The sequence below is a fragment of the Pseudomonas sp. AM14(2022) genome (assembly GCF_036346455.1).
Classification (GTDB): domain Bacteria; phylum Pseudomonadota; class Gammaproteobacteria; order Pseudomonadales; family Pseudomonadaceae; genus Aquipseudomonas; species Aquipseudomonas putida_A.
On the sequence record NZ_JAOTNY010000001.1, the window covers coordinates 572,305 to 627,083 of the forward strand.

General features: G+C 61.6%; 57 protein-coding genes (2 of these 57 only partly in view). 22 read left to right on the plus strand and 35 right to left on the minus strand.

Annotated features, from left to right (window positions below):
• From V3W27_RS02660 to V3W27_RS02680, 5 genes are all read left to right on the plus strand, one after another.
• Positions 1-1,069 carry the 3' portion of a putative 2-aminoethylphosphonate ABC transporter ATP-binding protein gene (locus V3W27_RS02660; protein ID WP_003229183.1) on the plus strand. The gene continues 8 nt to the left of window position 1, outside the view, so 1,069 of the gene's 1,077 nt are visible here — the last part of the coding sequence; its start codon lies off the left edge, out of view; its stop codon occupies positions 1,067-1,069.
• A complete protein-coding gene (locus V3W27_RS02665; protein ID WP_330205852.1) occupies positions 1,069-2,793 on the plus strand; it encodes a putative 2-aminoethylphosphonate ABC transporter permease subunit in 1,725 nt (574 codons plus the stop codon). The genes V3W27_RS02660 and V3W27_RS02665 overlap by 1 nt, the downstream gene beginning before the upstream one ends.
• A 47-nt stretch (positions 2,794-2,840) precedes the next feature.
• A complete protein-coding gene (locus V3W27_RS02670) occupies positions 2,841-3,866 on the plus strand; it encodes a putative 2-aminoethylphosphonate ABC transporter substrate-binding protein (protein ID WP_003229178.1) in 1,026 nt (341 codons plus the stop codon).
• 143 nt (positions 3,867-4,009) lie between these two features.
• Positions 4,010-5,143 carry a TIGR03364 family FAD-dependent oxidoreductase gene (locus tag V3W27_RS02675; RefSeq protein WP_330205853.1) on the plus strand — a complete coding sequence of 378 codons (1,134 nt, stop codon included), beginning with the start codon at positions 4,010-4,012 and terminating at the stop codon, positions 5,141-5,143.
• Positions 5,143-5,697, plus strand: a complete 555-nt coding sequence (locus tag V3W27_RS02680; RefSeq protein WP_330205854.1) for a phosphonate degradation HD-domain oxygenase — start codon at positions 5,143-5,145, stop codon at positions 5,695-5,697. The genes V3W27_RS02675 and V3W27_RS02680 overlap by 1 nt, the downstream gene beginning before the upstream one ends.
• A 113-nt stretch (positions 5,698-5,810) precedes the next feature.
• Here the strand turns inward: V3W27_RS02680 and V3W27_RS02685 are convergent, their stop codons facing one another.
• Both V3W27_RS02685 and V3W27_RS02690 read right to left on the minus strand, forming a co-directional pair.
• Positions 5,811-7,187 (minus strand): GTPase/DUF3482 domain-containing protein, encoded by a 1,377-nt coding sequence (locus V3W27_RS02685; RefSeq protein WP_330205855.1) that lies wholly within the window; start codon positions 7,185-7,187, stop codon positions 5,811-5,813.
• Entirely contained in the window at positions 7,180-8,553 is a 1,374-nt protein-coding gene (locus V3W27_RS02690) for a DUF2868 domain-containing protein (RefSeq protein WP_330205856.1), read from the minus strand. Before V3W27_RS02690 ends, V3W27_RS02685 begins: the two co-directional genes overlap by 8 nt.
• An 85-nt stretch (positions 8,554-8,638) precedes the next feature.
• Here V3W27_RS02690 and V3W27_RS02695 point away from each other — a divergent pair, with 85 nt between their 5' ends.
• A complete protein-coding gene (locus V3W27_RS02695) occupies positions 8,639-9,151 on the plus strand; it encodes a dihydrofolate reductase (protein WP_096795780.1) in 513 nt (170 codons plus the stop codon).
• Between the two features lie 104 nt (positions 9,152-9,255).
• On the opposite strand, the gene V3W27_RS02700 is transcribed toward V3W27_RS02695, so the two are convergent.
• On the minus strand, positions 9,256-10,647 hold the full coding sequence (locus V3W27_RS02700; RefSeq protein ID WP_097088937.1) for an L-cystine transporter: 1,392 nt from the start codon (positions 10,645-10,647) through the stop codon (positions 9,256-9,258).
• A gap of 241 nt (positions 10,648-10,888) precedes the next feature.
• Here V3W27_RS02700 and V3W27_RS02705 point away from each other — a divergent pair, with 241 nt between their 5' ends.
• A complete protein-coding gene (locus tag V3W27_RS02705) occupies positions 10,889-11,944 on the plus strand; it encodes a phosphorylcholine phosphatase (RefSeq protein ID WP_097088939.1) in 1,056 nt (351 codons plus the stop codon).
• A 218-nt stretch (positions 11,945-12,162) separates the two neighbouring features.
• On the opposite strand, the gene ilvD is transcribed toward V3W27_RS02705, so the two are convergent.
• The 6 genes from ilvD to V3W27_RS02735 all read right to left on the minus strand — a co-directional run bounded on the left by ilvD (position 12,163) and on the right by V3W27_RS02735 (position 19,916).
• Positions 12,163-14,004 (minus strand): dihydroxy-acid dehydratase, encoded by a 1,842-nt coding sequence (gene ilvD / locus V3W27_RS02710; protein ID WP_007964170.1) that lies wholly within the window; start codon positions 14,002-14,004, stop codon positions 12,163-12,165.
• Positions 14,005-14,261: 257 nt separating this feature from the next.
• Positions 14,262-15,494, minus strand: a complete 1,233-nt coding sequence (locus V3W27_RS02715) for an MFS transporter (RefSeq protein WP_330205857.1) — start codon at positions 15,492-15,494, stop codon at positions 14,262-14,264.
• A complete protein-coding gene (locus tag V3W27_RS02720) occupies positions 15,487-16,464 on the minus strand; it encodes a diiron oxygenase (protein ID WP_330205858.1) in 978 nt (325 codons plus the stop codon). Before V3W27_RS02720 ends, V3W27_RS02715 begins: the two co-directional genes overlap by 8 nt.
• Positions 16,461-17,534, minus strand: coding sequence for a SagB family peptide dehydrogenase (locus tag V3W27_RS02725; RefSeq protein ID WP_330205859.1), 1,074 nt, complete (start codon positions 17,532-17,534; stop codon positions 16,461-16,463). Before V3W27_RS02725 ends, V3W27_RS02720 begins: the two co-directional genes overlap by 4 nt.
• Before the next feature lie 438 nt (positions 17,535-17,972).
• Positions 17,973-19,169: a class I SAM-dependent rRNA methyltransferase gene (locus V3W27_RS02730; protein ID WP_047596614.1), complete on the minus strand. Its 1,197-nt coding sequence runs from the start codon at positions 19,167-19,169 to the stop codon at positions 17,973-17,975.
• Between the two features lie 207 nt (positions 19,170-19,376).
• The gene (locus tag V3W27_RS02735) at positions 19,377-19,916 is read right to left on the minus strand and encodes a type 1 glutamine amidotransferase domain-containing protein (RefSeq protein WP_027610555.1); all 540 of its coding nucleotides are present in this window, start codon (positions 19,914-19,916) and stop codon (positions 19,377-19,379) included.
• Between the two features lie 228 nt (positions 19,917-20,144).
• On the opposite strand from V3W27_RS02735, the gene V3W27_RS02740 reads away from it, so the two are divergent.
• From V3W27_RS02740 to V3W27_RS02750, 3 genes are all read left to right on the plus strand, one after another.
• A complete protein-coding gene (locus tag V3W27_RS02740; protein ID WP_247267362.1) occupies positions 20,145-20,957 on the plus strand; it encodes an HDOD domain-containing protein in 813 nt (270 codons plus the stop codon).
• Between the two features lie 12 nt (positions 20,958-20,969).
• A complete protein-coding gene (gene mutM, locus V3W27_RS02745) occupies positions 20,970-21,782 on the plus strand; it encodes a bifunctional DNA-formamidopyrimidine glycosylase/DNA-(apurinic or apyrimidinic site) lyase (protein WP_003229159.1) in 813 nt (270 codons plus the stop codon).
• 69 nt (positions 21,783-21,851) lie between these two features.
• Positions 21,852-22,175 (plus strand): hypothetical protein, encoded by a 324-nt coding sequence (locus V3W27_RS02750; protein ID WP_027610558.1) that lies wholly within the window; start codon positions 21,852-21,854, stop codon positions 22,173-22,175.
• Between the two features lie 132 nt (positions 22,176-22,307).
• On the opposite strand, the gene V3W27_RS02755 is transcribed toward V3W27_RS02750, so the two are convergent.
• From V3W27_RS02755 to V3W27_RS02775, 5 genes are all read right to left on the minus strand, one after another.
• Positions 22,308-22,559: a YfhL family 4Fe-4S dicluster ferredoxin gene (locus V3W27_RS02755; RefSeq protein ID WP_003195146.1), complete on the minus strand. Its 252-nt coding sequence runs from the start codon at positions 22,557-22,559 to the stop codon at positions 22,308-22,310.
• 102 nt (positions 22,560-22,661) lie between these two features.
• A complete protein-coding gene (gene coaD / locus V3W27_RS02760) occupies positions 22,662-23,141 on the minus strand; it encodes a pantetheine-phosphate adenylyltransferase (protein WP_003229157.1) in 480 nt (159 codons plus the stop codon).
• 115 nt (positions 23,142-23,256) lie between these two features.
• Positions 23,257-24,852, minus strand: a complete 1,596-nt coding sequence (locus V3W27_RS02765) for a GMC family oxidoreductase (RefSeq protein WP_330205860.1) — start codon at positions 24,850-24,852, stop codon at positions 23,257-23,259.
• Positions 24,853-24,971: 119 nt separating this feature from the next.
• Positions 24,972-25,517 carry a twin-arginine translocation pathway signal protein gene (locus V3W27_RS02770; protein WP_330205861.1) on the minus strand — a complete coding sequence of 182 codons (546 nt, stop codon included), beginning with the start codon at positions 25,515-25,517 and terminating at the stop codon, positions 24,972-24,974.
• A gap of 28 nt (positions 25,518-25,545) precedes the next feature.
• On the minus strand, positions 25,546-26,976 hold the full coding sequence (locus V3W27_RS02775; RefSeq protein WP_330205862.1) for a coniferyl aldehyde dehydrogenase: 1,431 nt from the start codon (positions 26,974-26,976) through the stop codon (positions 25,546-25,548).
• Between the two features lie 145 nt (positions 26,977-27,121).
• Here V3W27_RS02775 and V3W27_RS02780 point away from each other — a divergent pair, with 145 nt between their 5' ends.
• Both V3W27_RS02780 and V3W27_RS02785 read left to right on the plus strand, forming a co-directional pair.
• Positions 27,122-27,793 (plus strand): TetR/AcrR family transcriptional regulator, encoded by a 672-nt coding sequence (locus V3W27_RS02780; RefSeq protein ID WP_027610562.1) that lies wholly within the window; start codon positions 27,122-27,124, stop codon positions 27,791-27,793.
• A 31-nt stretch (positions 27,794-27,824) separates the two neighbouring features.
• Positions 27,825-28,679 carry a sulfurtransferase gene (locus V3W27_RS02785; RefSeq protein ID WP_330205863.1) on the plus strand — a complete coding sequence of 285 codons (855 nt, stop codon included), beginning with the start codon at positions 27,825-27,827 and terminating at the stop codon, positions 28,677-28,679.
• A gap of 111 nt (positions 28,680-28,790) precedes the next feature.
• On the opposite strand, the gene V3W27_RS02790 is transcribed toward V3W27_RS02785, so the two are convergent.
• The 5 genes from V3W27_RS02790 to V3W27_RS02810 all read right to left on the minus strand — a co-directional run bounded on the left by V3W27_RS02790 (position 28,791) and on the right by V3W27_RS02810 (position 34,231).
• Positions 28,791-29,630, minus strand: a complete 840-nt coding sequence (locus V3W27_RS02790) for an AraC family transcriptional regulator (protein WP_210556589.1) — start codon at positions 29,628-29,630, stop codon at positions 28,791-28,793.
• Entirely contained in the window at positions 29,627-30,622 is a 996-nt protein-coding gene (locus V3W27_RS02795; RefSeq protein WP_330205864.1) for a hydrolase, read from the minus strand. Before V3W27_RS02795 ends, V3W27_RS02790 begins: the two co-directional genes overlap by 4 nt.
• A 162-nt stretch (positions 30,623-30,784) precedes the next feature.
• The gene (rsmD, locus tag V3W27_RS02800; protein WP_330205865.1) at positions 30,785-31,396 is read right to left on the minus strand and encodes a 16S rRNA (guanine(966)-N(2))-methyltransferase RsmD; all 612 of its coding nucleotides are present in this window, start codon (positions 31,394-31,396) and stop codon (positions 30,785-30,787) included.
• Positions 31,396-32,883, minus strand: coding sequence for a M16 family metallopeptidase (locus V3W27_RS02805; protein WP_330205866.1), 1,488 nt, complete (start codon positions 32,881-32,883; stop codon positions 31,396-31,398). Before V3W27_RS02805 ends, rsmD begins: the two co-directional genes overlap by 1 nt.
• On the minus strand, positions 32,876-34,231 hold the full coding sequence (locus V3W27_RS02810) for a M16 family metallopeptidase (RefSeq protein ID WP_025112091.1): 1,356 nt from the start codon (positions 34,229-34,231) through the stop codon (positions 32,876-32,878). The genes V3W27_RS02805 and V3W27_RS02810 overlap by 8 nt, the downstream gene beginning before the upstream one ends.
• 344 nt (positions 34,232-34,575) lie before the next feature.
• Between V3W27_RS02810 and ftsY the strand changes: the two genes are divergently transcribed.
• The 4 genes from ftsY (at position 34,576) to rpoH (ending at position 38,738) form a co-directional block, all read left to right on the plus strand.
• The gene (gene ftsY / locus V3W27_RS02815) at positions 34,576-36,078 is read left to right on the plus strand and encodes a signal recognition particle-docking protein FtsY (RefSeq protein WP_330205867.1); all 1,503 of its coding nucleotides are present in this window, start codon (positions 34,576-34,578) and stop codon (positions 36,076-36,078) included.
• Positions 36,075-36,746: a cell division ATP-binding protein FtsE gene (gene ftsE / locus V3W27_RS02820; RefSeq protein WP_003229148.1), complete on the plus strand. Its 672-nt coding sequence runs from the start codon at positions 36,075-36,077 to the stop codon at positions 36,744-36,746. Before ftsY ends, ftsE begins: the two co-directional genes overlap by 4 nt.
• On the plus strand, positions 36,743-37,768 hold the full coding sequence (gene ftsX, locus V3W27_RS02825; protein WP_007964135.1) for a permease-like cell division protein FtsX: 1,026 nt from the start codon (positions 36,743-36,745) through the stop codon (positions 37,766-37,768). The genes ftsE and ftsX overlap by 4 nt, the downstream gene beginning before the upstream one ends.
• Before the next feature lie 115 nt (positions 37,769-37,883).
• On the plus strand, positions 37,884-38,738 hold the full coding sequence (gene rpoH / locus V3W27_RS02830; RefSeq protein ID WP_003229146.1) for an RNA polymerase sigma factor RpoH: 855 nt from the start codon (positions 37,884-37,886) through the stop codon (positions 38,736-38,738).
• Positions 38,739-38,916: 178 nt separating this feature from the next.
• Here the strand turns inward: rpoH and mtgA are convergent, their stop codons facing one another.
• Positions 38,917-39,639, minus strand: coding sequence for a monofunctional biosynthetic peptidoglycan transglycosylase (mtgA, locus tag V3W27_RS02835; protein ID WP_134784878.1), 723 nt, complete (start codon positions 39,637-39,639; stop codon positions 38,917-38,919).
• A gap of 74 nt (positions 39,640-39,713) precedes the next feature.
• Between mtgA and V3W27_RS02840 the strand changes: the two genes are divergently transcribed.
• From V3W27_RS02840 to trmB, 4 genes are all read left to right on the plus strand, one after another.
• Entirely contained in the window at positions 39,714-40,085 is a 372-nt protein-coding gene (locus tag V3W27_RS02840) for a DUF423 domain-containing protein (protein ID WP_003229144.1), read from the plus strand.
• Between the two features lie 80 nt (positions 40,086-40,165).
• A complete protein-coding gene (gene thiS, locus V3W27_RS02845) occupies positions 40,166-40,366 on the plus strand; it encodes a sulfur carrier protein ThiS (RefSeq protein ID WP_027610571.1) in 201 nt (66 codons plus the stop codon).
• Positions 40,367-40,425: 59 nt separating this feature from the next.
• Positions 40,426-41,220 (plus strand): thiazole synthase, encoded by a 795-nt coding sequence (locus tag V3W27_RS02850; RefSeq protein ID WP_007964131.1) that lies wholly within the window; start codon positions 40,426-40,428, stop codon positions 41,218-41,220.
• A 9-nt stretch (positions 41,221-41,229) separates the two neighbouring features.
• Positions 41,230-41,955 carry a tRNA (guanosine(46)-N7)-methyltransferase TrmB gene (gene trmB / locus V3W27_RS02855; RefSeq protein WP_330205868.1) on the plus strand — a complete coding sequence of 242 codons (726 nt, stop codon included), beginning with the start codon at positions 41,230-41,232 and terminating at the stop codon, positions 41,953-41,955.
• A gap of 130 nt (positions 41,956-42,085) precedes the next feature.
• Here trmB and V3W27_RS02865 read toward each other — a convergent pair whose 3' ends face one another.
• The 11 genes from V3W27_RS02865 to V3W27_RS02915 all read right to left on the minus strand — a co-directional run bounded on the left by V3W27_RS02865 (position 42,086) and on the right by V3W27_RS02915 (position 49,758).
• Entirely contained in the window at positions 42,086-42,634 is a 549-nt protein-coding gene (locus tag V3W27_RS02865) for an RNA 2'-phosphotransferase (protein WP_330205869.1), read from the minus strand.
• Between the two features lie 138 nt (positions 42,635-42,772).
• Complete coding sequence (locus tag V3W27_RS02870) at positions 42,773-43,096, minus strand: DUF3392 domain-containing protein (RefSeq protein WP_003229134.1); 324 nt, start codon at positions 43,094-43,096, stop codon at positions 42,773-42,775.
• A gap of 29 nt (positions 43,097-43,125) precedes the next feature.
• Positions 43,126-44,331: a radical SAM family heme chaperone HemW gene (gene hemW, locus V3W27_RS02875; protein WP_330205870.1), complete on the minus strand. Its 1,206-nt coding sequence runs from the start codon at positions 44,329-44,331 to the stop codon at positions 43,126-43,128.
• The gene (gene rdgB, locus V3W27_RS02880; RefSeq protein ID WP_330205871.1) at positions 44,328-44,924 is read right to left on the minus strand and encodes an RdgB/HAM1 family non-canonical purine NTP pyrophosphatase; all 597 of its coding nucleotides are present in this window, start codon (positions 44,922-44,924) and stop codon (positions 44,328-44,330) included. Before rdgB ends, hemW begins: the two co-directional genes overlap by 4 nt.
• Entirely contained in the window at positions 44,921-45,355 is a 435-nt protein-coding gene (locus tag V3W27_RS02885; protein ID WP_027610575.1) for a DUF4426 domain-containing protein, read from the minus strand. The genes rdgB and V3W27_RS02885 overlap by 4 nt, the downstream gene beginning before the upstream one ends.
• Positions 45,356-45,381: 26 nt before the next feature.
• Positions 45,382-46,002 carry a methionine biosynthesis protein MetW gene (gene metW, locus V3W27_RS02890; RefSeq protein ID WP_003229126.1) on the minus strand — a complete coding sequence of 207 codons (621 nt, stop codon included), beginning with the start codon at positions 46,000-46,002 and terminating at the stop codon, positions 45,382-45,384.
• Between the two features lie 7 nt (positions 46,003-46,009).
• Positions 46,010-47,149, minus strand: coding sequence for a homoserine O-succinyltransferase MetX (gene metX / locus V3W27_RS02895; protein WP_003229124.1), 1,140 nt, complete (start codon positions 47,147-47,149; stop codon positions 46,010-46,012).
• A 184-nt stretch (positions 47,150-47,333) separates the two neighbouring features.
• Complete coding sequence (locus V3W27_RS02900; protein WP_330205872.1) at positions 47,334-47,627, minus strand: DUF167 domain-containing protein; 294 nt, start codon at positions 47,625-47,627, stop codon at positions 47,334-47,336.
• Positions 47,624-48,214 (minus strand): YggT family protein, encoded by a 591-nt coding sequence (locus tag V3W27_RS02905; RefSeq protein ID WP_027610578.1) that lies wholly within the window; start codon positions 48,212-48,214, stop codon positions 47,624-47,626. Before V3W27_RS02905 ends, V3W27_RS02900 begins: the two co-directional genes overlap by 4 nt.
• 10 nt (positions 48,215-48,224) lie before the next feature.
• Positions 48,225-49,043 carry a pyrroline-5-carboxylate reductase gene (proC, locus tag V3W27_RS02910; protein ID WP_183784819.1) on the minus strand — a complete coding sequence of 273 codons (819 nt, stop codon included), beginning with the start codon at positions 49,041-49,043 and terminating at the stop codon, positions 48,225-48,227.
• Between the two features lie 28 nt (positions 49,044-49,071).
• Positions 49,072-49,758: a YggS family pyridoxal phosphate-dependent enzyme gene (locus V3W27_RS02915; protein ID WP_003229116.1), complete on the minus strand. Its 687-nt coding sequence runs from the start codon at positions 49,756-49,758 to the stop codon at positions 49,072-49,074.
• A 56-nt stretch (positions 49,759-49,814) separates the two neighbouring features.
• Between V3W27_RS02915 and V3W27_RS02920 the strand changes: the two genes are divergently transcribed.
• Complete coding sequence (locus V3W27_RS02920; RefSeq protein ID WP_003229114.1) at positions 49,815-50,849, plus strand: type IV pilus twitching motility protein PilT; 1,035 nt, start codon at positions 49,815-49,817, stop codon at positions 50,847-50,849.
• 132 nt (positions 50,850-50,981) lie between these two features.
• Here the strand turns inward: V3W27_RS02920 and V3W27_RS02925 are convergent, their stop codons facing one another.
• Positions 50,982-51,608, minus strand: coding sequence for a C40 family peptidase (locus V3W27_RS02925; protein ID WP_003229112.1), 627 nt, complete (start codon positions 51,606-51,608; stop codon positions 50,982-50,984).
• Between the two features lie 248 nt (positions 51,609-51,856).
• Between V3W27_RS02925 and V3W27_RS02930 the strand changes: the two genes are divergently transcribed.
• Entirely contained in the window at positions 51,857-52,288 is a 432-nt protein-coding gene (locus V3W27_RS02930) for an NINE protein (RefSeq protein WP_007964113.1), read from the plus strand.
• Between the two features lie 112 nt (positions 52,289-52,400).
• Here the strand turns inward: V3W27_RS02930 and V3W27_RS02935 are convergent, their stop codons facing one another.
• The 3 genes in view from V3W27_RS02935 to pyrR are tightly spaced (at most 28 nt apart) and all read right to left on the minus strand, a layout consistent with a single transcriptional unit that may run on beyond the window.
• Complete coding sequence (locus tag V3W27_RS02935) at positions 52,401-53,672, minus strand: dihydroorotase (protein WP_330205873.1); 1,272 nt, start codon at positions 53,670-53,672, stop codon at positions 52,401-52,403.
• Positions 53,669-54,673 (minus strand): aspartate carbamoyltransferase catalytic subunit, encoded by a 1,005-nt coding sequence (locus V3W27_RS02940; protein WP_003229107.1) that lies wholly within the window; start codon positions 54,671-54,673, stop codon positions 53,669-53,671. Before V3W27_RS02940 ends, V3W27_RS02935 begins: the two co-directional genes overlap by 4 nt.
• A 28-nt stretch (positions 54,674-54,701) precedes the next feature.
• On the minus strand, positions 54,702-54,779 hold the final stretch of the coding sequence (pyrR, locus tag V3W27_RS02945) for a bifunctional pyr operon transcriptional regulator/uracil phosphoribosyltransferase PyrR (RefSeq protein WP_027610583.1). 429 nt of this gene lie beyond the right edge of the window; 78 of the gene's 507 nt are visible here — the last part of the coding sequence; the start codon falls outside the window, past its right edge; the stop codon is at positions 54,702-54,704.

The following is a 54,779-nucleotide window of genomic DNA, read 5'->3' on the forward strand; positions in this document are numbered from 1 at the left end:
TGCAATCGCAACTGCCCTGACCAATCCCGGTGCGCCGATGAAAGTGCGCGGGGTGCAGAAGCGCTTCGGCGCGTTCACCGCACTGGATAACGTCTCCCTCGATGTCGCGGCCGGTGAGCTGGTATGCCTGCTCGGCCCGTCGGGTTGCGGCAAGACCACGCTGCTGCGTTGCATCGCCGGGCTGGAGAAGCAGGACAGCGGCGAGTTGTACCTCGGCGATCGCGATGTCTCGCACCTTGCGCCGCAGGCCCGGGATTACGGGATCCTGTTCCAGTCCTACGCGCTGTTCCCCAATCTGACCGTCGAAGCGAACATTGCCTACGGCCTCGCCGGCAGCGGTCGCGACGAAGTACGCCGTCGCGTCGGGCAGATGCTGGAGCTGGTCGGCCTCACCGGCAGTGAGAAAAAGTACCCGGGCCAGTTGTCCGGCGGCCAGCAACAGCGGGTTGCCCTGGCTCGTGCCCTGGCCCCGGCGCCGTCGCTGCTATTGCTTGATGAGCCGATGTCGGCGCTGGACGCCCGAGTGCGCGAGCATCTGTGCACCGAGTTGCGTCAACTGCAGCGCAACCTCGGCATCACCACCCTGATGGTCACCCACAATCAGGACGAAGCCATGCTGATGGCCGACCGCATCGCCGTGATGAACAACGGCCGGGTCGAGCAGTACGCCACCCCGCAGGAAATCTACAACCGCCCGGCCACGCCGTTTGTCGCCGAGTTTGTCGGGCAGGGCAACTGGCTGCCGTTCCAGCGCAGCAGCGCCAGTCACGCCCGGGTTGGCGGGATGGATGTGCGTCTGGCCGATGGTAGCGTCAGCGGCGCCTCGGGCCGACTGTTCTGCCGTCCGGAAGCAATCAGCGTCAATCCGTTGGTGCACGAAGAAAACCTGTTTCCGGCGAAAGTCCGTGAGATCACCTTTCTCGGCAATCGCTGCCGCATGAGCTTCGAACTCGACCAATTGCCGGGCCACGCGCTGCTTGCTGAACTGGCGCCGGAAGCCATGCCACGCCTTGGCGCCCAGCAGATCATGGTCGCCTTGCCACCGCGCAGCCTGCAGGTGTTTGCCTGATGAGCGCGAACATCGCACTGCCGCTACCGCACAAGCAAGCGCGGCGAGTGTCCGGGGCCGAGGTCGGTGACCGGATCTTCGTCCTCGGCGGCAAACTCCTGCTGCTGTTGCTGCTCGGTATCGCCGTGCTGCTGCCGTTGCTGGCGATCTTCTGGCGTGGCTTCAGCAGTGAGGCCGGGCAGGGCGGTGGCTGGCTCGCCGCTAAGGAGTTGGTCAGCAGCGCGAATTTCCACTGGCTGCTCGGCAACAGCCTGAAAGTTTCCCTCAGCGTCGCGGCCATCGTCGTACCGCTGGCCTACCTGTTTGCCTACGCCCTGCAACGCACGATGATTCCGGCCAAGGGCCTCTGGCGCGGAATTTCTCTGCTGCCATTGATGGCGCCGTCGATGCTGCCGGGGATCGCACTGGTCTATCTGTTCGGCAATCAGGGCATGTTGCGCGGGCTGCTCTCGGACAACATCTACGGCTTCTGGGGGATTGTGTTGGGCGAGGTGATTTACACCTTTCCCCATGCGTTGATGATTTTGTTGTCGGCGCTGTCGCTGGCCGATGCGCGGCTGTTCGATGCGGCGTCGAGCATGGGTGCCAGTCCGGCGAAAGCCTTTCGCAGCATCACCTGGCCGGCGACGCGCCAAGCGGTATTCGCCGCGTTCTGTCTGGTGTTCACCCTGACCATCACCGATTTCGGCGTGCCGGTGGTGGTCGGTGGCGACTATCAAGTGCTGGCACTGGAAGCCTACAAAGCCGTGGTCGGTCAGCAACAATTCGGACGCGGGGCGTTGATCGGCATGGTGCTGTTGCTGCCGGCGCTGTTCAGCTTCGGCGTCGATGCCTGGTTGCGTCGGCGTCACGGTGATTCCATGAGCGGCCGCGCCCAGGTGTTCAAACCGGCGCCGTCGAAATTGCGTGATGGCTGCTATCTGGCGATTGTTTTGTTGATCAGCGCGGCGCTGCTGCTGGTGTTCGGCATGGCAGTGTTTTCGTCGCTGGTGAAGTTCTGGCCGTACAACCTGTCGCTGTCGCTCAATCACTACCAGTTCAACGAGACCGCCGGCGGTGGCTGGCTGGCGTACAGCAACAGCTTGAAGATGGCGCTGGGCACGGCGCTGATCGGCAGCGTGCTGATCTTCACTGGCGCTTACCTGATGGAGAAAACCCGCAGCCAACGCGGCCTCAACCTGACGTTGCGCATGCTCAGTTTCGTGCCGATGGCAGTGCCGGGGCTGGTGCTCGGTCTGGGTTACGTCTTCTTCTTCAACCTCAGCGGCAACCCGCTGCACGTGCTGTACGGCACGATGGCCCTGCTGATCGTCTGCACCATTGCTCACTATTTGACCACCGCACAAATGACCGCGACCACCGCGCTGCGCCAGCTCGACGCCGAGTTCGAGGCCGCCGCGCTGTCGCTCAAGGCCCCGCTGTACCGCCACTACCTGCGCGTCACCGTGCCGATCTGCCTGCCGGCGCTGCTGGACATCGTGCGCTACCTGTTCGTCTCGGCGATGACCACGGTGTCGGCGGCGATCTTCCTCTACAGCCCCGACACCATCCTCGCGGCGGTGGCGGTGCTGAACATGGATGACGCCGGCAACGTCGGCGGCGCGGCGGCGATGTCGACCCTGATTCTGTTCACCTCGGCAGGCGTGTCCTTGCTGCTGGCGTGGGCTTCGCGCGGCTTGCTGCGCCGTTCCCAGGCCTGGCGGCAAACCGCGCCCGGTCACTGATTGACGACTTATCCCTACAGCCTCAACTCACCGACAGGAAAACGATCATGTTCAAGCCTATGGCCCTGGCCGCTGCTGTGCTCGCTACTTTCAGCCTGAATGCCTTCGCGGCAAAAACCGAGTTGACGGTGTACACCGCCCTCGAAGCCGAGCAACTGACCGCTTACAAAGCCGCGTTCGAAAAGGCCAACCCGGACGTCGAAATCAAGTGGGTGCGTGACTCCACCGGGATCATCACTGCCAAACTGCTGGCCGAAAAGGCCCGTCCGCAGGCTGACGCGGTGTGGGGCCTGGCCGCTTCGAGCCTGGCGATCCTCGATCAGCAGGGCATGCTGCAAAGCTACGCACCGAAGGATCTGGGCAAGATCGGCGCGAACTACCGCGATGCTGCCAACCCGCCAGCCTGGGTCGGCATGGACGTGTGGGCCGCGACTATTTGCTTCAACACCGTGGAAGCCGAGAAGCAGGGCTTGAGCAAACCGGTGAGCTGGCAGGATCTGACCAAGCCTGAGTACAAGGGCAAGATCGTCATGCCGAATCCGGCGTCGTCCGGCACCGGTTTCCTCGACGTCAGCGCATGGCTGCAAACCTTCGGTGAGAAACAGGGCTGGGCCTACATGGACGGTCTTCACCAGAACATCGGCCAGTATGTTCACTCCGGTTCCAAGCCTTGCAAACTGGCTGCTGCGGGCGAATTCCCGATCGGCATTTCCTTCGAATACCCGGCCGTACAGCTGAAACGCCAGGGCGCGCCGCTGGACATCATCCTGCCGAAGGAAGGCCTGGGCTGGGAGATCGAAGCCACTGCGGTAATCAAAGGCACGCCGCATGAAGACGCGGCGAAAAAACTCGCAGACTTCTCCGCCAGCGCCGAGGCGATGGATCTGTACAAGGAGAACTTTGCGGTTCTTGCGCAGCCGGGCATCGCCAAGCCGCAGACCGAACTGCCGGCCGACTACGAGCAGCGCCTGATCAAGAACGACTTTGCCTGGGCCTCGAAGAATCGCGACGAGATCCTGACCGAATGGCGCAAGCGGTATGACGGCAAGTCCGAGAAAGTTGTCGCCAAGTAAGATCTTTATCGACTGACAGGGCCTCATCGCTGGCAAGCCAGCTCCCACAGGGTTTTGCGCTGAACACGAATTTTGTGAACACCTCGATACCTGTGGGAGCTGGCTTGCCAGCGATGACGGTCTCTCATTCAGAGTATCTCTAAATGACACAACACAAAGACCTGCTGATCGTCGGCGCCGGCATTCTCGGACTGTCCCACGCCTACGCCGCCGCCAAACGCGGCCTCAAGGTCAGCGTTTTCGAACGCACCGCCACGCCCCTCGGCGCTTCGGTGCGCAACTTTGGTCAGGCGCTGGTCACCGGTCAGCCACCGGGGCCGATGCTTGAACTGGCCATGGCCAGCCGCGAGATCTGGGGTGACTGGGCGCAACTCGCCGGTCTGCAGATCAAGCGAAACGGCTCGTACCTGTTCGCCCGCAGCGAAGCCGAAGAGCAACTGCTCGAAGCGTTCTGCGCCGGTCGCGCCGTGGAACATAGCTATAACGTCGACTTGCTGCGTGGCGCTGCCCTGCGTGATCTGTATCACGGTCAGTTCAGCCACCACCGCGCGGCGCTGCACGGCATGGACGATCAACAGCTGTACTCGCGTGAAGCGATTCCGGCGTTGATCGACTATCTGCGCCGCGACCTCGGCGTCGAGTTTCACTTCTCGACGCTGGTACGCGATGTCGAACCGGGGCACCTGCACAGTACCGCCGGCAGCTTCACGGCAAAGCAAATCATCGTCTGCTCCGGCCACGATTATCAGACCCTGCTGGCCGAGCCGATTGCCGCGCTCGATCCGCAGATCTGCCGCCTGCAAATGCTCCGCGCCAAACCGCAGATCGAGCTGAATCTGCAACACGCCTTGCTCACCGGTTTGAGCTGCGTGCACTACGGCGCCTTCGCCGATTTGCCAGAAGCGGCGGCGGTGCAGGCGCAGATCCTGCGCGAACAACCGCACCTGCACGACAACGGCATTCACCTGCTGATCAGTCCGACGCCGTATGGCGAGCTGATCATCGGCGACTCGCACCATTACGGCAGCGATCCGTCGCCATTCAACGCCGAGCAAGTGGACAACTGGATGCTCGAACTGGCCGAGCACACGCTGGGCTGCAAGGTGCAAGTGGTCGAGCGCTGGCAGGGCGTCTATGGTTCACGGGGGCCGGGGCCGTTTTCGTTGCTGCGCCCGGCCCCCGGGCTGAGTGTGGCGTTGATGCACACCGGCGTCGGCATGAGCGTCGGCCCGGCACTGGCTGAACGCAATGTCGCGCAGTGGCTGGAGGAAATCTGATGGATCACCAACAAGTCGTCGCTCGGGTATTCGGGTTGTATGAGCGCTTCGGCACCCGCGATTACATCGGCGAGCCGGTCTCGCAGATCGAACACATGTCCCAGGCTGCGGAACTGGCGATTGCCGAAGGCTTTGATGATGAAGTGGTGCTCGCCGCGTTCTTCCACGACATCGGCCACCTGTGCGCCGAAGGTGCCGAGAACATGGGCGGTTATGGCGTGGTCAGCCATGAGCGATTGGGTGCGGACTACTTGCGTGAGGCGGGTTTTAGTGAGCGTATGGCCCGGCTGGTGGAATATCACGTGCAGGCCAAACGTTATCTGACGCTGCGTGAGCCGGGGTATTTCGAGCGCTTGAGTGAAGCGAGTCGCCGCACGCTGGAATATCAGGGCGGGGTGATGAGCGAGGCTGAGGCGGATGTGTTTGAGCGGGATCCGTTGTGTGCCGTCAGCTTGCGCATGCGCCATTGGGACGAGCTGGCCAAGGAGAGGGCGGTGCCGGTGATTGACCTTCAGGTGTTGAAGGAGAAAGCGGCGCGGCTGCTGGCTGTGTAATCCATGTCACCGAGTCGCGCCATTCGCGAGCAGGCTCGCTCCCACAGGGTTTTGTGTTCTGACCACGACCCAATGTGGGAGCGAGCCTGCTCGCGAAGAGGCCAGATCAGGCGCTACAAATCTGCAGCCAGAAACTCAATCTGCTCCTGCCGCTCCGCCTGATTCAGCTTCGCATGCGGATTGAGTGAAGACCACTGCGGATGCGCCCGCGCCTTGCTCAGCGCATCCGGCAACTTGCCTTCGCGCCAGGTCTTGTCCTGCGGGGTGGCGACCTGGACCGCGTCCATCGCCGCATGCCCGCGCTGATCGAGCGCCAGCAACAATTGGCGCTGCCGCAACGCCAACAGCCGCAACACCCCGTCATCCACGGTCAACTCCCGCTGGCCCCTGATCTTGCCGAGCAGGCGGCTGCCATAACTGCGCGCGGTTTGCAGCGCACCACCGGCAATCGCACCGGCCAAAGCCGCCGCACCGAGGGTAATCCCGCCCACCAGCAAATCCACGCCAGCCCCGGCAGCGGCACCGGCAGCAATCCCGCCGCCCACCCGCACGCCGAGTTGCTTCAGGGTTTCCGGGTTGAACAGATCATCGCCCCAACGCCCATCGAGCAACGGCAGATCACTGGCCGCCGCATCCTGCGGGCGAAACGCATAGAGCTTGAGCAACGCTTCGACGCATTTCTGTTCACGCTGGCGCACGGCTTTGCGCAGTTCGCTGATCGCTTGCTGCTCCTGCTCGGCCTCGCTGACCACGCTGCGTCGGCAGGCGGCGCAGTCGATCAGCAATTCGGCGATCAAACGCGCCGCACTTTGTTGGCGGGCGAGGCGCTGGGCCTGTTGATCGGCGATCAAGCGTTCCAGTTGCGGCCGGGCGTTTTCCAAGAGCAGCGCGAGGCTTTCGTACAGGCGCCGCTCGCCATCTTCCGGCGGCGCCACGCTGTCGAACCGCACCAGCGCATGCAGGCCGAGCCGCGCCAACGCTTCGCGCCAGTCCGGCTCGCGATGGTTGGCGCTGCTGACGAAATTCAGCACCGGCAACAGCGGCTTGCCGCAACTGGCCAGCACTTCGAGTTCGTCACGATACTTGGCCAGCACCGGTTCGCGGGCGTCGATCACATACAGACCGGCGTCGGACGCGAGTAGCTGTCGCAGGACTTTCGCCTCCTGTTCGAAACGCTGACGTGCTTCGCTGCCGTCGAGAAACCGCGCCAGTCGCGCCGGGCCGTCGAGACGTTCGCCGGGGCGCTCCAGACGCTCAAGGAAATCCAGCAGGGCGATGGCGTCTTCCAGCCCCGGTGTGTCGTAGAGATCGAGCAACGGCTCGCCGTCCACCGACAACCGCGCACCCTCGACATGTCGAGTGGTGCTCGGCCGGTGCGAGACTTCGCCGAAGCCGACGTCGCGGGTCAGGGTGCGCAGCAGCGAAGTCTTGCCGACGTTGGTGTGGCCGACCACCGCGAGTTTCAGCGGCGCTTTCCGGGCATCAGTCATGACCGCTCTCCAGCCAGTTCATCGGCGCGCAATCGGCGAACGGCAACTCCAGTTGTTGCAGCGCAACGTGCCAGTCGCCGAGACGGGCACTGTCCAGCGCTTCGCCGGGCGGTGCTTGCAGCAGCCAGACCCGGGTGGCGTTGGCGTTGCGCGCCAGTTCGGCGATCAGCGCGAGGCTGCCGCGATCCGGCGAGCGTCGCGGGTCGCAGGCGATCAGCAGGCGCGCCGGAGGGAAACGGCTGAGCTGTTCGAGCAGTTTGTGCCGTGATTCGCGGCTGTCGAGGATGCCGGCGTTGCTCACGGTTTTCGGCAGGGCCGGTGGCCACGGGCGCTGATCGTCGAGTTCGATGGCCACCAGCAAAGCGCCGTCGCTGGCGTGTTCGCTGACGCTGCTTTCGACCCGATGCAACTGCGCAGGCGCGGCGTCGTTGATGCCGAGGCGTTCGCTGGTCGGCATCAGCCGTTCACGCAACTGGGCGTAACCGGGTAGGTTCAGGTTCAGCGTCAGCGCGGCTTTGCCGCGACTCCAGCGCCAGAAACACAACAGCGCCAGCAGCAGGCGCGGCAGCACGCCGTAGACCACCAGCACGCCGACCAGCCAGGTTGCCCAGGCCTGTCGCGCGCTTTCGATATCCAGCGCTGCGCCGCCGCTGGCGCGGATCATCTCTACGGTCGGCACGTTGAAGCCGAGCAGCGCCGGCAGCGCGCCGAGGGCTTGGGTCAGGTTGATGAAGGTGTCGGCGCCGAGAATCGTGGTTTCCCAGACGAAGCCGTAGCGCCGGGTCGCCATCAGTGTCAGCAGCAACAGCAGGGCGCTGAGCATCGCCAGCAACCACAGACCGTTGACCAATGTGCCGAGCGCCCAGCGATTGAGTTTTTTGCGTTGCAGCATCAGCAGCAGGGCCGGCGCGAGTTGCGCGGCTTTGGCATCGCGAGCGAGTTTTTCGCTGAGCCACAGCCACAAGCGCCCGAGGGTGGCGCCGTGTTCTCCGGCAAAGATCAGCCCCAGTGCCCAGCTCAGTAGCAGAATCAGGTTCAACCCGAGCAGGCTGCCCAAGGCCCAGAACACATTCACCGGTGACTGGCTCAGTGCGGCGAAGGCCAGACCGGCGCCGCTCAGCAGCGCGAAAATCACCAGCAGCACCAGCGCCAGACGCGCGCCTTGCAGCCAGTGCTGGAGTGCTGCGCTCAGCCCGTCGCGCTCGGCCAGCCACACGGCGCGGCGCTGAATACGGCCCGGCAGATCGCCGCCGGCCGCGCGGGCCAGACGATTGGCTTCCAGATCTTCCAGGGGGCCTGCGTGTTCTTCGCGCAGGCGGATGGTTTCAGTCAGCCAGAGGTTTTGCAGTGGAGTCAGTTCAGTCACGCGCCATTCCGTTGCTCGATTGAGCAGTGAGCATAACCGCTGTGGCGCTTATCGGGTCAAGCGAGGCTCTGGTATCCTCGCCGGCATGACTAAATCACTCCCCCTCAGCCTGATCGCAGCCCTCGGTGAAAACCGTGTGATCGGCGTCGACAACAGCATGCCCTGGCACCTGCCGGGGGACTTCAAATACTTCAAGGCCACGACCCTCGGCAAGCCGATCATCATGGGCCGTAAGACCTGGGACTCCCTCGGCCGTCCGCTGCCGGGCCGCTTGAACATCGTGGTCAGCCGTCAGCCGGATCTGCTGCTGGAAGGGGCGGAGGTGTATCCGTCGCTGGAAGCCGCCGTGATTCGCGCCGAGGAATGGGCGAAAGCGCAGGGCGTCGATGAGTTGATGCTGATTGGCGGCGCGCAGTTGTATGCACAAGGGCTGGCGCAGGCGGATCGTTTGTATCTGACCCGAGTGGCGCTGAGCCCGGAAGGCGATGCGTGGTTTCCGGAGTTTGACCTGAACCAGTGGAAGCTGGTGTCGAACGTGCCGAATCCGGCTGAGGGCGACAAGCCTGCGTACAACTTCGAGGTCTGGGAAAAGGCTTAAGAGCTTCGCGAGCAAGCCCGCTCCCATATTGGATTTGTGTCGATCACAGATCCAATGTGGGAGCGGGCTTGCTCGCGAAGAGGGCAGGTCAGGCAAAGAAGAATTTAAGCCTGAGCAAGCTCCGCATGCTCATCCGCATCCAGCAGCGCTTTATCGGTCTGCTGCATCACTTGGCTGGTAATCGCACCGGCGGTGATCGAACCACTCACGTTCAACGCCGTACGACCCATGTCGATCAGCGGCTCCACCGAAATCAGCAGCGCCACCAGTGACACCGGCAAGCCCATCGCCGGCAGCACGATCAGTGCCGCGAACGTCGCGCCGCCGCCAACACCGGCCACACCGGCCGAGCTCAGAGTGACAATCGCCACCAGTGTCGCGATCCACAGCGGATCCAGCGGGTTGATGCCGACCGTTGGCGCAACCATCACCGCCAACATCGCCGGGTACAGACCGGCGCAACCGTTCTGGCCGATGGTCGCACCGAACGAGGCGGCGAAACTGGCAATTGATTGCGGAATGCCCAGACGACGGGTCTGCGCTTCGATGCTCAGCGGAATGCTCGCCGCGCTGGAGCGGCTGGTGAACGCGAACGTCAGCACCGGCCAGATCTTGCGGAAGAAACGCAGCGGATTGATCCCGGCGGCCGACACCAGCAGGCCGTGCACCACGAACATCAGGCCCAGGCCGAGGTACGAGACCACGACGAAACTGCCGAGCTTGATGATGTCCTGCAGGTTGGAACCGGCGACCACTTTGGTCATCAGCGCCAGCACGCCGTACGGGGTCAGCTTCATCACCAGACGCACCAGACGCATCACCCAGGCTTGCAGGGTGTCGATGGCATTGATCACTTTCTGACCTTTCTCGGCATCATCCTTGAGCAGTTGCAGCGCAGCAACCCCCAGGAACGCGGCGAAGATCACCACGCTGATGATCGAAGTCGGCTTGGCTCGCGCCAGGTCGGCGAACGGGTTCTGCGGAATGAACGACAGCAGCAGCTGCGGCACATTCAGGTCGGCGACCTTGCCGGCGTAGTCGGTCTGAATGGTTTGCAGACGGGCCATTTCCTGAGTACCGGCGACCAGGCCTTCGGCGGTGAGGCCGAACAGGTTGGTCAGACCGATACCGATCAGCGCCGCAATCGCGGTGGTGAACAGCAGCGTGCCGATGGTCAGGAAGCTGATCTTGCCCAGCGACGACGCGTTGTGCAGACGTGCCACCGCGCTGAGGATCGAGGCGAACACCAGCGGGATCACGATCATTTGCAGCAGCTGCACGTAGCCGTTGCCGACCAGATCGAACCAGCCGATCGAGGCTTTCAGTACCGGGTTGCCGGCACCGTAAACAGTGTGCAGGGCAACACCGAAGGCTACGCCGAGCACCAGCGCGAGCAGGACTTTTTTTGCCAGGCTCCAAGTGGTGTGGCGGGTTTGCGCCAGACCGAAGAGCAGGGCGAGGAACACCAGCAGATTGAGGATCAGCGGCAGATTCATGAAGACTCCGATAAGACTTGTGCCAGTCGCATTCTTGGGCAACTGCGAACCGGCAAGCCTAACAGTTTGATTTCCAATGAATTAATACCGAAATCGCAGGTTGTCCGTCGTTTTTGGAATAAGCGCTTGTCGCTCTCGGCAATGCAACTGGCGTTGAGGAGACGTAAGCGGTCGCTGACAGACGAGGACTGTCACACTTATTTGTTAGCGTCGATGTCTTTCAGTCAGGGAGAAAACGCCGATGAAGTTCGCACCGAAAATGCTCGCTGTGGTGCTTGGATTGGGTCTAGCCGCTCACGCATTCGCCACCGATCTGAAGCACTGGCCGGCGGATCAGGCCAAGGCACTGGACGCGATGATCGCGGCCAATGCCAACAAAGGTAACTACGCGGTGTTCGACATGGACAACACCAGTTACCGCTATGACCTCGAAGAGTCGTTGCTGCCGTTCATGGAAAACAAGGGCCTGATCACCCGCGACAAACTCGATCCCTCCCTGAAGCTGATGCCGTTCAAGGACACCGCCGACCATAAGGAAAGCCTGTTCAGTTACTACTATCGCCTGTGCGAAGTCGACGACATGGTCTGCTACCCGTGGGTAGCGCAGGTGTTCTCCGGCTTCACTCTCAAGGAACTCAAGGGCTACGTCGATGAGCTGATGGCGTCGGGCAAACCGGTGCCGGCCACTTACTACGAAGGCGATGTAGTGAAGAACATCGATGTGCAGCCGCCGAAAGTCTTCACCGGCCAGGCCGAGCTGTACAACAAGCTGATGGAGAACGGCATCGAGGTTTACGTGATGACCGCCGCCTCCGAAGAACTGGTGCGCATGGTCGCGGCCGATCCGAAGTACGGTTACAACGTCAAACCGCAGAACGTGATCGGCGTGACCACGTTGCTGAAAAACCGCGAAACTGGCGAGCTGACTACTGCACGCAAGCAGATCACCGCCGGCAAGTATGACGAGAAGGCCAACCTCGGCCTCGAACTGACCCCGTACCTGTGGACCCCGGCAACCTGGATGGCCGGCAAACACGCGGCGATTCTGACCTATATCGACGAGTGGAAAAAACCGGTGCTGGTGGGCGGCGATACCCCGAGCAGCGACGGTTACATGCTGTTCCACGATGTGGATGTGGCCAAGGGCGGCATTCACTTGTGGGTCAACCGCAAGGACAAATACATGACTCAGTTGAACGGCATGATGGCCAAGCATGCGGCGGCGCAGGCCAAGGAAGGGTTGCCGGTGACGGCGGACAAGAACTGGGTGATCGTCAAGCCTGAAGAAATCCAGTAAGCCCCCAATCCTTGTGGGAGCGCAGATTCTGGATGCACTGACAGCCCCCTGTGGGAGCGGGCTTGCTCGCGAAGAGGGAGTGTCAGGCGAGAGATTTTTTGACCGGTAGACCGCTTTCGCGAGCAAGCCCGCTCCCACAGTTTTGATCTTCATTGTTTTTGGATCAGGCAAAAAAATGCCCCGCACTTGGCGGGGCATTTTTATTCGGCGGCTAAAACTTACAGCCCGTCGAGCATCGCCTTGTTACGCACCGCACCCTTGTCGGCGCTGGTCGCCAGCAGGGCGTAGGCCTTGAGCGCAGTGGTCACTTTGCGTGGACGCTGCTCGACTGGTTTCCAGCCTTTCTTGTCCTGCTCGACCCGGCGTGCAGCCAGTTCTTCATCGCTGACCAACAGGTTGATCGAGCGGTTCGGGATGTCGATCAGCACTTTGTCGCCGTCCTGCACCAGACCGATCGCGCCACCGGCCGCAGCCTCTGGCGAAGCGTGGCCAATCGACAGACCGGAAGTACCGCCGGAGAAACGACCGTCGGTGAGCAACGCACAGGCTTTGCCCAGACCTTTGGACTTCAGGTAGGACGTCGGGTAGAGCATTTCCTGCATGCCCGGGCCACCTTTCGGGCCTTCGTAGCGAATGATGACGATGTCGCCTTCCTTCACTTCGTCGGCGAGGATGCCGCGCACCGCGCTGTCCTGGCTTTCGAAGATCTTCGCGTTGCCTTCGAAGACGTGGATCGACTCGTCGACGCCGGCGGTTTTCACCACGCAGCCGTCGAGGGCGATGTTGCCGTACAGCACGGCCAGGCCGCCTTCTTTCGAATAGGCGTGCTCGAAGCTGCGGATGCAGCCGTTTTCACGGTCGTCGTCGAGGGTTTCCCAACGGGTCGACTGGCTGAACGCGGTCTGGGTCGGGATGCCCGCCGGGCCGGCCTTGAAGAAGTGATGCACGGCTTCGTCGGTCGTCTGGGTGATGTCCCACTTGGCGATGGCTTCTTCCATGCTGCGGCTGTGCACGGTCGGCAGGTCGGTGTGCAGCAGGCCGCCACGGGCCAGCGAACCGAGGATGCTGAAGATGCCGCCAGCGCGGTGCACGTCTTCCATGTGGTACTTCTGGATGTTCGGCGCCACTTTGCACAGTTGCGGCACGCTGCGCGAGAGACGGTCGATGTCGCGCAGGTCGAAATCGATCTCGGCTTCCTGAGCCGCAGCCAGCAAGTGCAGGATGGTGTTGGTCGAACCGCCCATGGCGATGTCGAGCATCATTGCGTTCTCGAACGCCTTGAAGTTGGCGATGTTGCGCGGCAGCACGGACTCGTCGTTTTCGCCGTAGTAACGCTTGCACAGCTCGACGATGGTGCGGCCGGCCTGCAGGAACAGTTGTTCGCGGTCGCTGTGGGTGGCGAGGGTCGAACCGTTGCCCGGCAGTGCGAGACCGAGGGCTTCAGTCAGGCAGTTCATCGAGTTGGCGGTGAACATGCCGGAGCACGAACCGCAGGTCGGGCAGGCGCTGCGCTCGTACTCGGCAACCTTCTCGTCAGAAGCGCTGGAGTCGGCGGCGATCACCATGGCGTCGACGAGGTCGAGGCCGTGGGAAGCGAGTTTGGTCTTGCCGGCTTCCATCGGACCACCGGACACGAAGATCACCGGAATGTTCAGGCGCAGGGCGGCCATCAGCATGCCCGGGGTGATCTTGTCGCAGTTGGAGATGCAGACGATGGCGTCGGCGCAGTGGGCGTTGACCATGTATTCGACAGAGTCGGCGATGATCTCGCGGCTCGGCAGCGAATAGAGCATGCCGTCGTGACCCATGGCGATGCCGTCATCCACGGCGATGGTGTTGAATTCTTTCGCTACGCCACCGGCGCGTTCGATTTCCCGGGCAACCAGTTGACCGAGGTCTTTGAGGTGCACGTGGCCCGGCACGAACTGGGTGAAGGAGTTGGCAATGGCGATGATCGGCTTCTTGAAGTCGTCATCTTTCATCCCGGTGGCGCGCCACAGTGCGCGGGCGCCGGCCATGTTGCGGCCGTGGGTGGATGTTTTCGAGCGGTAATCTGGCATGGAGCACTCCGGGCGGCTAATCAGGTATCAAAAGGGAGTGAGCTTCTATTGACGTCTGGAACACTCAGAAATGGCCGTGTGTCCTGGATGTTGCCGATGACTTTGCGGGATCGCCGCTTGCCTCAGCCTGAGCTCATAAACCCGCCGGGGGATGAATGGCGATGAATCAGCCGATTCTACACCGCTGGCGTCTGGAGGGAATGGCGCAAAGTGTTGTTCCAGTGCCGACGGTGCGTATGGCATGACGACCGGCAGGCTCAATCGCTGCCGAAGGGCGTGACCGCGCCGTTCTCGATAATGCTGGCGCGATGGCTGATCCGCTTGTTCAACGCCAGCGCGATGCAACTGAGCAGGACAAAACAGTAGCCGAGAGTGGCCTGCAGGTTGCCTGGACTCAGGCTGATCAGCGCACTGATCAACCCGCCGCAAATGAAGATGATCGTGCTACCGGCCGAGGCCGAAGTACCGGCGTTCTCCGGGAACAGGCCCATGGCGCGTGAGGTGGCGGCCGGGCGTGCAATGGTGGTGCCGGCGGTGCAGATCAGCATCGGGATCAATACCGTGACGGGCGAGAGTGCGAAGTACTGCGACAGTAATAGCATCACCAGCCCTGCCAGCAGAATCAGGCCCAACCCGGCCACGATCTGTTGCGCAGAGCTGATGCGCCGGCTCAACAGCGTGGCGGCAATCCCGCCGGTCACATACGCCGCACCGTAGATCAGCAGGATCAGTGAGAAGTCATAGGCTGAGAGCTGTAACTGATCCATGAAGATCAACGGCGAAATGACGATGAACGAGAAGTGGCAGGCGAACGCGAAAGCCGAAATCAGCCAGTAGCCGACGAACTCGAAATCCCCCAGCACCCGTCGATAGGCGCTGAGAAAGTTGAGCGGTGTGCCCTTGGCGACTGGCCGACTGCCGTCCAGAAACAGCCAGGCCTTGAGCAACACCACCGCCGCCAGTGCGATGAACAGCCAGAAGCTGCCACGCCAGCCCAAGGTCGCCTGCAAAAAGGTTCCGGCCAGCGGTGAGACCGAGATGAAAATCCCGGTGGCGGTCACCATCAGGATCCGCAGGCGATCGCGCTCTGCGCCCTCGAACAGATCCTGCACCAGCGCCTGTGACAGGACGAAACAGCCACAACCGATGGCCTGCACGATGCGAAAAATCATGAACAATGTGTAGTCGCTGGTCATTACGCAGCCGATAGCGCCGAGGATCGAGACAGCCATGCCGGCGAGCAGTAACCCCTTGCGCCCGATGATGTCGGACAACGGCCCGATCAACAGTTGGGCAAAGGCAATGCCCACCGCGAACAGGCTGATCGACAGGGCGATGTCGGTCGGAGTGCTGGCGAAGTGTTCAGCCAGCGCCGGGAACGACGGCAGCAGGACGTCCAGCGGAAACACCCCCAGCAGCACCATGGCCAAAAGCAGGCTGACCGCCCCGCGTCGTTGTCGGGTCGTTACCACCGTTCTTCCTTCAAGCATCGATCAGTCCTGCCTTGGCGAAAAGTTTGCGGTTGTTGGGTAGCGCGAAGAATCCGGCTTTTTCGAGTGCAGCAAGCGTAGCCGTCGCTCCGGATCGGGCACGCTGGCGGCTGGCCTGTTCGTTGGTCAGGCTGTCGAGGATTTCCTTGATCGCACCTTCGCCAATGCCGGCGCGGCGCAGGCTTTGGTGCAGCCATTGCTCGTCGACTTCGAAGAAGGTCGCCAGGGTCTCCAGCAAGGTTCTGGCCGCGAAGGCGCGCTGGCGGCTGTTCAGGGTCAACCAGAGGTAGTGAAAGACCTCGGAAAAAAAACGGCTGTGGCGCGCTTCATCAGCGAGGTGGTCGCGCAGCATGTCATTCACGCTGCTGACCAGCGTTTCCCGACACACATCCAGCAACTCCCGGGCAATGATGGTTTCGGAGACGAAGCCCAGCAGAAACCATGCCAGCGGGCGTTTGCTCTCCGGCGTTCGGGCGATCTGACCGGTCAGGCGGGTGATGCGCAGCGGCATCTGTGGACGACCGGTGAAACCATGCAGTTCGGCGATCTGTTCGGCCAGATGATGGGAGAACAATGCGTGATAACCCTCGTCGGTATAGAGCTGCAGCGCGGCGGTTTTCATCCTTGACGGAATGTGCGCGGGCAACTCACCGTGGACAATGGTTTCCACGGCGCGGTTGACGATGCGGTGTTCCAGCAGCGTGGTGTAGTCGAGAAAGTGCACCAGGTGGTTGGCAGCCAGCCGATGCATGACCTTGCTGCCTGCGGCTTCGATCGCCGGGTGGGACAGATACGGCAGGAATGCCGGCGGAAACCAGAAGCGGGTTTGCAGTTGCAACTGCAGGTCTGCCGGCAACTGGTAGTCGTGCCGGCTGGTGCGTACCGAAGCGTGGTTGTTCCAGTCGCCGAGGGTGAATCGAAGTGCCCAGGACTCTGGCGCTTCGGGCTGATCCACGGTTGATGTGCTCATTTGCGCGTCTCCTGCAACAGGTCGCGCATTTCCTGACACATCGCCTGACCGTCGCTGGCGCCGCAGCCGACAAAGAACAACGGTTGTTCAGCGCTGCCTTCGAGTTTGAGCAGGGCTTCGACCTGGCGGTCGGCGAATGCCCCGGTCAGCCACGTTCCCAGGCCCAGCGCTGTGGCCACCAGTTGAAAGGTTTGCGACAGATGACCCGCCTCGACAAACGCCATGCGATAGGCGCGGGAGTGTTCATACTTCCACCAGAGCTTGTCGAAACGAGCGGTGATAAACAGACCCAGCGGCAGGTTATTGATGAAGTGCTGACCCGCCAGCAAATGACCCAGCGCGGGGTCGGGCAAAGGATTGACCCGGCTGAGTGCGTGTTCTGCCGGGTGATAGGCGTAGACACCTGGTTCCAGGCCCTCGATATTGCGTGCCAGAAGAAACCCTTCACAGGCATTCAATCCTCCACCCGACGGGCTGCTGCGCCGGGCACCGAGGCCTTCGGCGATGCTCTCGTCGCGGTCATTGTCGCGATGGCGAAGAAAGCCCAGCGAGAGGTACAGCAGTGTACCGACGTCATTGAGGGTGATCGCTGCGCCAGTGAATGAGCGGCAGGTTTTTCTCAGGCGCAGGACATTGCCCAAACTGGCAACGGTCAGGGCCGCGGAGGCGGGCAGGGCGATTCGAGGTTCGTCTTGAGGTGTCGACCGATCTAGTGCGGGGGCCGGTGTAGTCAGCACCGCGCTGCAATGGTTCAGGTATTGCCTGGACCACTCGTGAATATTCTGGGGTATCTGTTCGCAGGGAATGTTCTGGGTGCCGATATGATAAATCTTCGACAATTCATCCCAGCCCCATGGCGGACTGTCTATTTTTGCAACGGTTAATATGCCCGCGTTCAGAAGTTGTGAGTCTATTATGTTGCGTCTGTCGAACTGTTCCGGGTTGTTGATAAGTTGTGCAAGTCGACAAGAGTAAGTCAGGTCAAGTTCATGTTGGGTGTGGTCTTTATAGTTCCAGACTATTTGTCCGGGCGTGCGCGGCAATATGAATAAATAGGGATTGATATGCATGTTGTGTTCATCGCTCTGGAACGGGTCGGAAGAACGCTGGGGTGCCGACACTCCCCAGCGTTCTGGCTCACTTAGCGGGCTTTAGGCGCAACCAGGAAGGCCAGGTTTGCGATTTGGTTGGTTTCCAGAGTAATTGCTTTCATAAGTATGAACTCCTTGTTCATTGAGAGTGAATGTCACCGTCGTGGTGACAACTTAATAATAGGTTGTAATGAATTATTGGCAAGCGATACTTGGGTAGGAAATTTCTATTAATTTTGTCGGAGTGGGCGTGCTGCAAGGGCAAACTTGTAAGTATTAGATTTTGAAATGTAATGCGCAGGGAAATGTCCTGCATGCATGTAGGAAGTTAGTTGTAGGAAAGAGGGAGAAATTTGACGACATTGCATCGCCGTAAAGCCAACGGGAAGCCCGCAGGCTCCCCGTTTCATGGGCCGATCAGCTGTTAGGCAGCAGGCGGCAGGTGATGCTCTTGATGTAGCGAGTCTCGGCGATGGCCGGGTGTACCGGGTGGTCCGGGCCCTGACCGCCGCGCTCGAGCATCTGGATGTTGCGGTCCAGGTGACGGGCGCTGGTCAGCAGGATGTTTTGCAGATCGTCCTCTGGCAGGTGCATGGAGCACGAAGCGCTGACCAGAATGCCGTCCTTGGTCAGCAGGCGCATGGCTTGCTCGTTCAAGCGGCGGTACGCGCCTTCACCGTTCTTCATGTCTTTCTTGCGCTTGATGAACGCTGGCGGGTCGGCAACGATCACGTCGAAACGTTCTTCACTCGCCTTGAGTTCCTTCAACGCTTCGAAGACGTCGCCTTCGATGCAAGTCATCTTGTCGGCGAAGCCGTTCAGCGCGGCGTTACGCTCGACGCCGTCGAGGGCGAAGCCCGACGCGTCGACGCAGAACACTTCGCTGGCACCGAACGCTGCAGCCTGCACGCCCCAGCCACCGATGTAGCTATAGAGGTCGAGGACGCGTTTGCCTTTGGCGTAGGGGGCGAGGCGGGCGCGATTCATGCGGTGGTCGTAGAACCAGCCGGTTTTCTGGCCACCAATGACCGGCGCTTCGAACTTCACGCCGTTCTCTTCCAGTGCGACCCATTCCGGCACCAGGCCGAACACGGTTTCGACGTAACGGTTGAGGCCTTCGGCATCACGGGCGGCAGAATCGTTCTTGAACAGGATGCCGCTTGGCTTGAGCACTTGGGTCAGTGCAGCGATCACGTCATCTTTATGCGCTTCCATGGTCGCCGAGGCGATCTGCACCACGAGGATGTCGCCGAAACGGTCGACCACCAGACCCGGCAGCAGGTCGGAGTCGCCGTAGACCAGGCGGTAGAACGGCTTGTCGAACAGGCGCTCGCGCAGCGACAGGGCCACGTTCAGGCGGTGTACCAGCAGCGACTTGTCCAGTGCCAGTTTGATGTCACGCGACAGCAGACGCGCGCAGATCAGGTTGTTCGGGCTCATGGCGACGATGCCCAGCGGCTTGCCGCCAGCGGCTTCGAGGATTGCCTGATCGCCGGCCTTGAAGCCGTGCAGTGGCGTGGCAGCCACATCGATTTCGTTGCTGTAGACCCACAAGTGGCCGTTGCGCAGGCGACGGTCGGCGTTGGCTTTGAGGCGCAGGCTAGGCAGGGACATGACGTCGCTCCGGAAAAAAGAGCGGGAGTATACCGTGTTGATGCGTGTGCAGGTTCAGCGCTGGACATGTGGCGAGGGAGCTTGCTCCCGCCGGGCTGCGAAGCGGCCCCAATTCATGCCACTCGATTCATCAGGAAGAACCGGTTGGCAGGGCTTGCGACTGCTGCGCAGCCGAGCGGGAGCAAGCTCCCTCGCCACAGAGGCGCGTCAGGCCGACAGCGCGTCGATCAGTTCTTTGTTGAACGCTGGAATATCATCCGGCTGACGGCTGCTGATCAGATGACCGTCCTTGACCACTTCCTTGTCGACCCAGTTGGCCCCGGCATTGACCAGGTCATCCTTGAGTGTCTTGAAACTGGTCATGGTCTTGCCATTGACCAGCCCGGCGGAAATCAGCAGCCAGCCGCCATGGCAGATCACTGCAATCGGTTTGCCGGCGGAGGCGCCGGTCTTGACCAGATGCTGGGCATCCTGATCGATGCGAATGGTGTCGGAGTTCTGCACGCCACCCGGCAGGACGATCGCGTCGTACTGCTCGCTGCTGGCGCCTTGAAAGGTCTGATCGACCTTGAAGTCATCCGCCGGTTTGTCGTGGTTCCAGCCTTTGACCTTGCCGGCCTCGGCCGAAAGGATGTCGACCTGGGCGCCGGCCTGCTCCAGTGCTTGCTTGGGCCCGGTCAGTTCGACCTGTTCGAAACCGTCTGTTACTAAAATGGCGACGCGTTTGCCAGTGAGGGAAGTAGCCATCGATAAGCTCCTGAGTCTGCGGGAAATTACCGCCGAGCCGGTGCTTGATTGTCCGGTCGGCCTTACAAAGTCCGAAGCCTGAGCGTGAATGAAAGTTCCTGACAATTGCCCACTGGTGTGTCGTCCTGCGGTTTTTAGAGGTTAGAATCGCCGCCTGTCCCAGAGTGTGTACTTATGTCCCAAGAGCTGACCACCGAACAGATTCAACAATCCCTGCAAGGCATCAGCGTGCCCGCGCAGCCGCAGATCATGGTGGATCTGCAGATGGAGCAGTACATGCCCGACCCGGACCTGGAGGTGATCGCCAAGCTGATCGCCCAGGATCCCGGCCTGTCCGGTTCTCTGCTGAAAATCGTCAACTCGCCGTATTACGGCCTGAGCAACAAGATCACTTCGATCCAGCGTGCGGTGAACCTGTTGGGCAGCCGCTCGATCATCAACCTGATCAACGCGCAGTCGATCAAGGGCGAGATGAACGACGACACCATCGTCACCCTCAACCGTTTCTGGGACACCGCCCAGGACGTGGCGATGACGTGCCTGACCCTGGCCAAGCGCATCGGCACTCAGGCCGGCGATGAGGCCTATGCCCTGGGCCTGTTCCACGACTGCGGCGTGCCTTTGATGCTGCAACGCTTCCCCAACTACATGTCGGTGCTGGAAACGGCTTACGCCAACGCCAGTGCCGAGTGCCGGGTGGTGGACACCGAAAACAGCGAGTTCAACACCAACCATGCCGTGGTCGGCTACTACACCGCCAAGTCGTGGCGCCTGCCTGAACACGTCAGCACGGCGATCGCCAATCACCACAATGCGCTGGCGATCTTCAGCGACGAATCCTCGCGCAACAGCCAGATGAAGAATCTGCTGGCGATCTTGAAGATGGCCGAGCACATCTGTGCGTCTTATCGGGTGCTGGGCAACCAGACCGAAGACCACGAGTGGAACAGCATTGGCCCGCTGATTCTCGATTACGTGGGCCTGTCGGACTACGATTTCGAAACCCTCAAACAGACGATCCGCGACCTCGGCGCGCATTGATTCGAGAACGCCATGCCTGAATTGCCGGAAGTCGAAACCACCCGCCGGGGCATTGCTCCGCACCTGGAAGGCCAGCGCGTCAGCCGGGTGATCGTGCGGGATCGTCGGCTGCGCTGGCCGATCCCCGAAGACCTCGATGTGCGTCTTTCCGGGCAGCGCATCGTGCTGGTCGAGCGGCGGGCCAAGTATCTGTTGATCAATGCCGAAGTCGGCACGTTGATCAGTCACTTGGGCATGTCGGGCAACTTGCGGCTGGTGGAAGTCGGGTTGCCGGCGCTCAAGCATGAGCACGTCGATATCGAACTGGAATCCGGTCTGGCGTTGCGCTACACAGATCCGCGCCGCTTCGGTGCGATGCTGTGGAGTACCGATCCGCTCAATCACGAACTGCTGATTCGCCTCGGGCCGGAGCCGTTGACCGATCTGTTCGACGGCGAGCGCCTGTTCCAGCTGTCGCGTGGGCGTTCGATGGCGGTCAAGCCGTTCATCATGGACAACGCGGTGGTGGTAGGCGTCGGCAATATTTACGCGACCGAAGCGCTGTTCGCCGCCGGGATCGATCCGCGCCGCGAAGCCAAGAGCATCTCCCGCGCGCGGTATCTGAAGCTGGCGATCGAGATCAAACGCATCCTCGCCGCAGCCATCGAGCGCGGCGGCACCACGTTGCGGGATTTCATCGGCGGTGACGGGCAGCCCGGCTACTTCCAGCAGGAACTGTTTGTCTATGGTCGCGGTGGTGAGCACTGCAAGGTCTGCGGTACTGGCCTGCGGGAAGTGAAGCTGGGGCAACGGGCCAGTGTGTTCTGTCCGCGCTGTCAGACCTGAGGCAAAAAGCTGAAAAAGTCCTACGGTCTATAGTGAGTGGTCTCACTGTTCAGCCCGAAGGGTCGTGCCATGAAGTCCTTGCAAGTCCTCTTTGCCACACTGTTGCTGTGTTCCAGCCTGGCCGTTCAGGCCGCGGAGCATGGCAGCGGTGATCCGCGCTACACCATCCAGAACCCTCCCGCCTACGCCATGATTGGTGATTTGCTGATTGCCCGACCTTTGCTGGTGGTGGCGACGGTGCTGGGTGCGGGGGTGTTTGTGGTGTCATTGCCGTTTACCGCGCTGGGTGGCGGGGTAGGTGATGCGGGGCAGGCGTTGGTGGTGGATCCGGCGAAAGCGGCGTTTGTGCGCTGTTTGGGGTGTACAGGGGAGGGGTTTGAGCAGCGCGAGTGAGCTGATCCGGATTCTGCGGTGTTGCTGATGGTCCTTTCGCGAGCAAGCCCGCTCCCACAGTGAAATGCATTCCAACTGTGGGAGCGGGCTTGCTCGCGAAGAGGCCCGGAAGAGCGCTACAAAACGTTCAGATCAGGCCTTGCCGGTAATCTTGCGGTACTTTTCCATCAACTGTTCTTCAGTCTCAGGATGCGCCTCGTCCAGTGGAATGCAATCCACCGGGCAGACCTGTTGGCACTGCGGCTCGTCGTAGTGGCCGACGCACTGGGTGCACAGGTTCGGGTCGATCACATAGATCTCTTCGCCTTGAGAAATGGCGGCGTTCGGGCACTCGGGTTCGCAGACGTCGCAGTTGATGCAATCGTCGGTGATGATCAGGGACATGCTAACTCCAGCCGGGGCGGCAGGCCCGGGCGCTATAAATCAATGCGCGCAATTGTGCCGCATTGGCGCCCGCAGTGCACGCGGGCGCCGTTTGAACGGTCGTTACTTCTTGAAGCGCAGGGTCAGGGCATCGGCCACGGCCGGGTGCACGAACTTGCTGATATCGCCGCCCAGCGCGGCGATTTCCCGCACCAGCGTCGAGGAAATGAACGAATAACGCTCGGACGGGGTGAGAAACAGGCTCTCGACATCCGGGGCCAACTGGCGGTTCATGTTGGCCAGCTGGAATTCGTATTCGAAGTCCGACACCGCGCGCAAGCCACGCAGGAACACGTTGGCGTTCTGCTCCTTGGCGAAATGCGCCAGCAGCGTCGAGAAGCCGACCACTTCGACGTTGGGCAGGTGTTTGGTGACCTCGCGAGCCAGCTCAACCCGTTGTTCCAGCGGGAACAGCGGGTTTTTCTTGGGGCTGGCGGCGACCGCAATGATCACGTGATCGAACAGGCGCGAGGCGCGTTCGACCAGATCGCCATGCCCTTTGGTAATAGGGTCGAAGGTACCTGGGTACAACACTCGGTTCATCGCGTCGTCCTGGCGGGAGTCCGTTGGGGAGTCGGATGGTATCGCAGCCGTCCCGGTCGGCCAAGTCGCCTGTTGGGTAAGAAAGCACTATAGACGCCGCGATAAACCGGTTTTTTCACGGATTTCTCAGTCGATCGGCGAGGGATGTCGCCAATTGTGCCGTCAGCCCATACACCGATAATTGCGGGTTGGCGCCAATGCTGGTGGGGAACAGCGAGCCGTCGTGAATCGACAGATTGCTCAGTTGATGATGCCGGCCAAGGCTGTCGGTGACTGCGTTTTTCGGGTCTTCGCCCATCGCGCAACCGCCCATAACGTGGGCACTGCCCAGCCGCGTGCGATACAGCTCAAGGCTCAGACCGTTGATCAGCGTGCGGGCTTCGGCCAGGGTTTTCACGTAGCGCGCATCGGCGTGCATCGGCATCACGGCTTTGGCGCCGCCGGCGAACTGGATCTCGGCCATGCTGTGAAAGGCGCGGCGCAGGCCCTCCCAGGCATAAGGCGAGACTTGATAGTCGAGCACCGGCGAGCCATCACCGCGCAGTTCGACACTGCCGCCGGGGCTGTCCGGGTGGAAACCGTCGCGCAGCAACGCGAGCATCGCGTGGGTGTGCGGCAGGTCGGCCATGTGTTCGGCGTTCTGCTGGCCGAAGCCGCCGAGCAGCGTCGCCGCCAGCGCGGGTTGCAGCGGTGGCACTTCGAGTTTGTAGCCCATCGGCCCGCTGGTGCCGTCCTTCCATTGGAAATGATCCGAGTAGATCGACTGTGGCGCGCCGTAGAACGGGTTGATCACCTCGTCGAAACGCCCGGCAGACATGTTCACCAGATGCAGGAACGTGCGTTTTCCGAGGCGCTGATGCGGATCCGGTGCATCCGAGCGCAGCAAAAGGGCAGGGCTGTTGATGCCACCGCCAGCCAGCACGTAATGCCGGGCCTTGATCGTGATTTTGCGTCCGGTCGGCGCGACGCAGCGCTCGTCCATCGCCACGCATTGCAGGCCAGTGATCTTGTCGCCGCTGATCAGCAGTTTTTCCGCGCGGGCCAGATAGAGCAGTTCGCCGCCCTTTTCCAGGGTCGCCGGAATGGTGGTGACCATCATCGACTGCTTGGCGTTGGTCGGGCAGCCCATGCCGCAATAGCCGAGGTTCCAGCAGCCGCGCACGTTACGCGGGATCACGTGCCAGCTGTAGCCGAGTTGCTCGCAGCCCTTGCGGATTACGTCGTTGTTGGCATTGGGCGGAACCATCCACGGCGCGACGCCCAGACGCTGTTCCATTTTCTCGAACCATGGCGCCATCTCGCCAGGGCTGTGGCCTTTGACGTTGTGCTCCCTGGCCCAGTGCTCGAGGGTCGGCTCGGGCGTGCGGAAACTCGAGGTCCAGTTGATCAGCGTGGTGCCACCGACCGCACGGCCCTGGAGGATAGTGATGGCGCCGTCCTTGCTCATGCGGCCGATGCCTTCTTGATAGAGGCTGCTGTAGGCCTGGTCTTCGAGCATCTTGAAGTCGGCACTGGTCTTGAGCTGGCCTTCTTCGATCAGCAGCACTTTGTAGCCGGCGGCGCTGAGGATTTCTGCGGTGGTGCCGCCGCCGGCGCCGCTGCCGATGATTGCCACGTCGGCTTGCAGCGTCAGTTCGGCGGTCAGCTGTGCGCCGTTGTAGGTTTTCCAGCCACGGGCGAGGCCTTCGCGGAACGGGTCGGGTACGGGCATCGATCAGGTTCTCTTGTTTTTGTTGTTCTTGCGGGCCTCTTCGCGAGCAGGCTCGCTCCCACATTTGCACCGCAGCCCCCTGTGGGAGCGAGCCTGCTCGCGAAGGGCGCGACTCGGTTTCAAACAGTAGGCGGGCCGGGGTAGCCGCAATGGCCCCAGGACTCGGCGCGGGTGTACCAGGCCATCATCACCATCTGCTGCAATGAGCTGTGGCCCATGCGCAGCAGGCTCAATGAACTGTTCTGCCAGCGGTCGAGGAAGTGGCGCATGGCCTCGGGGCTGGCGTTTTCCCAACTGCCCCAGATCCCGGTGAGCGGACCGCGGGTGACGGTCATGCCGAGCACATCGAACAATTGCCGGGTGAGTTTGAGCATTTCTGGCGACAGGTGATCGAGGCTGTAGTCCAGCGATTTGAGGGTGCCATCGACGGCGCCGGGCATTTTTTCGGCGGCCACGGCGCCTTCGAGCATCACCGGAATCAGCGCGCGCAGAAACAGCAGGTCGCCGTCGCGCAAAGTGACGAAGCCGTTGGCCGCGACACTCGATGAGCAGCCACTGAGGCTGGCGCCGAGGCCGGCGGTGGCGAGAAACGCTGTGGCGCCAAGGCTGAACTTCAGCAGGCCACGGCGCGACAGGGCAGGTGTTTCGGTCAGGCTTGGGTGCATTGTTGTTATTACCCGGCGGTGACGACGATTAGCGGATGAACAGCTTCTGGATCAGTTTCTGGATCGATTTGCCGTAGGGCGGATAGATCAACTTCGCGGCGTTGAAGCGCTGTTTGATCAGCACGCCCTTGGCTTTGCTGAAAGTCAGGAAACCTTCGTGGCCGTGATAGTGGCCCATGCCCGACGGGCCGATGCCGCCGAACGGCATGTCGTCCTGCGCCACGTGCAGCAGGGTGTCGTTCAGGCACACGCCGCCGGAGTGGGTCTCGTGCAGCACGCGGTTCTGTTCGCGTTTGTCGTAGCCAAAGTAGTAAAGCGCCAGAGGACGCGGGCGCTGATTGATGTAAGCAAACGCCTGATCCAGATCCTGATAAGGCACGATCGGCAGCAGCGGGCCGAAGATTTCGTCCTGCATCACGGTCATCTCGTCAGTGACGTTGAGCAGCAGGCTGTGCGGCATGCGCCGGCCCTGGCCCTGTTCGAACAGCGGGATCAGCAGCGCGCCTTTGCTGGTGGCATCGCTGACATAACCGTTGAGCCGGGCCAGTTGGCGCTCGTTGATGATCGCGGTGTAGTCCGGGTTGTCGGCGAGGGTCGGATAGAAATTGTTGACCACCTGACGATAGGCTTCGACGAACGCGCCGACGCGGTCTTGCGGCACCAGCACGTAATCGGGGGCGACGCAGGTCTGCCCGGCATTCAGGGTTTTACCGAAGGCGATGCGTTCGGCGGCGTCCTTGAGCGGCACGTCGCGGGAGACGATGGCCGGGGACTTGCCGCCGAGTTCGAGGGTCACCGGGGTCAGGTTTTCCGCTGCGGCGCGCATCACGTGTTTGCCGATGCTGGTGGCGCCGGTGAACAGCAGGTGATCAAAGCGCAGACGGGAAAACGCCACGCCGATGTCGGCCTCGCCAAGCACCACGCAGACCAGATCTTCGGGGAAAATTCGCCCTAGCAGAGTCTTGAGCAACTGGCCGGTGGCCGGGGTCGATTCGCTGAGCTTGAGCATGACCCGGTTGCCCGCCGCCAGCGCGCCGACCAGTGGGCCGATGGCCAGATACAACGGGTAGTTCCACGGGACGATGATGCCGACCACGCCAAGCGGCTGGTACACGACTTTCGCCGATGCTGGCTGAAAGGCCATGCCGACTTTGCGTCGCGACGACTTCATCCAGCCCTTGAGATGGCGGCTGGCGTAATGGATGCCGTGCAGGCTGGGCATCAGTTCGGCGAGCAGGGTTTCATCGGCGCTGCGATGACTGAAATCTGCGCTGATGGCGTCAATCAGGGCCTGGCGCTCATCGCTGAGCAACTCGCGCAACGCCTTGAGCCACTGCTGGCGCTGTTCTGCCGCTGGCATCGGGTTGGCGGCATAGGCGGCGCGCTGTGCCGCGAACAGCCGATCCAGCTCTTCCAGGGGCTGTTGCAGCGTTTGCAGATAAGCAATGTCGGCAGTCATCGTCGGCTCCGGATTTATTGTAGTGATGACTTTCTAGAGTCTATGCTCTAGAAAGTCAAATGACTTCCCGACACAGCTTTGTTTTATCCCGTTCCGGTTAGGTCGTAAGATGCCCCTCACCGCACTCTGAATTAAAGCTCAAGCCATGGCCCCACGAATAAAAACCAGCGAGCGCATCGTGCAGAACAGCCTCGAACTGTTCAATCAGCAGGGCGAGCGCAGCATCAGCACCAATCACATCGCCGCCCACATGGAGATTTCTCCGGGCAATCTGTACTACCACTTCCCGAACAAGCAGGCGATCATCGCCGTGCTGTTCAGTGAGTACGAGACGCTTGTGGACAGCTTTCTGCGCCCGCCGCAGGGGCGTGCCGCCACCGTCGAAGACAAGCGCTATTACCTCAAGGAGCTGCTGTCGGCGATGTGGGGCTACCGCTTTCTGCATCGGGATCTGGAACACCTGCTCGACAGCGATCCGGACCTGGCCGCGCGCTACCGGCGTTTTTCCCAGCGCTGCGTGATCCAGGGCATGGCGATCTACGAAGGCTTCGTCGCCGCTGGCATCCTCAAGATGGATCGGGTGCAGATCGAATCCCTGACGATCAATGCCTGGATCATCCTCACCTCGTGGGTGCGCTTTCTGTGCACCACCCGGGAAAACTCCAACCACCTCAGCGAGCAGGCCATCAAGCGCGGCGTGTATCAGGTGCTGGTGCTGGAAGCCGGATTCGTTACCGATCAGGCCCGCGAAGAGGTGAATGCCTTGTTCGACGAGTTCTACGTGCCGCTGGCCCAGGCCCTCGAGGAAGGGCGCTAAACCATTTCGAAGTCGCTCACAGGAGTCCGTTATGCCGATTGCGCAACTGCTCAGCCCGAATGCACTGGATGCCCGCAAGGAGCAGCCGGGGCTGGTGATTCTCGATTGTCGTTTTGCCCTCGAAGACCCGGACTACGGGCAGCGCAGCTATGCCGAAGGGCACATCGCCGGCGCCCGCTTCGCCGACCTTGAGCGCGACCTCAGTGGCAAGGTGGTCAAAGGCGTCACCGGACGTCACCCGTTGCCTGAGCCTGCGGCGCTGATCGAACGTCTGCAAGCCTGGGGCATCAATGCCGACAGCGATGTGGTTTTGTACGACGACGGCCCCGGTGCCTATGCGGCTCGCGCCTGGTGGTTGCTGGCGTGGCTGGGCAAGCGCGATGGCGTGTTCATTCTCGACGGCGGGCTGAAGGCCTGGCACGCGGCGGGTCTGCCGCTGAGTCTGGACGCGCCGTCGGTCAGCCAAGGCAACTTCAGCGGTCAGCCGGACATGAAACTGCTGCTGAGCGCCGAGCAATTGCACAAGCGCCTCGGTCAGCCGTCCCTGACCCTGATCGACGCCCGGGCCTTGCCGCGCTTCAAGGGTGAGGTGGAGCCGATCGACCCGATTGCCGGGCACATTCCCGGCGCGCAATGCGCAGCGTTTACCGAAAACCTCGGCAGCGACGGACGCTTCCTGCCGGCGGAGCAGCTCAAGCAGCGCTTTGCCGCGAAACTAGGTGATCGTTCGCCAACGGAACTGGTGGCTTATTGCGGCTCCGGGGTGACGGCGTGTCACAACCTGTTTGCGTTGTGCCTGGCGGGGTATCCGCTGGGTTCGCTGTATGCCGGGTCGTGGAGTGAGTGGATCAACGAGCCTTCCCGAGGCATCGCCACGGGCGAATAAAGTCACCATACCCCCAATGTGGGAGCGGGCTTGCTCGCGAAAGCGGTTTGTCAGTCAACCATGATGTCTGCTGAAACATCGCTTTCGCGAGCAAGCCCGCTCCCACAGGGGTTAATCGTCGCCGATAGATTGTCGGGCACTGCGATACGCCGCCGGCCCCACGCCATACACCTGCTTGAACTGCCGGCTCAGATGACTCTGATCGGCAAAGCCCAGTTGCATGGCGACTTCCACCGGCAGGCAACCGTGCTGCAATAAACCCCGGGCCGTGGCGATGCGCTGCTGCATCAGCCAGGTGTGTGGCGGCATGCCGGTAGCGCGGCGGAACACCCGGGCGAAGTGGAAGGGCGACAGATTCACTGCGGCCGCCAGCTCTTCCAGCGACGGCGGCGCAGCGAGTTGCGCATGCAGCAGTTCCTTGGCCATTACCACCGCACGATGCTCCTTGCCCGGTTTACCGTTGATCTGCACCGCCGCATGCCGCTGCAACAGCAGCATCATCATCTCGCGCCATACCGTTTGCTGTTGCAGTGCGGTGGCCGGGCTTTCCAGCAAGCGATGCAACTGACAGAAACCGTTGACCAGATCCGGGTCGCGGTACAGCGTTGCGCCGAAGGCCGGCATCGGCGCGGTGGGCAGTTCCAGTTCTTCGAGCAGTGAAACGATCTGTCCGGTATCGGGATAAAACGCCCGGTACAGCCAGCCGTCCTCGGTGCCCTTGTGGCCGGTGTGCAATTCGTCCGGGTTGATCAACACCAGGGTGCCGCTGCCAGCCAGGTGTTCGGCACCGCGATAGCGATAACGCTGGGCACCGGCCATGATCATGCCGATCACATAACCGTCATGGACGTGCGGGGCGAAGCGATGCTCGATGTAGCGCGCCGACAGCAACTCGACCCCGGCCAGCGGCGCGGTTTGCCAGAATCGGATCGACTCGCCCTGATCGCTCATGACGTCACACGGGCCAGCCATTGCGGGATGCGCCGTTCCAGGTAGTAACCGGGCTGGCGCAACGTGCCATCGACGAAGCCGACATGCCCACCCTTGGCCTGCAGCTCGAACCGGGTGCTGGCGGACAGCTCTTCGGCCGTCGGCAGGCTGTGGGGGAATACAAAGGGGTCGTCGGCCGCCTGAATGATCAGGGTCGGGGTGCGGATTTCACCGAGAAAGTAGCGACTCGATGCCCGGCGATAGTAATCCTCGGCATCGGTAAAACCATGCAACGGCGCAGTGATCCGGCCATCGAAGTCCCAGAAGGTGCGCATGTTCTCCAGCGAACCGAGTGCCGCCAGAGCCGCCAGGCCATCCTCGCGTCCGTCATGCTGGAACTGGCGTTGCTTGTTCTTGATGTAGGCGACCATCTCGCGCATGAAGTGCGCCTGATAGACCTTGGAGAACCCCTGACCGATCCGATCGGCACACTGATCAAGACGAAACGGCACCGACACCGCCACTGCCCCGAGCACGCCGCTGTCGCTGCCGGTCTCGCCGAGATGCTTGAGCAACACATTGCCGCCCAATGAGTATCCGACTGCATACAGCGGCGCCAGTGGCCGCTTGGCGCGCAGGTGTCTGATGGCTTCGGCGAGGTCTTCGCTGGCGCCGGAGTGGTAACTGCGCGGCAGCAGATTCGGTTCGCCGGAGCAGCCGCGCCAGTTCAGCGCGACGCTGGCCCAGCCTTGCGCGGCGAGTGCTGCCTGAATTCCGGCGACGTAGGGTGAATTTGAAGAGCCGGTCAGCCCATGCAGCACCAGCACCAGCGGCGCCTCGGCGCTGTGCGGGCCGTGCCAGTCGAGATCGAGAAAATCCCCGTCGTCCAGCCACAGGCGTTCACGCTCGCGATCAAGGTGGACGGTTTTGCGCCACAGCGGCCCCCACAAGGTTTGCAGGTGCGGATTGCCGAGGCCGAAGGCGGGGGTAAAGCGATCTGAAGAAGCGGGCACGATGATTCTCGATGCAGCTTTGTGGGCAGAGTACGCACGCTTTTGTGGCGAGGGAGCTTGCTCCCGCTGGACTGCGCAGCAGGCCTCGCTTCTGAAAAAGGGGCCGCTACGCGACCCAGCGGGAGCAAGCTCCCTCGCCACAGATTTAGCGCAAACTTTCAGTTAACCGGCGATCTCTGCCATACGTTGCCACAACGCGTAGTACACCCGCCCGGATTTCTGCTCGCGGTGCAGGCGCCAGTTGCCCGGCAGACCCAGCGTCGAAGGCGCGGTCTCGCTTTCAGTGTAGATCCACGAATCCGGCGCCAGCCATTGGCGCTCTTCCAGCAGGGCGCAAACGGCCGGCAGCAGGTTCTGGTTGAACGGCGGATCGAGGAACACCAGATCAAACGGCGTGGCGACCTGGGTTTCCAGATAACGCAGCGCATCGGCGGTCTGCACCTGGCCGTTGGTGCAGCGCAGGGTGCCGAGGTGTTCTTTCAGGCTCGACACCGCAACGTGGCTGGCATCCAGCGCCTGACCCATGGCTGCGCCACGCGACAGTGCCTCGAGAAACAGCGCGCCGCTGCCGGCGAACGGATCCAGTACCTTGGCCCCGGCCACATACGGTGCGAGCCAGTTGAACAGGGTCTCACGCACGCGATCCGGCGTCGGGCGCAGGCCCGGCGCATCGGGGAAGCTCAGTTTGCGGCTGCGCCATTCGCCGCCGATGATGCGCAGCTGGTTCACACCGTTGTGAACGTTCTGCGCAGGTTTTTTAGGACGAGTAGCCATTAATGCTCCGGAACCCCGAGCGGTTGCTCGGCAGGTTTATCAGATGGGGCCGGTAACGGCTTTTGCGGCACGGTCGGGCCAGCGCTGACGATGACCAGTTTGTCCGTGCTCAGGTGTTTGTTCATCGCGTCTTTGACCTGCTCGACAGTCAGGCTCTGGGACTGACGCATGAAGTCATCCAGATAGCTCAACGGCAGATTATAGAAGCCCATGGCGCCCAGCTGGCCGACGATATCGGCGTTGCTTGCGGTGGACAGCGGGAAGCTGCCGGCCAGTTCGCGCTTGGCGTCGTCGAGTTCTTTCTGGGTCGGGCCGGTCTTCAGATAATCGGCGAGTACGTCCTGCACCAGTTTCAGCGTGCCTTCGCTCATTTCCGCGCGAGTCTGCAGGTTGATCATGAACGGGCCGCGAGCCTGCATCGGGCTGAAACCCGAGTACACGCCGTAGGTCAGGCCACGCTTCTCGCGCACTTCGCTCATCAGGCGGGTACCGAAACCGCCGCCACCGAGGATCTGGTTGCCCATCGACAGCGCCGCGTAATCCGGGTCGTCACGGTCGATGCCCAGCTGTGCGAGCAGCAGGTTGGTTTGCTTCGACGGGAACTCGATGTGATTGACGCTGGCTTTCGGTTCCTGCGGCTGGGCGATTTTCGACAATGCCGGGCCTTTAGGCAGGGCGCCGGAGACCTGATTGGCAATCGCCTCGGCTTCGGCGCGAGACAAGTCACCGACCAGCGCGATCACCACGTTGCCGGCCGCGTAGGCCTTGGCGTGGAATTCACGCAACTGTGCCAAGGTGATCTTCGGCACGCTCTGCGGGTTGCCGTCGCTGGAATGCGCATACGGGTGGTCGCCGTACAAACGCTTCATCAGCTCGAGGCTGGCGAGTTTGCCGGGGTTCTGTTTCTGGTATTCGAAACCGGCGAGCAACTGGTTCTTGATGCGCGCGAAGGAGTCGGCCGGGAAGGTCGGTTTGCCCACCACTTCCGAGAACAGCTTCAGCGCCGGTTCACGTTGCTCGGCGGCACTCAGACTGCGCAGCGAAGCCAGCGCCATGTCCTTGTAGGCACCGTTGCCGAAATCTGCACCGAGGCCTTCGAAGCCTTGGGCGATGGCGCCGACGTCCTTGCCGGCCACGCCTTCGTTGAGCATGGCGTTGGTCAGGACTGCCAGACCCGGTGCATTGCCGTCCTGACTGCTGCCGGCGGCGAAGATCAGGCGCATATCGAACATCGGCAGCTCATGGGCTTCGACGAACAGCACCTTGGCGCCTTCGGCGGTGTTCCAGGTCTGCACGTCGAGCTTGCGGCTGGCCGGGGCCTTGCCGTCGAGTTCGGCCAGCGATTGCAGCTTCTGGCTGGTCTTGGCGTTGTCCAGTGCTTCACTGGCGTCGGTTTTAACACCGGGCATCAGATAGAACGCGGCAGAGCCGATCACTGCAATGGCGATCAGGCCGAGCAACAGGCGTGGGGATTTGCGCTCACTCATGAGTCGTCTCCAGTGGCAGGACATGGGCGACGCTGAGACGTTCGCGGGTGAAATACAGCTTGGCGGCGTTCTGGATGTCTTGCGGGGTCACGCTTTCCAGGTCGGCGAGTTCGGTGTCCATCAACTTCCACGACAGCCCGACCGTTTCCAGTTGGCCGATGGCGGTGGCCTGGCTGGTGATCGAATCACGTTCGAACACCAGGCCGGCAATCACTTGTGCCCGCACGCGCTCGAGTTCTTCGGCGGACGGTGCGGTGGTTTTCAGCTGTTCCAGCAGTTTCCACAGACCGGCTTCAGCTTGCGCCATGGTCTTTTTCTTCTGCGTGTTCGGCGTCGCCGACAGGGTGAAAAGGCTGTCGCCACGGGTGTAGGCGTCGTAGCTCGACGAACCGCCCGAGACCAGCTCTTCGCCGCGTTCCAGTTGCGTCGGGATACGCCCGCTGTAGCCGCCGTCGAGCAGCGCCGAGATCAGGCGCAGGGCGTTGACCGAGCGCTTGTCTTCAGCAGTGGCAATGCTGGGCACGTTGAAGCCGAGCATCAGGCTGGGAAGTTGGGTCTGCACATGCAGGGTGATCTGGCGCTCACCCGGCTCGGCCAGTTCCAGCGGTTTCTTCGCCGGTGGCACGTCGCGCTTGGCAATCGGCCCGAAGTAGCGTTGGGCGAGGGTCTTCACTTCATCGGGGGTGACGTCGCCGACCACTACCAGCGTGGCGTTGTTCGGCACATACCAGGACTGATACCAGTGGCGCAGCTCTTCGACCTTCATCCGGTCCAGGTCCGCCATCCAGCCGATGGTCGGTGTGTGGTAGCCGCTGGCCGGGTAAGCCATAGCCTTGTAACGCTCGTAAGCCTTGGACATCGGCTTGTCGTCGGTGCGCAGGCGGCGCTCTTCCTTGATGACTTCGATTTCCTTGGCGAACTCGTCAGCCGGCAGGCGCAGATTGGCCATGCGGTCGGCTTCCAGTTCGAAGGCCACGCCCAGACGGTCGCGGGCCAGCACCTGGTAATAGGCGGTGAAGTCGTCACTGGTGAAGGCGTTTTCTTCGGCGCCCAGGTCGCGCAGGATCAGCGAGGCTTCGCCGGGGCCGACTTTCTCGCTGCCCTTGAACATCATGTGCTCGAGCGCGTGGGACAGACCGGTCTGGCCCGGGGTTTCGTAGCTGGAGCCGACCTTGTACCAGACCTGCGATACCACTACCGGCGCGCGATGGTCTTCGCGCACGACGACCTTCAGGCCGTTGTCGAGGGTGAATTCGTGGGTCGGTTGCGGGTCGGCCGCCAGGGCCGAAAGGGGCAGGCAGACTGTGCTGAGCAGCAGGCCTGCAGCGCGGCGGGCTAGAGCATTCATTCGTTTTTTAACCTGTTGGGCTGCCCGCTTGGTCTTAGCGTCGGCGGGCGAGAGGGTGCTAGGATACTGATCCGTTTTACCGGCGACCACGCCTATCAGGTTTTCAGGCCTGATGCGGTTGTATAGGTTGGCGGCAGAAAGCTGCGGTTTATCGACTAGATTTCGCTTTTTCGCCGATTTTGCCGGTTTAGTCCTTCGTTAATACGAATCTTTGGGGTGCCGCTGGCGCCTCGACAAAATGTTGCGCGTGAACAAGCTGGATGAAACACAGTCTGTTCTGCATCGAATATTTATTTGCCGGGGCGCCCTTATGGCGCGTCGCTACCGTGAGATAGCCGTCCTCCATGTTTGGTTCCAACGACGACAAGAAGACCCCAGCTGCGGCTGGCGAGAAGAAAAGCCTGTTCGGATGGCTGCGTAAGAAACCGCAGGAACCTGTCGTCGAACAGCAGCCCGCGATTCCTGAACCGGCTCCGACGCCAGCGCCTGCCATAGAAGAAGAGCCGGCGCCGATCGTGCTGCCGATTGCCGAGCCGGTGCTGCAACCGGTCGAACCCGAGCCAGAACCTGAAACCCCGGTGGCGGCCGAGCGGCCACTGACTCCGGCGGCCGAGCCGTGGCTGACCTTGCCGGTGGCGGAAGAGCCGGTGGCCTTGGTCGAAGAGGCCGCGCCGCATGTGACGCCGCCGATTCCGGCGCCTGCCGCGTTCGTCCCTGAAGTCGCTCCGGCGCCAGTGGTTGAGCCGGTTGTCGAGCCTGCACCGGTTGTTCCCGAGCCAGTGGCCCCGGTGTTCGTTGCCCCTGTTGCGCCGGTCGTGCAGCAGCCTGCACTTGCACCGGTGGTGGCGGCTCCGGTGGTGCCGGCAGAAGTGGTTGCTGAAACGCCAGTGGAAGCCCCGCGCAGCGAAGAAACCAAAGTCGGCTTCTTCGCCCGCCTCAAGCAAGGCCTGTCGAAAACCAGCGCCAGCATCGGCGAGGGCATGGCCAGCCTGTTTCTCGGCCGTAAAACCATTGATGACGATTTGCTCGATGAGCTGGAAACCCGTCTGCTGACCGCCGACGTCGGTGTCGAAGCCACCACGCAGATCATCCAGCGCCTGACTCAGAAGGTTGCACGCAAAGAGCTGGCCGACGCCGACGCGCTGTACAAGTCGTTGCAGGCCGAGCTGGCGTCAATGCTCAAGCCGGTCGAGCAGCCGCTGAAAATTGCCTCGCAGAACAAGCCGTTCGTGATTCTGGTGGTCGGCGTCAATGGCGCTGGCAAGACCACCACCATCGGCAAACTGGCGAAGAAGCTGCAACTGGAAGGCAAGAAAGTCATGCTCGCTGCCGGTGACACCTTCCGCGCCGCTGCCGTTGAGCAGCTGCAGGTCTGGGGCGAGCGCAACAAGATCCCGGTGATCGCCCAGCACACCGGCGCCGACTCTGCGTCGGTGATCTTCGACGCCGTGCAGGCCGCCAAGGCCCGTGGCATCGACGTGCTGATCGCCGACACCGCCGGTCGTCTGCACACCAAAGACAACCTGATGGAAGAATTGAAAAAAGTGCGCCGGGTGATCGGCAAGCTCGACGCCGACGCGCCGCACGAAGTGCTGCTGGTGCTCGACGCCGGTACTGGTCAGAACGCGATCAACCAGGCCAAGCAATTCAACCAGACCGTCGAACTGACCGGCCTGGCGCTGACCAAGCTCGACGGTACCGCCAAGGGCGGGGTGATTTTCGCCCTGGCCAAGCAGTTTGGCCTGCCGATCCGCTACATCGGCGTCGGTGAAGGCATCGACGATCTGCGTACCTTTGAAGCCGAACCCTTTGTCCAGGCACTGTTTGCCGAACGGGAGCGTTCATGATTCGTTTCGAACAGGTCGGTAAACGCTACCCGAACGGTCACGTCGGCTTGCATGAGCTGAGCTTTCGAGTCCGTCGTGGCGAGTTTCTGTTTGTCACCGGTCACTCCGGTGCCGGTAAGTCCACGCTGTTGCGCCTGTTGCTGGCGATGGAGCGTCCGACCAGCGGCAAACTGCTGCTGGCCGGGCAGGACCTGAGCACCATCAGCAACGCGCAGATTCCGTTCCTGCGTCGGCAGATCGGCGTGGTGTTCCAGAATCACCAGTTGCTGTTCGATCGCACAGTGTTCAACAACGTCGCGCTGCCGCTGCAGATTCTCGGCTTGTCCAAGGCCGAAATCGCCAAGCGCGTCGATTCGGCGCTGGAGCGCGTGGCGTTGTCGGATAAAACCGATCTGTACCCGGGCGACCTGTCCACCGGTCAGCAACAGCGCGTCGGCATCGCCCGCGCCATCGTCCACCGTCCGGCCCTGCTGCTGGCGGACGAACCGACCGGTAACCTCGACCCGCGTCTGGCGGCCGAGATCATGGGCGTGTTCGAAGACATCAACCGACTGGGCACCAGCGTGCTGATCGCCAGTCACGACCTGGCGCTGATTGCGCGTATGCGGCACCGTATGCTGACCCTGCAACGCGGCCGACTGATCGGCGACGGGGAGGCCGGCGTATGAGTGCGACACGCAGTCCGAAGGTTTCCGAGCGCGTGGCCCCGAAAGCCGCCGACCCGCAACCGCCAAAGAAGAAAAAACACGACGATGACGACGGCCCGGACTTTTCCACCCTGTTGCGTTCGTGGATCGAAAGTCACCGTGCCAGCCTGCTCGACAGCCTGCGGCGCCTCGGCAAGCAGCCGATCGGCAGCTTCTTCACCTGCATGGTGATGGCTGTGGCGCTGAGCCTGCCGATGGGCTTGTCACTGCTGATCAACAACGTCGAGCGTCTCGGCGGTTCGTGGCAGCGTGCGGCGCAGATTTCGCTGTACCTGCAGCTGGATGCCACGCCCGCGCAGGGTGAATCGTTGCGCGAGCAGATCAAAGGCATGCCCGGCGTCGCTGATGCCGAATATGTCGGTCGTGATCAGGCGCTGGAAGAGTTTCAGCAGCAGTCCGGTCTGGGCGAAGCCCTGCGCGAGCTGCCGGAGAACCCGCTGCCGGGCGTGGTGCTGGTGACCCCGAACGAGGTCGACAAGCCGACTCTGGAAGCATTAAGACAAAAACTTTCCGAGCTGCCGAAGGTACAACAGGCGCAACTTGATCTAGTCTGGGTCGAGCGTCTGGCCGCCATCCTCAAGCTCGGTGACCGTTTTGTCTTCGGTCTGACGGTGCTTTTGGTGTCTGCATTACTTTTGGTGATAGGCAATACCATTCGTCTTCATATTGAAAACCGCCGCACAGAGATAGAAGTGATTAAACTCGTCGGCGGCACTGACAGCTATGTACGTCGCCCCTTCCTTTATATGGGCGCGTTGTATGGCTTCGGTGCGGGGGTTCTGTCCTGGGGTGTGCTGGCGTTCGGCCTGAACTGGCTGAACGACGCGGTGGTTGGACTGGCCGGCTTGTACGGCAGTGATTTCGCGCTGGCCGGAGTGCCAGTTGCCGACGGTCTGTCGCTCTTGCTTGGCGCGGTGCTGTTGGGTTATATCGGTGCATGGATTGCAGTCGCACGTCATCTCAGGGAGCTGGCGCCGAAGTAGAATCTTTTTTGCGCGTGATTGACCTTGCGGTTTTTTTGGGAACTTGTACTTGAATTCCCGGTCAATTTTTCGCAGTGCCGAGAGGCACGAGTATGTAAGTGGGAGGTTTTTTCGCATGACCAATTCTTTGCAACCTGCGTACGCGTTGGTTCCGGGTGCGAACCTGGAAGCCTATGTGCACACCGTCAACAGCATTCCATTGCTGACGCCGGAGCAGGAGCGTGAACTGGCCGAGAGTCTCTACTATGAGCAGGATTTGGGGGCGGCTCGGCAGATGGTGCTCGCCCACCTGCGATTTGTCGTACACATTGCCCGTAGCTATTCCGGCTACGGTCTGGCTCAGGCTGACCTGATCCAGGAAGGCAACGTCGGTCTGATGAAGGCGGTAAAACGCTTCAACCCGGAAATGGGTGTGCGTCTGGTGTCGTTCGCCGTGCACTGGATCAAGGCGGAAATTCACGAGTTCATCCTGCGCAACTGGCGCATTGTGAAGGTCGCGACCACCAAGGCCCAGCGCAAGCTGTTCTTCAACCTGCGCAGCCAGAAGAAACGTCTGGCGTGGCTGAACAACGAGGAAGTCCACCGTGTGGCGGAAAGCCTTGGCGTCGAACCACGTGAAGTGCGCGAGATGGAAAGTCGCCTGACTGGCCATGACATGGCCTTCGACCCGGCTGCAGAAGCTGACGACGACAGCGCTTTCCAGTCGCCGGCCAACTACCTGGAAGACCACCGGTACGACCCGGCGCGTCAACTGGAAGATGCCGACTGGAGCGACAACTCCAACCACAACCTGCACGAAGCGCTGGAAGTGCTGGACGAGCGTAGCCGCGACATCCTCTACCAGCGCTGGCTGGCAGAAGAGAAAGCCACGCTGCACGACCTGGCGCAGAAGTACAACGTATCGGCCGAGCGGATCCGTCAGCTCGAGAAGAGCGCGATGAACAAGCTCAAGTTGTCGATCGCCGCCTAACCGGCGCCTCGGCAAACAAAAACGCCCCGATCAGCGATGATCGGGGCGTTTTTATTTCTGTTTCAACACAAATCCCTGTAGGAGTGAGCCTGCTCGCGATAGCGGTCTTCCTGCCACATTTATTGTGACTGACATGACGCTATCGCGAGCAGGCTCACTCCTACAGGGGGCTTCAGCGTTATTCAGCCCAAGGCGCCCGACGCGAATCATCAAGCCCCAGCAGATAGCTGGTCCCGCCCAACTGGCTCATCTGCTGGCGAATCCACCCGGCCCGGCGCGACACATAAGCCGTCGGATGGCTGGCGCTCCACACGCGCGGATTAGGCAGCACCGCCGCCAGATAACTCGCCTGCTGCCGCGACAGTGACTTGGCGCTCACACCAAAGTGATGACGTGCTGCGGCTTCGGCACCAAACACCCCGTCATCCCACTCGACGCTGTTCAGGTAAACCTCAAGAATCCGCTGCTTGGGCCACAACACCTCGATCAGTGCGGTAAACCATGCTTCCAGGCCTTTGCGCAGATAGCTGCGACCGGACCACAGAAACAGGTTCTTCGACACTTGTTGGCTCAAGGTGCTGGCACCGCGAATCGAACCGCCGAGTTCGTTGTGGGCCAGCGCAGCCTGAATCGCGCCGAAGTCAAAACCCCAGTGCTCGGGAAACTTCTGGTCTTCGCCGGCCATGACCGCGACCTTGAGGTCGTCGGAGATTTCGTCCCACGGTTTCCAGGTGCGCTGCAGGTCAATCGGCTCGCCGTCGACCCAGGATTCGATCTTGCGCTCGACCATCAGCGCCGTGCCCGGCGGTGGCACGAAGCGAAACAGCAACACCAGCAATACACTGCCGCCCGCGAACCAGAGCAGGGCCTTCGTGAGACGACGCAAAAGTGAACGCAGCATAGAGATGGCTTGGCTGAACCGATAGAGCGAGCCATTATACAGACCCTGCCGAACGAGTCTGACTGGAGTTCCACATGCTGCGTGGCTTTCTGATGCTGGCCGCTTTCTTTGGTTTTACCGGTGTGGGCCTTGGCGCCTTCGCCGCTCATGGCCTGAAGAGCCGCCTGACCCCCGAGTATCTGGCGATTTTCCACACTGGCGTGACCTATCAATTGGTGCACACCCTGGCGCTGTTCGGTGTGGCGCTGCTGGCCACGCAGATTCAGGGGCGGCTGGTGACCTGGGCTGGTATCTCGTTCGCCGTCGGCATCCTGTTGTTCTCGGGCAGTCTGTATGTGCTGACCACCACCGGCATCAGCAAGCTCGGCATCATCACTCCGTTCGGCGGTCTGGCGTTTCTGGTTGGCTGGCTGTGTCTTGGACTTGCCGCCTGGCGCCTGCAGTAAACCGCTTGACGCTTGGTGCTGACCTTTAGGTCATGATCGGGCTAGAATGCCACCCCCTAAAAATGATGGCGGCCAGGCGCATGCGCATTCAGTTGAACGGCGAATCCCTTGAACTGCCCGACGGTGAAACCGTTGCGGCCCTGATTGCCCGTATGGACCTGACCGGTCGCCGGGTGGCAGTCGAACTCAACCTGGATATCGTCCCGCGCAGCCAGCATGCCGACACCGTGCTCAACGACGGCGACAACGTCGAAGTGGTGCACGCCATCGGCGGCGGCTGATCGCCGGCCCGCAAGGGCACAGAATTCTGCAAGACCCTCACCCCTAAAGAGGATTCCCCATGAGCATCGTTCGCAGCGACAAGCCTTTTGTTCTGGCCGGTCGTACTTACCAGTCGCGTTTGCTGGTTGGTACCGGCAAGTACCGTGACATGGAAGAAACCCGTCAGGCCATCGAAGCCTCGGGTGCCGAGATCGTCACCTTCGCCGTGCGCCGTACCAACCTCGGCCAGATCGAAGGCGAGCCGAACCTGCTCGAAGTGCTGTCGCCCGATCGCTACACCTTCCTGCCGAACACCGCCGGTTGCTACGACGCTATCGAGGCCGTGCGCACCTGCCGCCTGGCCCGTGAGCTGCTCGATGGTCACAACCTGGTGAAGCTGGAAGTGCTGGCCGACCAGAAAACCCTGTTCCCCAACGTGATCGAAACCCTCAAGGCCGCCGAAACGCTGGTCAAGGAAGGCTTCGACGTGATGGTTTACACCAGTGATGACCCGATCATCGCCCGGCAACTGGCGGAAATCGGCTGCATCGCGGTCATGCCGCTGGCCGGTCTGATCGGTTCCGGTCTGGGGATCTGCAACCCGTACAACCTGCAGATCATCCTCGAAGAAGCCAAGATTCCGGTGCTGGTGGATGCCGGTGTCGGTACCGCCTCCGACGCCACCATCGCCATGGAACTGGGCTGTGACGCGGTGCTGATGAACTCGGCCATCGCCCACGCTCAACAACCGGTGATGATGGCCCAAGCCATGCAACACGCGATCGTCGCAGGCCGTCTGGCCTACCTCGCCGGCCGCATGCCGAAAAAACTCTATGCCAGCGCCTCTTCGCCGCTGGATGGTCTGATCAAGTAAGAGCCATTGATGACTGAATCGAACGACACGCCTATCCAGACGGAAGAGGGCGACGAGCGCCAACACCGCCGCATCAAGAGCTTCGTGATGCGCGCCGGGCGCATGACCGAAGGCCAGCAACGGGGTCTGGACCAGGGCGCGCCGCTGTACGTGCTGCCGCTGGCCGACGCGCCGGTGAATTACGATCAAGTGTTCGGCCGTTCGGCACCGCGCTCGCTGGAGATCGGTTTCGGCATGGGCCACTCGCTGTTGGAAATGGCTGCGGCGGCGCCGGATCAGGACTTCATCGGTGTTGAAGTGCACCGTCCGGGTGTCGGCGCGCTGCTCAACGGCGTGCTGACTCAGGGCCTGACCAACCTGCGGGTCTACGATTGCGACGCGATTGAAGTGCTCAACCGCTGCATCGCCGACAACAGCCTCGATCGCCTGATGCTGTTCTTCCCGGACCCGTGGCACAAGAGCCGTCACCACAAGCGTCGCATCGTTCAGGCGTCCTTCGCCGAACTGGTGCGCAGCAAGCTGAAGGTTGGCGGCATCCTGCACATGGCCACCGACTGGGAACCGTACGCCGAGTACATGCTGGAAGTGATGAACGTCGCCCCGGGCTACCGCAACCTCGCCGAAGACGGCAAATGCGTACCACGCCCGGCCGAGCGGCCGATCACCAAGTTCGAACGCCGCGGCGAACGTCTTGGGCATGGCGTGTGGGATCTTAAGTTCGAGAAAATCGCTTAAGCAACATGCAAAACCCAATGTGGGAGCGGGCTTGCTCGCGAAAGCGGTGAATCATTCAACGTTGATGTTGACTGATACGACGCCTTCGCGAGCAAGCCCGCTCCCACAGTTGTTTTGGGTGTTCGAGAAATTACAGGGTAGAGATGAAGCGCACCGGTACATGCTCTGTCAGCCAGACGCCGTTTTCGGCCTGATAGAACTTGAAACCCTGTTCTTCCATCTGCCGTGCGGCGACTTGCAGAATCACCACGGTGCCATAGCGCTGCCCGACGGCCGAAGCGGTGTCGATGTCTTGGGAAAGGTGCACGTGATGGCGTGATCTCGGGATCAGGCCTTGTTCTTTGATTGACTCAAGAAAGCGCGTCGCTGTGCCGTGATACAGCGTTTGCGGTGGCTGTTTCTGCTCGAACTGCAAATCCACGCTTTTCGTTGAGTGGCCCTGAACCGCACGAATCAGTTGGCCGTCCTCGGAAATCGAGAAGCGCTTCTTGTCGCTACTTGTCACGACCGCTTCAATCAGTTCGCGATCCAGTTTGCGACCGTCACGCGCAGCACCGTTGATCAGTTCTTCGATATTTGCCCAGCCTTCAGAGTCCAGCGTCAGACCGATCGCCTGAGGTTCGTGGCGCAATACGAAGCTGAGAAATTTGCTTGTCTCGTCCAACAGTTTTTTGCTCATGAACTTCCCTGTCATTGCGATCAACTGTGGGAGCGGGCTTGCTCGCGAAAGCGGTGAACCATTCAACGTTGATGTTGACTGATATCACGCCTTCGCGAGCAAGCCCGCTCCCACAGTTGTTTTGGGTGTGCTGAAAGATCAGCGGCGGTCAGCGACTACGCCGATAAGCACCAGCACCACCAGCAACACCGGCGCCAGGCTGTAGTTGTTGAACTGGCTCAGGCCCTTGACCACCCACGGCGTCGCATAGATCAGCGCGGCGCCGCTGCCGATCACGCACAGCAGGGCCATCAGCGGTACGCGCAGGGCGCCGGCGATGCTGCCCAGACGCTGCTCGACCCAGCCCTTGAAGTCGGCGCCGAACAGCACCAGCAGGCAGCCCACCAGCGCCAGGGCGATTTCCGAGAGGTTGCTGCGGCTCCAGCGGGACACGGTGGCGAGCAGATCGAGTATCAAATCCATGCGGTTTTCCTTGGGGCGGCCGTTAGGGCTCAGCTCAGAAATTTCTGCAGCAAGTCGTTGAGAAACAGTTGTCCGCGCTCGGTGGCCGCCAGACGTGACGGTTCGACCTGCATCAGGCCACTTTGTTCGGCCTGGCGGCGGTGTTCGGCGAGACTTTCCAGCGGCAGGCCGGTGCGTTCGGGATACAGGCGTGATTCCACCCCGGCAGTCAGGCGCAGGGCGTTCATCAGGAACTCGAACGGCATCTCGTCATTGCTCAGGGCTTTCTCGCCGGCCTGGAAACTCTTGGCTGGGTTGAGATAGTCCTTCGGCAGGCGTGTCTTCCAGGTGCGGACGATGCGCCCGTCCGGATGACTGAGCTTGCCGTGGGCGCCAGCACCGATGCCGATGAAGTCGCCGAAACTCCAGTAATTGAGGTTGTGCCGCGCCGGCCGCCCGGGCTGGGCATAGGCCGAGACTTCGTATTGCGCGTAACCGTGCGCGGCCAGCAGCGCTTGTCCGGCTTCCTGAATGTCCCACAGCGTGTCGTCTTCCGGCAGCACCGGCGGCTGGTTCCAGAACACCGTGTTCGGCTCCAGCGTCAGCTGATACCAGGAGATGTGCGTCGGTTGCAGTTCGATGGCCTGACGCAGGTCGCTCAAGGCATCGTCCAGCGACTGATCCGGCAAGCCGTGCATCAAGTCGAGGTTGAAGTTATCGAAGCCGGCCTGGCGCGCCATTCCCGCCGCTCGTACCGCTTCGTCACCGTTATGGATGCGCCCGAGGGCTTCGAGTTTCTGCTGCTGGAAGCTCTGAATGCCGATCGACAGGCGATTGATCCCGAGCTTGCGATACGCAACGAACTTCTCTTGCTCGAAGGTGCCGGGATTGGCTTCCAGGGTGATCTCGATGTCGTGGGCGAACGGGATGCGCTGCTCGACGCCTTTGAGCAAGCGCCCGAGGGCTTGCGCGCTGAACAGGCTCGGCGTACCGCCACCGAAGAAGATCGAACTGATTTCACGGCCATACACCGCGTGCAGGTCCTGATCGAGATCGGCCAGCAACGCGTCGACGTATTCCTCTTCCGGCAGCACCGGGCTGGCGGTGTGCGAGTTGAAATCGCAATACGGGCATTTGCGCACACACCACGGAATGTGGATGTACAGCGCCAGAGGCGGTAGCGTAGGCAGCGGCGCCCGAGGCGAAGAGGCGGCGCCGCCGATGATCAGCGACGACGCGGGGTGGCTGTCGGTCATTTCAGGCCCAGACGCTGGCGCAGCAGATCCATTGCACGGGCGCGGTGGCTGATCTGGTTCTTGTCGGCCGGGCTCAGTTCGGCGCTGGACACGTTTCGCTCCGGCACCCAGAACAGCGGGTCGTAGCCGAAACCGTGCTCGCCGCTGGCGGCGGTCAGGATGCGCCCGTGCCACAGGCCTTCGCAGAGGATCGGCAGCGGATCATCGGCATGCCGCACCAGTGCCAGCACGCAGACGAACTGCGCGCCGCGCTCGGCTTGCGGCACGTCTTTGAGGGCGTCGAGCAGTTTGGCGTTGTTCGCCGCATCGCCCTTGCCATCGGCATAGCGCGCCGAGTAGATGCCCGGTGCACCGCCGAGGAAATCCACCGCCAGACCGGAATCGTCGGCCAGCGCCGGCAGGCCGGAGATGCGCGCGGCATTGCGCGCCTTGAGGATCGCGTTCTCGACGAACGACAGACCGGTTTCCTCCGGTTCGACCTTGCTCCATTCGCCGATCGAGCGCAGTTGCACCGAGTCGCCGAGCATGGCCTGGAGTTCCTTGAGTTTGCCGGCGTTATGGCTGGCCAGTACGAGTTGCGTGAGGTTCATCATTCGCCGGGAAAGAGTTCTTGGTTAAAGTTGATGGTGTTGATCTTGTCACCGTTCTGCACCTTGATTTCAAAGGTGCGGGTTTCCTGCTGCTCCACCGGGTACTGGGCGATGTAGTAGATCGCGCCCTGTTCGGTGACCTGGCGGAAGTTCAGCGGCACGCTCTGGCTGGTCAGGTCTTTGACCGTGCCGGTGACGTTGGCGATCAGCGGTTTGCCGTCCTTGATCACCGAGACATTGATCACGCCCTGGTTCTTGCTGCGGATCAGCTCGGCTGCTTTGGCGATGTCGGGTGTCAGGAAGGTCGAGTTGAAAGTGTTGTAGTGCACGGTAACGTCGCCGAACACTTCCTTGCGTTCGCCCTTGATGGCATCGGCGGCCACCGCCGACAGACTCAGGCAGGCGGCCAATAGCACAGTAATCAAGCGACCCATGATCGTTCTCCTCGAAATGTCGTGGTTCAGACCGCGACCCGATGATCTGCAAGCACCGGGCTGCTGACGCGGTAGATACCAATCTCACCTAACAGATTAGGCCATAGCTTACTGGCCCACCCGTGGCGGTGCTGTTGATCCACGGCAAGCCGATCAATGACCTTCGCGTCACGTTCGCGACAAAGTTCTTCAAAGTCTTCGAAGGTGCAGAAGTGAATGTTCGGCGTGTTGTACCAGGTGTACGGCAGAAATTCCGACACCGGCATCCGGCCCTTGCTTGCCAGATACCAGCGGCAGCGCCAGTGCCCGAAGTTGGGGAAGGTGATGATGCACTGACGACCGACCCGCAGCATCTCGTCGAGGATCTTGTCCGGGTAGTGCACGGCTTGCAGGGCCTGGGTCATGACGACGATGTCGAAACTGTTGCTGGCGAAGTTGCCCAGCCCCTTGTCCAGGTCCTGCTCGATGACGTTGATGCCCTTGGCCACGCACTCGGCGATGTTGTCGGCGTCGTTTTCCAGGCCATAACCGGTGACGTTCTTGTTGTCGCGCAGCCAGGTCAGCAACTCGCCGTCGCCGCAACCGAGGTCGAGCACGCGGCTGCCAGCGGGGATCCATTCCTGGATGATTTCCAGATCAGCTCTCATGGCTTGTTCACACCGTAATTCGGTTCATGTAATTGCCGAACGCCTGCAAATAGCGCGGGATCGGAATCAGGAAGGCGTCGTGGCCCTGAGGTGCATCGATTTCCAGATAGCTGACGTCTTTGCGTGCCGCCATCAGCGCGTCCACCAGCTCCCGCGAGCGGGCCGGGGAGAAGCGCCAGTCGGTGGTGAACGACATCACGCAGAACTTGGCGGTGGCGTTTTCGAAAGTTTTCGCCAGGTTATCGTCGAAGTTCGCCGCCGGATCGAAGTAGTCCAGCGCCTTGGTCATCAACAGATAGGTGTTGGCATCGAAACGTCCGGAGAATTCTTCGCCCTGATAGCGCAGGTAGCTCTCGACCTGGAACTCGACGCTATGGAAGTCGTAGTTGAGCTTTTCACTCTTCAGGCCACGGCCGAATTTCTCGCCCATCGAGTCGTCGGACAGGTAGGTGATGTGTCCGACCATTCGCGCGAGCATCAGCCCGCGTTTGGGGATCACGCCCGCTTCCTGGAACGAACCACCGTGGAATTCCGGGTCGGTGAGGATCGCCTGACGCGCGACTTCGTTGAAGGCGATGTTCTGCGCCGACAGTTTGGGCGCCGAGGCGATGGCCAGGCAGTGGCGCACGCGATCCGGGTAGGTGATGGTCCACTGCAGCGCCTGCATGCCGCCGAGGCTGCCGCCGATCACGGCGGCGAATTGACGAATGCCGAGCAGGTCAGCCAGACGCGCCTGACTGTGCACCCAGTCTTCGACGGTGAGCACCGGGAAGTCGGCGCCGAACGGCTTGCCGGTCTCCGGGTTGATACTGCTCGGGCCGGTGGAGCCGTTGCAGCCGCCCAGATTGTTCAGGCTGACCACGAAGAACTTGTTGGTGTCGATCGGTTTGCCGGGGCCGATGCAACTGTCCCACCAACCGGGCTTGCGGTCGTCGGGGCTGTGATAGCCGGCGGCATGGTGGTGCCCGGACAACGCGTGGCAGATCAGCACGGCGTTGCTCGCCTGTGCGTTCAGCGTGCCGTAGGTTTCGTAGATCAGGTCGTAGGCAGGCAGCGAACGGCCACAGGCCAGGGCCAGAGGTTCACTGAAGTGCGCCGTTTGCGGCGTCACCAGACCAACAGAATCGGGGGGAAAGGCAGCTGGCATCGACCCTGCTCTCGTTGAAATGAGGCGTAAGTCTAAAGACCGGGGGGGTTAGCGGCAAGCAACGTTGGGGCCTGTTTGTTCGCTTTGGACCGAGGTGCGGCCATTCGCGAACAAGCCCGCTCCCACAGGGGAATGCGATCTCCTGTGGGAGCGGGCTTGCTCGCGAATGGAGCGACTCGGTGGATCAGGCCGGACGCAGCAGATCAGGCAACTCCGGCAGCTTCTTCGGTGCACGGATCTTCACCCGTTTCTGCCGGTTCAACTCGCCGCTGAGCAAACTGACCTGGCTTTTGGAAACCCCAAACGCCTTGGCCAGAAAGCCCATCAGATACGCATTGGCCTTGCCCTCGACCGGCGGCGCGGTGAGGCGGACCTTCAGGCGGTCACCGTGCAGCCCGGCGAAATCATCGCTGCGGGCTGCCGGTTGCAGATGACATTCGAGGATCAAGTCGTCCCCGTCCCAGCGAAACCAGCTCACATCAACAGGCGCAGGATTTCCGGCATCATGGTCATCGCCGCCAGATTGTTGATCACCAGCATGTCGATCAGCTTCAGCGCCAAGAAGGCGAAAATCGGCGACAGGTCCAGACCGCCGAGGTTCGGCAGAATCTTGCGGAACGGTGCCAGCGCCGGCTCGCAGATCTGGTTCACCAGTTCAGCGCCCGGGTTGTGGCTGCCCGGGGCGACCCACGACAGGATCACGCTGATGATCAGGGCGAAGAAGAAGATCTTCAGGAACAGCGCGGTCACGCCGATGATCGACCAGATGAACAGTTGCAGCGGGTTGCCGGTGGTGCCGTAGGTCAGCAGCAGGGTCAGGGCCATCAGGGCCAGTTGCACCAGAATCGCCAGCACCAGCGACGACATGTCGAGGCCGAAGATGCTCGGGATGATCCGGCGCAGCGGCTTGAGCAGCGGCTGGGTAGCCTTGACCACGAACTGGCACAGCGGGTTGTAGAAGTTCGCGCGCACCAGTTGCAGGACGAAGCGCAACAGCACGATCAGCAGGTACAGACTGCCGAGGGTTTGCAGCACGTAAACCGCTGCGGTGTTCAATCCAATCATGTAAGGCTCCTTATTTGCCCAGTTGTTCGGCCATTTCGGCCGAGCGGTGCGCGGCGGCGCCGAGTGCTTTTTCTACCAGGGCTTCGAAGCCGTTAGCCTGGAATGATTTGATTGCGGCCTCTGTGGTGCCGTTTGGCGAGGTCACGCGGCGGCGCAGTTCGGCAGCGTCGACATCGCTGGATACCGCCATGTGCGCGGCGCCCAGAGCCGTTTGCAGGGTCAGTTGCTCGGCGATTTCCTTTGGCAGGCCGAGTTTGACGCCAGCGGCGGTCATCGCTTCGATCAGCAAGAAGAAGTACGCCGGGCCGGAACCGGAGACGGCGGTCACCGCATCGAGTTGCTGTTCTTCGTTCAGCCACAGCGCGATGCCGACGGCGGACAGCAGCTCTTCAGCCTGCTGACGCTGTTCGGCGGTCACTTCGCTGGTGGCGTACAGGCCGCTGACGCCCTGACGCAGCAGTGCCGGGGTGTTCGGCATGCAGCGCACGATCGGCTGCTCGCCGAGCCATGCGGTCATGCTCGCGCAAGTGATGCCGGCGGCGATCGACACCACCAGTTGCTGCGGTTTCAGACTTGGGCGGATGGCTTCGCACACGGCTTTCATCGCCTGTGGCTTGACCGCCAGTACGATCACGTCGACGCCGTCGATGGCCTGGGCGTTGTCGGCGAAGGTTTCGATGCCGTGTTCGGCGCCGACGCGTTGGCGGGTCTCTTCGCCCGGATCGCTGGCGCGAATCTGGCTGGCTTGCAGCCCCTTGGCCCGCAGGCCGCCGATCAGGCTGGCGGCCATGTTGCCGGCACCGATAAAGGCAATGCGTGTGTTGCTCATGTCAGGTCCTTTTTCAGATGGCTGTCGGTCATTGCTGACCGTAATCTCTGGCGCCAAACAGCGCGGTACCGATCCGCACCCAGGTGGCGCCTTGGGCGATAGCCGACTCGAGGTCGTGGCTCATACCCATGGAAAGTGTGTCGAGCGGCAGATTCAGGCTGGCCTGCAAACGTTGCACGGCAGCAAAAGCGGCATCTTGTTCGGCGCGATCTTCGGTCGGCTCGGGAATCGCCATCAGCCCGCGCAGTTTCAATCGGGGCAGGGCGCTGATGGCCTCGGCCAGCGCCGGCAGGTCGGCCGGGGTGCAGCCGGACTTGCTGGCTTCGCCGCTGACATTGACCTGAATGCAGATGTTCAGCGGCGGCAGCTCGGCCGGGCGCTGTTCGGACAGGCGTTGGGCGATTTTCAGGCGATCCACGGAGTGCACCCAGTCGAAATGCTCGGCGATGGCGCGAGTCTTGTTCGATTGAATGGGGCCGATGAAGTGCCAGATCAAGGGCAGGTCGGCCAGTTCGAGCTGTTTGCCCAGGGCTTCCTGCAGATAGTTCTCGCCAAAGTCACGCAGGCCGGCGGCGTAGGCTTCACGCAGGTCCTGCGCCGGTTTGGTCTTGCTCACGGCCAGCAACTGGATGCTGTGTTCATCGCGGTTTGCAGCTTTGGCCGCTGCCTGGATACGCGAACTAACCTGAAGAATGTTGTCTGCTATCGTGGACATCAAGAGGCGCCGGCGGTCTGAAGGTTCGCGGCATTCTACTGGAATTGAGGGACGCTATGGATATCACTGAACTGCTGGCGTTCAGCGCCAAACAGGGCGCTTCCGACCTGCACTTGTCGGCGGGTCTGCCGCCGATGATCCGCGTCGATGGCGATGTGCGGCGGATCAATCTGCCGGCGCTGGATCACAAGCAAGTGCACGAATTGATCTACGACATCATGAACGACACCCAGCGGGTCGACTTCGAGAAACACCTGGAAACGGATTTCTCGTTCGAAGTCCCCGGCGTAGCGCGCTTTCGGGTCAACGCGTTCAACCAGAACCGGGGCGCCGGCGCGGTGTTCCGCACCATTCCCTCGAAAGTGCTGAGCATGGAAGACCTCGGCATGGGCGACGTCTTTCGCAAGATCACCGATGCGCCGCGCGGGCTGGTGCTGGTGACCGGGCCGACCGGGTCCGGCAAATCGACCACGCTGGCGGCGATGATCGATTACCTCAATACCCATCGCCATCACCACATTCTCACCATCGAAGACCCGATCGAGTTCGTCCACGAATCGCGCAAATGCCTGATCAATCAGCGCGAAGTCCATCGCGATACCCGCAGCTTCGCCACCGCGTTGCGTTCGGCGCTGCGCGAAGACCCGGACGTGATTCTGGTGGGCGAGATGCGCGATCTGGAAACCATTCGCCTCGCACTGACTGCTGCTGAAACCGGGCATCTGGTATTCGGCACGCTGCACACGACGTCAGCCGCCAAGACCATCGACCGTGTTGTCGATGTGTTCCCCGGCGACGAGAAGTCCATGGTCCGTTCGATGCTGTCGGAGTCGTTGCTGGCCGTGGTGTCGCAGACGCTGATCAAGAAGATCGGCGGCGGACGGGTGGCCGCGCACGAGATCATGCTGGGAACGTCGGCGATCCGGAACCTGATCCGCGAGGACAAGGTGGCGCAGATGTATTCGGCGATTCAGACCGGAGGGTCGTTGGGGATGCAGACACTCGACATGTGCCTGAAGGAACTGGTGACCAAGGGCTTGATCAGCCGCGAGCATGCGCGGGAAAAGGCGCGTACGCCGGATAATTTTTAAGAGAGGCTTGTGTTGCTTTCACTGGCCTCTTCGCGAGCAAGCCCGCTCCCACATTGGAATGCATTTCCATGTGGGAGCGGGCTTGCTCGCGAAGGGGTCAGTACTGCTTGAGCAGATTCCGGATCAGTCGACTCAGCGCTGAACCACACGCATCTGTTTGCCAGCCGGTTCTTTCGGCAGCACACGCTTGGCAACCACGTAATGCTGTTCCCAGTAAGGCTTGTTCAGCGTATCGATGCTCACCGCTTTGCCACGACGTGGGGCGTGGATGAAGCGGTCGTTGCCCAGGTAGATGGCAACGTGGTTGACCCGACGACTCTTGATGTTGAAGAAAATCAGGTCGCCCGGCTTCAGATCCTTGCGTTCGACTTTCTCGCCATGCCCGCTGGCCATCGCGTTGGAAGTGCGTGGCAGGTCGAACGTGGCGTCGTTGAACGCATATTTCACCAGCCCGCTGCAGTCGAAGCCTTTACTTGGGCTGCTGCCGCCCCAACGGTAGGGAGTACCGAGGACGTTCACCGCACGGCTCAGGACGTTGCTGCTTTCCTTGTTGGCCATCGGTGGCACCAGCTTGCCGTGATTCTTGCTGGCGAGCGTGGTGTGTTTCGTTTGTTTGCTGCTCTTGCTCGAAGGAGCCGAAGCATGGGATTTAGGGGTGAAACCGTTAACGTTGGGAAGACGTTGCTCACGATTGGTGGCGTGGGCGGCCAGTGGCATTAATAGGCAAATAGTTAGCCATGTCTTGAAAAATGGTCGCATTAGGCGTGGCTCTTATGTGTTAGCGCGCAACTTTATAACAGCTTTTTTGTCCCTTCCGAGGCCGTTGGTCGATTCCATCGGAGGGCAACGGAACCAAACAAGCGGCAAACGGACGCAATTGTCGGACAGAAGTCCGGTGCTATAAGGCTTTGACGGACGACACGGTAACATTTGCCGTACGTCGGCTACATGTAAAAAAGTCACAAAGAATTAAAGAAAATTTATCTATCGTGTGAATCGAGGTCTTCATGAACCGCTATCAGCAGGTCGCTGCACCGCAGGATACGCACAGCAAAATCATCGGTTATCTGCTGTGGATTTTTGGTTTCACCGGCGCTCACCGCTTCTATTACGGCAAGCCCGTGACCGGGACGATCTGGTTCTTCACCTTCGGTCTGCTGGGCATTGGCTGGCTGATCGACGTGTTCCTGATCCCGGCAATGGATCGCGAGGCGGATCTGCGTTTCACCGCAGGGCCGATCGAATACAACGTGGCGTGGATTCTGCTGACGTTCCTGGGCGTGTTCGGCGTGCACCGGATGTACCAGGGCAAGTGGATCAGCGGGTTGCTGTATCTGCTGACCGGCGGGTTGTTCTTTATTGGTGTGCTGTATGACTTCTGGACCCTGAATGATCAGGTTTCGGTGCGCAACGCGCAGAATCGCGGCGCTTTTCAGTAAGCCTTCGCGAGCAAGCCCGCTCCCACATTAGATCTCCAGTGAACACAGAGTTTGTGTCGATCGGCGATCCAGTGTGGGAGCGGGCTTGCTCGCGAATACAGTCAGCGCGGTATCACGCCTGGTGACTGATCCGCCCATCCACCAAGGTGTAACGCACCACACCCGGCAGGGTGTGCCCAAGGAACGGGCAATTCTCGCCCTTCGACAGCCAGCCTTCGCCGGCCACGGTGGACGCCTTCGGGTCGAACAGCACGATATCCGCCGCACCGCCCACCGCCAGTTTGCCCGCCGGCAGACGCAGCGCGTCCGCAGGCCCGGCAGTCAGGCGCGCCAGCAGGGTCGGCAGATCCAGCAAACCATCCTCAACCAGCGTCATCGCCAGCGGCAGCAGCAACTCCACACTGCTGATGCCCGGTTCGGTCGCACCGAACGGTGCCAGTTTGGCGTCGCGTTCATGCGGCTGGTGATGGCTGGAGATCGCCGAAATCACCCCGGACTTCACCGCTTCACGCAGGCCGTCGCGGTCGGCGCGGGTGCGCAGCGGCGGTTGCACGTGATACAGGCTGCTGAAGTCGATCAGCGCTTCATCGGTGAGGATCAACTGATACAGAGCGACATCGGCGGTGACCTTCAAACCACGGGCCTGCGCCTGAGCGATCAGGGCCACGCCGCGCGCGCTGGTCAGTTGGCTGAAGTGCGCGCGCACGCCGGTCTGCTCGACCAGCAGCAGATCGCGGGCCAAAGCCACGGTTTCCGCGGTTTCCGGAATCCCCGGCAGGCCGAGGAAACTGGCGACCGCGCCTTCATGGGCCAGACCGCCATCGGCCAGATCGTGATCTTGTGAATTGAAAATCACTGTCAGGTCGAAGGTCGCCGCGTATTCCAATGCCCGGCACAGGGTGCGGGTGTTGCGGAAACTCTCCAGACCATTGCCGAACGCCACACACCCGGCGTCGCGCAGCGCCACCAGCTCTGCAAGCTGTTCGCCGTCCAGCCCTTTGCTCAGCGCGCCGATCGGGAACACCTTGGTGTTGCCGGCTTCGCGGGCGCGGTCGAGGATCAGTTCGGCCACGGCCGAGGTGTCGAGCACCGGTTTGGTCTTCGGCGGGCAGCACAGACTGGTCACGCCGCCGGCCGCTGCGGCGCGGGTTTCGCTGGCGATCGTGCCTTTGCGGCTGTAGCCCGGCTCGCGCAGGGCCACGTTCAGGTCGACCAAACCGGGTGCTGCAACCAGACCGTTGGCGTCGATGGTTTCCACAGCGGTGAAACCGGCCGGTGCGGCGCCGAGGGCGACGATCTTGCAGGCTTCAACGTGAATGTCGGTGATTTGATCCAGGCCGCTGCTTGGATCGATGACGCGGGCGCCGAGAATGCTGAGCTTCACTGGGCGTTCTCCTGCTCGAATTGACGTTGCGCTGTTTGCCCGCTCATGGCCATCGACAGCACGGCCATGCGGATGGCGATGCCGTAGGTGACTTGATTGAGGATCACCGAGTGCGGGCCGTCGGCCACCGCGGACTCAATCTCTACCCCACGGTTGATCGGCCCCGGGTGCATGACGATGCAATCGGGTTTGGCCCCGGCCAGACGCGCGGTGGTCAGGCCGAACAGGCGGTAGAACTCGCCTTCGCTCGGCAGCAGGCCGCCGGTCATGCGCTCACGCTGCAGGCGCAGCATGATCACCACGTCGACGTCCTTCAGGCCTTCGTTCATGTCGGTGTAGACCTTGACGCCGTACTGCTCGATGCCGATCGGCAGCAGGGTCTTCGGCGCGATCACGCGGATGTCAGGGCAGCCGAGGGTCTTCAGGGCCAACATGTTCGAGCGCGCCACCCGCGAGTGCAGGATGTCGCCGACGATCGCCACCGAGAGGTTTTCGAAACCGCCCTTGTGCCGACGGATGGTGAGCATGTCGAGCATGCCCTGGGTCGGGTGTGCGTGCCGGCCGTCGCCGCCGTTGATGATCGCCACCTGCGGGCAGACGTGTTCGGCGATGAAGTGTGCGGCGCCGGAGTCACCGTGGCGCACGACGAACATGTCGGCGGCCATCGCTTCGAGGTTGCGCAGGGTGTCGAGCAGGGTTTCACCTTTGCTGGCCGACGAGGTCGACACGTTCAGGGTGATCACGTCCGCCGACAGCCGCTGGGCCGCCAGTTCGAAGGTGGTGCGGGTGCGCGTGGAGTTTTCGAAGAACACGTTGCACACGGTCTTGCCGCGCAGCAACGGGACCTTCTTCACCGCCCGGGCACCGACTTCGAGGAACGAGTCGGCAGTGTCGAGGATTTCCGTCAGCAACTCGCGGCGCAGGCCGTCGAGCGAGAGGAAGTGGCGCAGCTGGCCCTGATCATTGAGCTGCAGCGGGCGCTTGGTATCTAGAGGCGTCATCGCGAGGGGGACTCTCAATAAGGGCGGGTTAGGAATTCAGGTCTTGCAGTTCGAGCGTCAGCGGCTCCGGGCCGGACAGCTTGACCCGCTCATTGGCGGCCAGCGA

Excerpts from the sequence above, each read along its gene's own strand:
- V3W27_RS02665 (WP_330205852.1), top strand. The coding sequence starts at position 1,069 with ATGAGCGCGAACATCGCACTGCCGCTACCGCACAAGCAAGCGCGGCGA.
- V3W27_RS02670 (WP_003229178.1), top strand. The coding sequence starts at position 2,841 with ATGTTCAAGCCTATGGCCCTGGCCGCTGCTGTGCTCGCTACTTTCAGC.
- V3W27_RS02675 (WP_330205853.1), top strand. The coding sequence starts at position 4,010 with ATGACACAACACAAAGACCTGCTGATCGTCGGCGCCGGCATTCTCGGA.
- V3W27_RS02680 (WP_330205854.1), top strand. The coding sequence starts at position 5,143 with ATGGATCACCAACAAGTCGTCGCTCGGGTATTCGGGTTGTATGAGCGC.
- V3W27_RS02685 (WP_330205855.1), bottom strand. The coding sequence starts at position 7,187 with ATGACTGATGCCCGGAAAGCGCCGCTGAAACTCGCGGTGGTCGGCCAC.
- V3W27_RS02695 (WP_096795780.1), top strand. The coding sequence starts at position 8,639 with ATGACTAAATCACTCCCCCTCAGCCTGATCGCAGCCCTCGGTGAAAAC.
- V3W27_RS02700 (WP_097088937.1), bottom strand. The coding sequence starts at position 10,647 with ATGAATCTGCCGCTGATCCTCAATCTGCTGGTGTTCCTCGCCCTGCTC.
- V3W27_RS02705 (WP_097088939.1), top strand. The coding sequence starts at position 10,889 with ATGAAGTTCGCACCGAAAATGCTCGCTGTGGTGCTTGGATTGGGTCTA.
- ilvD (WP_007964170.1), bottom strand. The coding sequence starts at position 14,004 with ATGCCAGATTACCGCTCGAAAACATCCACCCACGGCCGCAACATGGCC.
- V3W27_RS02715 (WP_330205857.1), bottom strand. The coding sequence starts at position 15,494 with ATGCTTGAAGGAAGAACGGTGGTAACGACCCGACAACGACGCGGGGCG.
- V3W27_RS02720 (WP_330205858.1), bottom strand. The coding sequence starts at position 16,464 with ATGAGCACATCAACCGTGGATCAGCCCGAAGCGCCAGAGTCCTGGGCA.
- V3W27_RS02725 (WP_330205859.1), bottom strand. The coding sequence starts at position 17,534 with ATGCATATCAATCCCTATTTATTCATATTGCCGCGCACGCCCGGACAA.
- V3W27_RS02730 (WP_047596614.1), bottom strand. The coding sequence starts at position 19,169 with ATGTCCCTGCCTAGCCTGCGCCTCAAAGCCAACGCCGACCGTCGCCTG.
- V3W27_RS02735 (WP_027610555.1), bottom strand. The coding sequence starts at position 19,916 with ATGGCTACTTCCCTCACTGGCAAACGCGTCGCCATTTTAGTAACAGAC.
- mutM (WP_003229159.1), top strand. The coding sequence starts at position 20,970 with ATGCCTGAATTGCCGGAAGTCGAAACCACCCGCCGGGGCATTGCTCCG.
- V3W27_RS02750 (WP_027610558.1), top strand. The coding sequence starts at position 21,852 with ATGAAGTCCTTGCAAGTCCTCTTTGCCACACTGTTGCTGTGTTCCAGC.
- V3W27_RS02755 (WP_003195146.1), bottom strand. The coding sequence starts at position 22,559 with ATGTCCCTGATCATCACCGACGATTGCATCAACTGCGACGTCTGCGAA.
- coaD (WP_003229157.1), bottom strand. The coding sequence starts at position 23,141 with ATGAACCGAGTGTTGTACCCAGGTACCTTCGACCCTATTACCAAAGGG.
- V3W27_RS02765 (WP_330205860.1), bottom strand. The coding sequence starts at position 24,852 with ATGCCCGTACCCGACCCGTTCCGCGAAGGCCTCGCCCGTGGCTGGAAA.
- V3W27_RS02770 (WP_330205861.1), bottom strand. The coding sequence starts at position 25,517 with ATGCACCCAAGCCTGACCGAAACACCTGCCCTGTCGCGCCGTGGCCTG.
- V3W27_RS02775 (WP_330205862.1), bottom strand. The coding sequence starts at position 26,976 with ATGACTGCCGACATTGCTTATCTGCAAACGCTGCAACAGCCCCTGGAA.
- V3W27_RS02780 (WP_027610562.1), top strand. The coding sequence starts at position 27,122 with ATGGCCCCACGAATAAAAACCAGCGAGCGCATCGTGCAGAACAGCCTC.
- V3W27_RS02785 (WP_330205863.1), top strand. The coding sequence starts at position 27,825 with ATGCCGATTGCGCAACTGCTCAGCCCGAATGCACTGGATGCCCGCAAG.
- V3W27_RS02790 (WP_210556589.1), bottom strand. The coding sequence starts at position 29,630 with ATGAGCGATCAGGGCGAGTCGATCCGATTCTGGCAAACCGCGCCGCTG.
- rsmD (WP_330205865.1), bottom strand. The coding sequence starts at position 31,396 with ATGGCTACTCGTCCTAAAAAACCTGCGCAGAACGTTCACAACGGTGTG.
- V3W27_RS02805 (WP_330205866.1), bottom strand. The coding sequence starts at position 32,883 with ATGAGTGAGCGCAAATCCCCACGCCTGTTGCTCGGCCTGATCGCCATT.
- V3W27_RS02810 (WP_025112091.1), bottom strand. The coding sequence starts at position 34,231 with ATGAATGCTCTAGCCCGCCGCGCTGCAGGCCTGCTGCTCAGCACAGTC.
- ftsY (WP_330205867.1), top strand. The coding sequence starts at position 34,576 with ATGTTTGGTTCCAACGACGACAAGAAGACCCCAGCTGCGGCTGGCGAG.
- ftsE (WP_003229148.1), top strand. The coding sequence starts at position 36,075 with ATGATTCGTTTCGAACAGGTCGGTAAACGCTACCCGAACGGTCACGTC.
- ftsX (WP_007964135.1), top strand. The coding sequence starts at position 36,743 with ATGAGTGCGACACGCAGTCCGAAGGTTTCCGAGCGCGTGGCCCCGAAA.
- rpoH (WP_003229146.1), top strand. The coding sequence starts at position 37,884 with ATGACCAATTCTTTGCAACCTGCGTACGCGTTGGTTCCGGGTGCGAAC.
- mtgA (WP_134784878.1), bottom strand. The coding sequence starts at position 39,639 with ATGCTGCGTTCACTTTTGCGTCGTCTCACGAAGGCCCTGCTCTGGTTC.
- V3W27_RS02840 (WP_003229144.1), top strand. The coding sequence starts at position 39,714 with ATGCTGCGTGGCTTTCTGATGCTGGCCGCTTTCTTTGGTTTTACCGGT.
- thiS (WP_027610571.1), top strand. The coding sequence starts at position 40,166 with ATGCGCATTCAGTTGAACGGCGAATCCCTTGAACTGCCCGACGGTGAA.
- V3W27_RS02850 (WP_007964131.1), top strand. The coding sequence starts at position 40,426 with ATGAGCATCGTTCGCAGCGACAAGCCTTTTGTTCTGGCCGGTCGTACT.
- trmB (WP_330205868.1), top strand. The coding sequence starts at position 41,230 with ATGACTGAATCGAACGACACGCCTATCCAGACGGAAGAGGGCGACGAG.
- V3W27_RS02865 (WP_330205869.1), bottom strand. The coding sequence starts at position 42,634 with ATGAGCAAAAAACTGTTGGACGAGACAAGCAAATTTCTCAGCTTCGTA.
- V3W27_RS02870 (WP_003229134.1), bottom strand. The coding sequence starts at position 43,096 with ATGGATTTGATACTCGATCTGCTCGCCACCGTGTCCCGCTGGAGCCGC.
- hemW (WP_330205870.1), bottom strand. The coding sequence starts at position 44,331 with ATGACCGACAGCCACCCCGCGTCGTCGCTGATCATCGGCGGCGCCGCC.
- rdgB (WP_330205871.1), bottom strand. The coding sequence starts at position 44,924 with ATGATGAACCTCACGCAACTCGTACTGGCCAGCCATAACGCCGGCAAA.
- V3W27_RS02885 (WP_027610575.1), bottom strand. The coding sequence starts at position 45,355 with ATGGGTCGCTTGATTACTGTGCTATTGGCCGCCTGCCTGAGTCTGTCG.
- metW (WP_003229126.1), bottom strand. The coding sequence starts at position 46,002 with ATGAGAGCTGATCTGGAAATCATCCAGGAATGGATCCCCGCTGGCAGC.
- metX (WP_003229124.1), bottom strand. The coding sequence starts at position 47,149 with ATGCCAGCTGCCTTTCCCCCCGATTCTGTTGGTCTGGTGACGCCGCAA.
- V3W27_RS02905 (WP_027610578.1), bottom strand. The coding sequence starts at position 48,214 with ATGATTGGATTGAACACCGCAGCGGTTTACGTGCTGCAAACCCTCGGC.
- proC (WP_183784819.1), bottom strand. The coding sequence starts at position 49,043 with ATGAGCAACACACGCATTGCCTTTATCGGTGCCGGCAACATGGCCGCC.
- V3W27_RS02915 (WP_003229116.1), bottom strand. The coding sequence starts at position 49,758 with ATGTCCACGATAGCAGACAACATTCTTCAGGTTAGTTCGCGTATCCAG.
- V3W27_RS02920 (WP_003229114.1), top strand. The coding sequence starts at position 49,815 with ATGGATATCACTGAACTGCTGGCGTTCAGCGCCAAACAGGGCGCTTCC.
- V3W27_RS02925 (WP_003229112.1), bottom strand. The coding sequence starts at position 51,608 with ATGCGACCATTTTTCAAGACATGGCTAACTATTTGCCTATTAATGCCA.
- V3W27_RS02930 (WP_007964113.1), top strand. The coding sequence starts at position 51,857 with ATGAACCGCTATCAGCAGGTCGCTGCACCGCAGGATACGCACAGCAAA.
- V3W27_RS02940 (WP_003229107.1), bottom strand. The coding sequence starts at position 54,673 with ATGACGCCTCTAGATACCAAGCGCCCGCTGCAGCTCAATGATCAGGGC.